This is a genomic window from Vibrio sp. V23_P3S9T160 (genome assembly GCF_963886625.1).
In the GTDB taxonomy this organism is placed as follows: domain Bacteria; phylum Pseudomonadota; class Gammaproteobacteria; order Enterobacterales; family Vibrionaceae; genus Vibrio; species Vibrio anguillarum.
Window position 1 is genome coordinate 1 of record NZ_CAWPDB010000149.1, and the last position, 57,671, is coordinate 57,671.

The 57,671-nt window shown below is 44.8% G+C and carries 54 protein-coding genes and 4 tRNA genes; 26 read left to right on the top strand and 32 right to left on the bottom strand.

The features are described from left to right. The 6 genes from AACU59_RS13450 to AACU59_RS13475 form a co-directional block, all read right to left on the bottom strand. Positions 1-647 (bottom strand): hypothetical protein (locus AACU59_RS13450; protein ID WP_237666588.1); only part of this gene is annotated, 647 nt, incomplete at its 3' end. Positions 648-735: 88 nt separating this feature from the next. After that, positions 736-1,977 carry a UDP-N-acetyl-D-mannosamine dehydrogenase VpsB gene (gene vpsB, locus AACU59_RS13455; protein WP_094145822.1) on the bottom strand — a complete coding sequence of 414 codons (1,242 nt, stop codon included), beginning with the start codon at positions 1,975-1,977 and terminating at the stop codon, positions 736-738. 17 nt (positions 1,978-1,994) lie between these two features. Beyond that, positions 1,995-3,113, bottom strand: a complete 1,119-nt coding sequence (gene wecB, locus AACU59_RS13460) for a non-hydrolyzing UDP-N-acetylglucosamine 2-epimerase (protein ID WP_094145823.1) — start codon at positions 3,111-3,113, stop codon at positions 1,995-1,997. A 298-nt stretch (positions 3,114-3,411) separates the two neighbouring features. Continuing rightward, positions 3,412-3,939: a low molecular weight protein-tyrosine-phosphatase gene (locus AACU59_RS13465; protein WP_019281708.1), complete on the bottom strand. Its 528-nt coding sequence runs from the start codon at positions 3,937-3,939 to the stop codon at positions 3,412-3,414. Positions 3,940-4,244: 305 nt separating this feature from the next. Next, complete coding sequence (gene vexH, locus AACU59_RS13470; RefSeq protein WP_094145024.1) at positions 4,245-7,355, bottom strand: vibriobactin export RND transporter permease subunit VexH; 3,111 nt, start codon at positions 7,353-7,355, stop codon at positions 4,245-4,247. Continuing rightward, on the bottom strand, positions 7,355-8,407 hold the full coding sequence (locus AACU59_RS13475; RefSeq protein WP_094145023.1) for an efflux RND transporter periplasmic adaptor subunit: 1,053 nt from the start codon (positions 8,405-8,407) through the stop codon (positions 7,355-7,357). The genes vexH and AACU59_RS13475 overlap by 1 nt, the downstream gene beginning before the upstream one ends. A 483-nt stretch (positions 8,408-8,890) precedes the next feature. On the opposite strand from AACU59_RS13475, the gene AACU59_RS13480 reads away from it, so the two are divergent. From AACU59_RS13480 to AACU59_RS13495, 4 genes are all read left to right on the top strand, one after another. Continuing rightward, positions 8,891-8,975 (top strand) — tRNA-Tyr (locus tag AACU59_RS13480). A 79-nt stretch (positions 8,976-9,054) separates the two neighbouring features. Next, positions 9,055-9,139, top strand: a tRNA-Tyr gene (locus AACU59_RS13485). A 79-nt stretch (positions 9,140-9,218) separates the two neighbouring features. Beyond that, positions 9,219-9,303 (top strand) — tRNA-Tyr (locus AACU59_RS13490). Between the two features lie 79 nt (positions 9,304-9,382). Then, a tRNA-Tyr gene (locus tag AACU59_RS13495) sits at positions 9,383-9,467 on the top strand. Positions 9,468-9,566: 99 nt separating this feature from the next. On the opposite strand, the gene AACU59_RS13500 is transcribed toward AACU59_RS13495, so the two are convergent. From AACU59_RS13500 to gmhB, 9 genes are all read right to left on the bottom strand, one after another. Then, the gene (locus AACU59_RS13500; RefSeq protein WP_094145022.1) at positions 9,567-10,334 is read right to left on the bottom strand and encodes a PKD domain-containing protein; all 768 of its coding nucleotides are present in this window, start codon (positions 10,332-10,334) and stop codon (positions 9,567-9,569) included. Between the two features lie 22 nt (positions 10,335-10,356). Then, complete coding sequence (locus AACU59_RS13505) at positions 10,357-10,614, bottom strand: hypothetical protein (protein ID WP_094145021.1); 258 nt, start codon at positions 10,612-10,614, stop codon at positions 10,357-10,359. Between the two features lie 76 nt (positions 10,615-10,690). Further along, on the bottom strand, positions 10,691-12,325 hold the full coding sequence (locus AACU59_RS13510; protein WP_094145020.1) for an ATP-binding protein: 1,635 nt from the start codon (positions 12,323-12,325) through the stop codon (positions 10,691-10,693). Further along, on the bottom strand, positions 12,316-13,038 hold the full coding sequence (locus AACU59_RS13515; protein WP_094145019.1) for a winged helix-turn-helix domain-containing protein: 723 nt from the start codon (positions 13,036-13,038) through the stop codon (positions 12,316-12,318). Before AACU59_RS13515 ends, AACU59_RS13510 begins: the two co-directional genes overlap by 10 nt. A gap of 257 nt (positions 13,039-13,295) precedes the next feature. After that, complete coding sequence (treC, locus tag AACU59_RS13520) at positions 13,296-14,987, bottom strand: alpha,alpha-phosphotrehalase (RefSeq protein WP_094145018.1); 1,692 nt, start codon at positions 14,985-14,987, stop codon at positions 13,296-13,298. 61 nt (positions 14,988-15,048) lie between these two features. Further along, on the bottom strand, positions 15,049-16,473 hold the full coding sequence (gene treB, locus AACU59_RS13525) for a PTS trehalose transporter subunit IIBC (protein WP_026027679.1): 1,425 nt from the start codon (positions 16,471-16,473) through the stop codon (positions 15,049-15,051). Between the two features lie 167 nt (positions 16,474-16,640). Continuing rightward, entirely contained in the window at positions 16,641-17,588 is a 948-nt protein-coding gene (treR, locus tag AACU59_RS13530) for a trehalose operon repressor TreR (RefSeq protein ID WP_013857380.1), read from the bottom strand. 55 nt (positions 17,589-17,643) lie between these two features. Further along, the gene (locus tag AACU59_RS13535) at positions 17,644-17,988 is read right to left on the bottom strand and encodes an MliC family protein (RefSeq protein ID WP_094145017.1); all 345 of its coding nucleotides are present in this window, start codon (positions 17,986-17,988) and stop codon (positions 17,644-17,646) included. A gap of 26 nt (positions 17,989-18,014) precedes the next feature. Continuing rightward, a complete protein-coding gene (gmhB, locus tag AACU59_RS13540) occupies positions 18,015-18,566 on the bottom strand; it encodes a D-glycero-beta-D-manno-heptose 1,7-bisphosphate 7-phosphatase (protein WP_013857382.1) in 552 nt (183 codons plus the stop codon). A 197-nt stretch (positions 18,567-18,763) separates the two neighbouring features. On the opposite strand from gmhB, the gene metN reads away from it, so the two are divergent. From metN to AACU59_RS13555, 3 genes are read left to right on the top strand one after another with little or no spacing between them, the layout of a single operon-like run. Further along, positions 18,764-19,798, top strand: a complete 1,035-nt coding sequence (gene metN, locus AACU59_RS13545) for a methionine ABC transporter ATP-binding protein MetN (RefSeq protein ID WP_013857383.1) — start codon at positions 18,764-18,766, stop codon at positions 19,796-19,798. Further along, positions 19,788-20,465, top strand: coding sequence for a methionine ABC transporter permease (locus AACU59_RS13550; RefSeq protein WP_017044205.1), 678 nt, complete (start codon positions 19,788-19,790; stop codon positions 20,463-20,465). Before metN ends, AACU59_RS13550 begins: the two co-directional genes overlap by 11 nt. Before the next feature lie 49 nt (positions 20,466-20,514). Then, the gene (locus tag AACU59_RS13555) at positions 20,515-21,324 is read left to right on the top strand and encodes a MetQ/NlpA family lipoprotein (protein ID WP_013857385.1); all 810 of its coding nucleotides are present in this window, start codon (positions 20,515-20,517) and stop codon (positions 21,322-21,324) included. 94 nt (positions 21,325-21,418) lie between these two features. Here the strand turns inward: AACU59_RS13555 and AACU59_RS13560 are convergent, their stop codons facing one another. Then, on the bottom strand, positions 21,419-22,195 hold the full coding sequence (locus AACU59_RS13560; RefSeq protein WP_094125236.1) for a Zn-ribbon-containing protein: 777 nt from the start codon (positions 22,193-22,195) through the stop codon (positions 21,419-21,421). 2 nt (positions 22,196-22,197) lie between these two features. Then, a complete protein-coding gene (gene syd / locus AACU59_RS13565) occupies positions 22,198-22,743 on the bottom strand; it encodes a SecY-interacting protein (RefSeq protein ID WP_176428526.1) in 546 nt (181 codons plus the stop codon). 98 nt (positions 22,744-22,841) lie between these two features. Here syd and queF point away from each other — a divergent pair, with 98 nt between their 5' ends. From queF to xni, 5 genes are all read left to right on the top strand, one after another. After that, entirely contained in the window at positions 22,842-23,687 is an 846-nt protein-coding gene (queF, locus tag AACU59_RS13570) for an NADPH-dependent 7-cyano-7-deazaguanine reductase QueF (RefSeq protein WP_017045570.1), read from the top strand. A 14-nt stretch (positions 23,688-23,701) separates the two neighbouring features. Next, positions 23,702-25,969 (top strand): tetratricopeptide repeat protein, encoded by a 2,268-nt coding sequence (locus AACU59_RS13575; protein ID WP_094145015.1) that lies wholly within the window; start codon positions 23,702-23,704, stop codon positions 25,967-25,969. A gap of 109 nt (positions 25,970-26,078) precedes the next feature. Then, complete coding sequence (locus AACU59_RS13580; protein WP_017044199.1) at positions 26,079-27,635, top strand: GGDEF domain-containing protein; 1,557 nt, start codon at positions 26,079-26,081, stop codon at positions 27,633-27,635. Between the two features lie 301 nt (positions 27,636-27,936). Next, a complete protein-coding gene (gene ppnN / locus AACU59_RS13585; RefSeq protein ID WP_094145014.1) occupies positions 27,937-29,304 on the top strand; it encodes a nucleotide 5'-monophosphate nucleosidase PpnN in 1,368 nt (455 codons plus the stop codon). Positions 29,305-29,443: 139 nt separating this feature from the next. Next, positions 29,444-30,229, top strand: coding sequence for a flap endonuclease Xni (gene xni, locus AACU59_RS13590; protein WP_026028115.1), 786 nt, complete (start codon positions 29,444-29,446; stop codon positions 30,227-30,229). A 44-nt stretch (positions 30,230-30,273) separates the two neighbouring features. Here the strand turns inward: xni and rlmM are convergent, their stop codons facing one another. The 6 genes from rlmM to pomA form a co-directional block, all read right to left on the bottom strand. After that, positions 30,274-31,365 carry a 23S rRNA (cytidine(2498)-2'-O)-methyltransferase RlmM gene (rlmM, locus tag AACU59_RS13595; RefSeq protein WP_017045575.1) on the bottom strand — a complete coding sequence of 364 codons (1,092 nt, stop codon included), beginning with the start codon at positions 31,363-31,365 and terminating at the stop codon, positions 30,274-30,276. After that, positions 31,362-31,760: a DUF423 domain-containing protein gene (locus AACU59_RS13600; RefSeq protein ID WP_013857395.1), complete on the bottom strand. Its 399-nt coding sequence runs from the start codon at positions 31,758-31,760 to the stop codon at positions 31,362-31,364. Before AACU59_RS13600 ends, rlmM begins: the two co-directional genes overlap by 4 nt. Further along, complete coding sequence (locus tag AACU59_RS13605) at positions 31,750-32,661, bottom strand: transcriptional regulator GcvA (protein WP_026027676.1); 912 nt, start codon at positions 32,659-32,661, stop codon at positions 31,750-31,752. The genes AACU59_RS13600 and AACU59_RS13605 overlap by 11 nt, the downstream gene beginning before the upstream one ends. Positions 32,662-33,037: 376 nt before the next feature. Further along, a complete protein-coding gene (gene thiI, locus AACU59_RS13610; protein WP_088728694.1) occupies positions 33,038-34,486 on the bottom strand; it encodes a tRNA uracil 4-sulfurtransferase ThiI in 1,449 nt (482 codons plus the stop codon). A gap of 162 nt (positions 34,487-34,648) precedes the next feature. After that, entirely contained in the window at positions 34,649-35,593 is a 945-nt protein-coding gene (locus tag AACU59_RS13615; protein ID WP_017044193.1) for a flagellar motor protein MotB, read from the bottom strand. A gap of 11 nt (positions 35,594-35,604) precedes the next feature. Then, a complete protein-coding gene (gene pomA / locus AACU59_RS13620; RefSeq protein ID WP_017045579.1) occupies positions 35,605-36,369 on the bottom strand; it encodes a flagellar motor protein PomA in 765 nt (254 codons plus the stop codon). Positions 36,370-36,722: 353 nt separating this feature from the next. Between pomA and xseB the strand changes: the two genes are divergently transcribed. The 3 genes from xseB to dxs all read left to right on the top strand — a co-directional run bounded on the left by xseB (position 36,723) and on the right by dxs (position 39,902). Then, complete coding sequence (xseB, locus tag AACU59_RS13625) at positions 36,723-36,965, top strand: exodeoxyribonuclease VII small subunit (RefSeq protein ID WP_010319093.1); 243 nt, start codon at positions 36,723-36,725, stop codon at positions 36,963-36,965. A gap of 149 nt (positions 36,966-37,114) precedes the next feature. Then, the gene (gene ispA, locus AACU59_RS13630; RefSeq protein WP_013857402.1) at positions 37,115-37,999 is read left to right on the top strand and encodes a (2E,6E)-farnesyl diphosphate synthase; all 885 of its coding nucleotides are present in this window, start codon (positions 37,115-37,117) and stop codon (positions 37,997-37,999) included. A gap of 19 nt (positions 38,000-38,018) precedes the next feature. After that, positions 38,019-39,902, top strand: coding sequence for a 1-deoxy-D-xylulose-5-phosphate synthase (gene dxs / locus AACU59_RS13635; protein WP_094144969.1), 1,884 nt, complete (start codon positions 38,019-38,021; stop codon positions 39,900-39,902). 125 nt (positions 39,903-40,027) lie between these two features. On the opposite strand, the gene truC is transcribed toward dxs, so the two are convergent. After that, entirely contained in the window at positions 40,028-40,750 is a 723-nt protein-coding gene (gene truC, locus AACU59_RS13640; protein ID WP_017045581.1) for a tRNA pseudouridine(65) synthase TruC, read from the bottom strand. After that, a complete protein-coding gene (locus AACU59_RS13645) occupies positions 40,744-41,064 on the bottom strand; it encodes a YqcC family protein (RefSeq protein WP_017047976.1) in 321 nt (106 codons plus the stop codon). Before AACU59_RS13645 ends, truC begins: the two co-directional genes overlap by 7 nt. 122 nt (positions 41,065-41,186) lie before the next feature. On the opposite strand from AACU59_RS13645, the gene AACU59_RS13650 reads away from it, so the two are divergent. Together AACU59_RS13650 and AACU59_RS13655 are read left to right on the top strand one after the other, a co-directional pair. Continuing rightward, positions 41,187-42,230 carry a DUF3549 family protein gene (locus tag AACU59_RS13650; protein ID WP_094144972.1) on the top strand — a complete coding sequence of 348 codons (1,044 nt, stop codon included), beginning with the start codon at positions 41,187-41,189 and terminating at the stop codon, positions 42,228-42,230. Between the two features lie 11 nt (positions 42,231-42,241). Beyond that, positions 42,242-42,541 (top strand): DUF3301 domain-containing protein, encoded by a 300-nt coding sequence (locus AACU59_RS13655; protein WP_017045584.1) that lies wholly within the window; start codon positions 42,242-42,244, stop codon positions 42,539-42,541. Here AACU59_RS13655 and AACU59_RS13660 read toward each other — a convergent pair. Beyond that, positions 42,501-43,013 carry a GNAT family N-acetyltransferase gene (locus AACU59_RS13660; protein ID WP_013857407.1) on the bottom strand — a complete coding sequence of 171 codons (513 nt, stop codon included), beginning with the start codon at positions 43,011-43,013 and terminating at the stop codon, positions 42,501-42,503. The genes AACU59_RS13655 and AACU59_RS13660 overlap by 41 nt on opposite strands. 868 nt (positions 43,014-43,881) lie before the next feature. On the opposite strand from AACU59_RS13660, the gene AACU59_RS13665 reads away from it, so the two are divergent. Beyond that, complete coding sequence (locus AACU59_RS13665; protein ID WP_013857408.1) at positions 43,882-44,169, top strand: hypothetical protein; 288 nt, start codon at positions 43,882-43,884, stop codon at positions 44,167-44,169. 7 nt (positions 44,170-44,176) lie between these two features. Further along, positions 44,177-44,626, top strand: a complete 450-nt coding sequence (locus AACU59_RS13670) for a YaiI/YqxD family protein (protein WP_026027673.1) — start codon at positions 44,177-44,179, stop codon at positions 44,624-44,626. Positions 44,627-44,677: 51 nt separating this feature from the next. On the opposite strand, the gene ykgO is transcribed toward AACU59_RS13670, so the two are convergent. Both ykgO and AACU59_RS13680 read right to left on the bottom strand, forming a co-directional pair. Further along, positions 44,678-44,803 (bottom strand): type B 50S ribosomal protein L36, encoded by a 126-nt coding sequence (gene ykgO, locus AACU59_RS13675; RefSeq protein ID WP_010319082.1) that lies wholly within the window; start codon positions 44,801-44,803, stop codon positions 44,678-44,680. A gap of 3 nt (positions 44,804-44,806) precedes the next feature. Further along, positions 44,807-45,061 (bottom strand): type B 50S ribosomal protein L31, encoded by a 255-nt coding sequence (locus AACU59_RS13680; protein ID WP_010319081.1) that lies wholly within the window; start codon positions 45,059-45,061, stop codon positions 44,807-44,809. 121 nt (positions 45,062-45,182) lie between these two features. Between AACU59_RS13680 and tsaA the strand changes: the two genes are divergently transcribed. From tsaA to AACU59_RS13700, 4 genes are all read left to right on the top strand, one after another. Next, positions 45,183-45,878 (top strand): tRNA (N6-threonylcarbamoyladenosine(37)-N6)-methyltransferase TrmO, encoded by a 696-nt coding sequence (gene tsaA, locus AACU59_RS13685; RefSeq protein WP_094144970.1) that lies wholly within the window; start codon positions 45,183-45,185, stop codon positions 45,876-45,878. Positions 45,879-45,966: 88 nt separating this feature from the next. Beyond that, positions 45,967-47,682 carry a proline--tRNA ligase gene (locus AACU59_RS13690; RefSeq protein WP_017047972.1) on the top strand — a complete coding sequence of 572 codons (1,716 nt, stop codon included), beginning with the start codon at positions 45,967-45,969 and terminating at the stop codon, positions 47,680-47,682. A 186-nt stretch (positions 47,683-47,868) separates the two neighbouring features. After that, complete coding sequence (locus AACU59_RS13695; protein ID WP_010319078.1) at positions 47,869-48,075, top strand: YaeP family protein; 207 nt, start codon at positions 47,869-47,871, stop codon at positions 48,073-48,075. After that, on the top strand, positions 48,075-48,266 hold the full coding sequence (locus AACU59_RS13700) for a DUF4250 domain-containing protein (protein ID WP_010319077.1): 192 nt from the start codon (positions 48,075-48,077) through the stop codon (positions 48,264-48,266). Before AACU59_RS13695 ends, AACU59_RS13700 begins: the two co-directional genes overlap by 1 nt. 78 nt (positions 48,267-48,344) lie before the next feature. On the opposite strand, the gene AACU59_RS13705 is transcribed toward AACU59_RS13700, so the two are convergent. Both AACU59_RS13705 and purL read right to left on the bottom strand, forming a co-directional pair. Beyond that, positions 48,345-48,578, bottom strand: a complete 234-nt coding sequence (locus tag AACU59_RS13705; RefSeq protein WP_010319076.1) for a DUF3622 domain-containing protein — start codon at positions 48,576-48,578, stop codon at positions 48,345-48,347. Positions 48,579-48,818: 240 nt separating this feature from the next. Next, on the bottom strand, positions 48,819-52,715 hold the full coding sequence (purL, locus tag AACU59_RS13710; protein WP_094144971.1) for a phosphoribosylformylglycinamidine synthase: 3,897 nt from the start codon (positions 52,713-52,715) through the stop codon (positions 48,819-48,821). Between the two features lie 312 nt (positions 52,716-53,027). Here purL and mltF point away from each other — a divergent pair, with 312 nt between their 5' ends. Further along, positions 53,028-54,566: a membrane-bound lytic murein transglycosylase MltF gene (mltF, locus tag AACU59_RS13715; protein WP_094144511.1), complete on the top strand. Its 1,539-nt coding sequence runs from the start codon at positions 53,028-53,030 to the stop codon at positions 54,564-54,566. Positions 54,567-54,775: 209 nt separating this feature from the next. Continuing rightward, on the top strand, positions 54,776-54,910 hold the full coding sequence (locus AACU59_RS13720; protein ID WP_254917022.1) for a hypothetical protein: 135 nt from the start codon (positions 54,776-54,778) through the stop codon (positions 54,908-54,910). Between the two features lie 37 nt (positions 54,911-54,947). On the opposite strand, the gene tadA is transcribed toward AACU59_RS13720, so the two are convergent. Together tadA and AACU59_RS13730 are read right to left on the bottom strand one after the other, a co-directional pair. Further along, on the bottom strand, positions 54,948-55,463 hold the full coding sequence (tadA, locus tag AACU59_RS13725; protein ID WP_170888572.1) for a tRNA adenosine(34) deaminase TadA: 516 nt from the start codon (positions 55,461-55,463) through the stop codon (positions 54,948-54,950). Between the two features lie 20 nt (positions 55,464-55,483). Continuing rightward, on the bottom strand, positions 55,484-56,371 hold the full coding sequence (locus AACU59_RS13730) for a LysR family transcriptional regulator (RefSeq protein WP_094144512.1): 888 nt from the start codon (positions 56,369-56,371) through the stop codon (positions 55,484-55,486). 126 nt (positions 56,372-56,497) lie between these two features. On the opposite strand from AACU59_RS13730, the gene AACU59_RS13735 reads away from it, so the two are divergent. Further along, positions 56,498-57,631, top strand: a complete 1,134-nt coding sequence (locus AACU59_RS13735) for an S-(hydroxymethyl)glutathione dehydrogenase/class III alcohol dehydrogenase (RefSeq protein ID WP_047688923.1) — start codon at positions 56,498-56,500, stop codon at positions 57,629-57,631. Positions 57,632-57,671: the final 40 nt, after the last annotated feature.

Genomic DNA, 57,671 nt, shown 5'->3' on the forward strand with positions numbered 1-57,671 from the left:
AATATCATCCATGATAATGATGCCGAAAAAAAACTGTGACTGCTAATTTTAGATTTAGAAATTAAAAAACCAGAAATCAACGAAATAAAAAACAGTATTATCGAGGTTTTTGATAAGGAAAGCATCAATAGTAAAACAGAAATGATGAGAAAAAAAAGTATTGCTTTTCTTTTTTTCCAATCTTCATTAAATAATATAAACATTGAACATAGCGCCATGGCAAGACCAAAATTATTTTTATGATTATATATTCCTCGCATACCATTTGGACTAATAGCATCATTAAAAAAAACAATTATATAAGCAAAGTTAATCGTAACGACCGTTATCGCTGAATAAAATAAAAACCGAAGCACTTTATCCATAGTGAATAGATTAGATATAAGTAAGCAAGTAAGAAACATCAGCGTCTGTATTAATGTCTCTTCTATACTAGCAAAAGGCCATTGTGACCATGTTGCACTTAATGCACACCATAGCAATACAGATATTAAGGCAAAATTCGATATAAGACCTGAGATGATATAAGGAAGCTCTTTGATATTAGCAATAAGATATATGCAAAAAACAAGAAAAAGAACTTTTCTATCAAATAAGTTATGGCCTAACAACATCAATGTAAAAGTAAAATAAAGCACAATTGACATTAAATCAAGTCTATTAAAAATTCTATATATCACACATACTCTCATTGCTTATCATAATAACAAAATATAAACACTAATTAATCTATATTTATGCAACCACACCACGAGTATCAATCACGACTTTCTTGGCAAACGCCGTTTTATCTGCTTCTTTAAAATCTCGGTGATCAACCAGCACCACAACGATATTGGCTAACTCTAAAGCACGCTCTAGCGAGACTAGCTCAACATCATGTTCTGTTAACTTACCCGGTAATTGGTGGATATTTGGCTCTACCGCTAGAATTTGTCCAATATTGTCTTGTGCTAAATGCAAAGTGATGTCTAAAGCTGGGCTTTCACGTAAATCATCAATATCAGCTTTAAAGGCCAAACCTAAGCAAGCAATAACTGGTTTTTTGAACTGATCTGCCGCTTGTTTTACCTGATCAACGACCCAGTGTGGTTTACCATCATTAACATGACGAGCAGCAGCAATCAGTTTTGCTTCTTCTGGGCAGCTGTTAACAATAAACCAAGGGTCAACTGCAATACAGTGCCCGCCAACACCTGGTCCTGGGTTTAATATGTTGACCCGAGGGTGGCGGTTGGCCAATTTAATTAATTCCCAAATATTGATTTTTAATTTCTCACAAATAAGGGAAAGTTCGTTCGCGAATGCAATATTGACGTCGCGAAAGGAGTTTTCTGTTAATTTCGCCATCTCCGCCGTACGAGAGTTGCTGATGATGCATTCGCCTTTAACAAAGGTTTTATACAGAGCCATCGCCTTCTCACTACACGATTTACTCATACCACCAATCACTCGGTCATTGCTGACCAATTCTTGTAGTACATAACCCGGTAAAACTCGCTCTGGGCAATGCGCTACCTTAATGTCAGCCGTGTCACCTTTATGCTGTGGGAAAGTTAAATCAGGACGAGCCTCTGCTAGCCATGCGGAAAGCTTTTCTGTCGCACCGACTGGGGAAGTACTTTCCAATACCACCAAGTTGCCTTTTTCCAGAACTGGTGCAATCGCTTTGGCCGCGGCTTCTATATAGCTAAGATCAGGCTCGTGATTATCACCTTTAAATGGTGTGGGTACCGCCACTAAGAAAGCATCAGCTGGTTCAGCTGTCACAGTTGCTTTTAGTTTGCCAGTCATCACTGCACTTCGAACTACGATATCTAAATCCGGCTCGACAATGTGAATTTCACCTTTGTTGATTGTATCGACAGCGTGTTGATTGACATCTACGCCAATCACTTCAATACCACGCGAAGCAATAACGGCAGCCGTTGGCAAGCCGATATACCCTAAACCAATCACAGAAACTTTATTAAACATCTTATTTTCCTTAAATCTTATCTTGCTAGAATGTCGGCGATACGTTGACAGGCTTTGCCATCACCGTATGGATTATGTGCTTGACTCATGAGTTGGTAAGCGCGCTCATCACTAAGCAACTGGTCTAACTCTTCACAAATCAGTTGTGTGTTAGTCCCAACTAGCTTGACGGTCCCCGCGCTTACCGCTTCAGGTCGTTCGGTGGTGTCTCTCATCACTAATACAGGCTTCCCTAGCGACGGTGCCTCTTCTTGAATACCACCGGAATCGGTTAAAATGATGTGTGCTCTGTCCATCAAATAGACAAAGGGCAAATACTGTTGTGGATCCACTAAGAAAATGTTTTCAATGCCTTTTAAAAGACGATTGACGGGCTCTTGAACATTCGGATTAAGATGTACCGGATAAAGAATTTGACAGTCAGGGTGACGCTTTGCTGTGATGGATAAGGCTTCACAAATACGCTCAAATCCATCACCAAAACTTTCACGGCGATGGCCTGTAACAAGAATGAGTTTTTTATTGTTATCAAGCATCGGAAACTGGTGTGCCAGCGTAGCATTGAGATCTTGCTCGTTGTGAATCTTGTTACGGATCATAAACAAGGCGTCAATGACGGTATTCCCCGTAATATGGATGTTCTCGAGGCAATAATTTTCATCCAATAAATTTTGTTGAGATGTTGCCGTTGGTGCGAAATGGTAGTGAGCCAATGCACCCGTAAGCTTGCGGTTCGCTTCTTCAGGCCAAGGGGAATAAATATTGCCGGTGCGTAATCCAGCCTCAACATGGCCGACTGCAATTTGCTGATAATAACAAGCAAGTGAAGTCGCAAACGTTGTAGCGGTATCGCCATGAACTAAGACAATGTTTGGTTGAAAGTCTTTTAGAACCGTTTCCATACCGTTCAAGATTTTAGTCGTTACTGTCGTCAGGGTTTGCCCTGGTTCCATGATATTAAGATCAAAATCAGGCACCACTTCAAACAACTCTAAAACCTGGTCAAGCATTTCCCTGTGCTGGCCAGTGACGCATACTTTTGTGTCGAAGCGGTTATCTTGTTTAAGCTGATGAACTAGAGGCGCCATTTTAATTGCTTCAGGTCGTGTACCAAACGCAATGAGTATTTTTTTCACTTTATTTATTTCCTTGGGCTAAACTAAACGACTGTTAAGAACAAACTGTTCAACGCTATTTCTTCAAAAAGTAGATAAAAATGGTGAATAGCAACGGTTAAATACGCTACCGCCACTAGATGTCGCCTCTAGAATGCGCATTTTCTTCACATTTTTTGCTTTATGTATATAAGAGAAAACTTATTAACCACCCACATTTAATCACCTACCTACAAACTATGAGTAGAAATTAATTGCCAAACTGTTGCTTTGTTTTTTGGGGTGGGTAATCAAAAAGTCATATAAAACTTTCTATGTGTTACACACAAAGTTTCATTGCACTTTCCTTTAATTGATATTGTTTAGATATATGTTCGATGATCCCTTGGGCCCCGCTCTCTATCAGTTCCAAAACCCGTTCAAACATATGAATATTTCCTTTGTAAGGATCAGGGATTTCCGTGACACCGATGTGACTATGCGATAGAAACAGTGAAAGTTTCTCTTTATGTCTAGCAGGACAAATGTCAATCAGATCCGCTAAGTTAGCTTTATCTAAGGCAAAAATAAGATCAAATTTTTCGAAATCCTCAGAACAAACCTGCCTTGCTCTTAAATTTGACATTGAATAGCCACGCTGCTCAGCGACAGATATTGCTTTGGGATCTGGTTTTCGGCCCACTTGATAATTCACAGTACCAGCGCTTTCAACAAATAAATTAATTCCATGTTGTTGCGCTTTTTGGCTCAAAACAGCTTCAGAAAGCGGTGAACGGCATATATTTCCCATGCATACGATGAGGATAGAGAGTTTTTTATTTTCCATGGCCATTACTGATGCATTCACTTCATTTTGTCTCTGTATTAAAGAGGTGGATAGAGTATCGCAAGGCGCATTGCAATGGGTGTCTCAAAATTGAGTCTATCTATAATTAATACCTAAGATTTAAATAGGAAAAATGAACTGGCTATTTTGATGGATTATCGAAAATGGCATTAACCATTTGATATCTCGCTTGTATATTCAAATAACTTGATGTGATAAGCCGGCCGCATGTGATTTCATCTAATGGGCATAGATAACGGTGAATGGAATAGGTGTGAACGGTGAACAAAGAAGAGCCTGCAGGGCGCAGGCTCTTGATACGTTAATCAGTGAACACTTCTGGTTTTAACATCATGCAGCAGTTCTTGATTAAGTTCAGCTTCAACATGACCTGGAGAGCGTGTTGATGCCGAGACCAAACGATACATAGCAGGGATAACAAACAGAGTGACTAAAGTGGCAAAACCCATACCGAAGAAAATCACCGTACCCACCGCAACTCGGCTTTCATAGCCTGCTCCTGTCGAGATAATTAATGGGATTGAACCTGCTAAAGTAGTAAATGCGGTCATCATGATTGGCCGTAAGCGCCTCGCTGAAGCATCAATAATTGCTTTTTCAAACTCAACCCCTCGGTCACGCAGCTGGTTGGCAAATTCAACGATCAAAATGCCATTTTTGGTCACCATACCGATCAGCATAATCATCCCAATCTGGCTATAGATGTTGATACCTTGTCCCATAATTGATAGACCAAGAAAGCCGCCAAACACACCCATCGGCACCGTCAACATCACCACTAACGGGTTGATAAAACTTTCAAATTGGGCGGCTAGTACCAAATAAGCGACAAGCAGCGCTAACGCAAATACAATGGCTACGCTCGATTGGTTTTCTTTAAAATCTTTTGACTCACCTGAGTAACTAACGGAAATATCACTAGGAAGTATCTCTATCGCTTTCTTGTCAAGAAAATCAAGCGCTTCTCCCAACGTGTAACCAGCCGATAAATTTGCAGTAACCGCGATCGCCTTTTGCTTATTGTAATGAGACAAGCGGATCGATGATGCCACTTCTTCCACTTTCGCAAGTGCATCCAGTGTAACAAGCTCACCGGATGCGGTTCTCATGTAGATCTGGCTTAAATCGGAGGCGTTATTGAAGCTATTTTCGTCCCCACGGAGATAAACATCATACTCTTCGCCACGCTCAACAAAGCTGGTTTCACTCTTCCCGCCGAGCATTACTTCTAACGTATCTGAAATATCCGCGACACTGATCCCCAATTCCGCGGCACGCTGCCTATCAATCGTCACCACCAGTTCAGGTGTCTTTTCGGAATAATTGGTGTCAGCACCTTCCATAAAGGGGGAATTTTCAGCTTCCGTTTTTAACAATTCAGCCCATTTTTTGAGTTCAGGATAGTCTGACCCACCTAACACAAACTGAACAGGCTCGTTAGAGCCACCACGAAAGCCGGGCATAAAGGGCATAACTCGCACATCGGGAATTCCCGTTAGCGCTTTTTTTACCTGCACTAATGCTTGTTGAGCGGTGATGCTTCGTTCGTTCCAGTCATCCAAAATCATGATAACAAACCCCGTCTGATCACCCGCTTGCCCACCGAACGCGGGCGATTGAATACTAAACGACTTGAGAAAACCTTTGCCAACCAAGGGCATTAACCGCTGCTCAACAAGATCCATATTGGCCGACATCCGGTTATAACTGGTCGCATCCGCTCCGCGCACAAAGGCAAAAATAACACCGCGATCTTCTGAAGGCGTGAGCTGGGAAGGCACTTTCTGCATCAGAAAATAACTACCACCAACGCATGCAAGGATGATGAACGGTGCAGCCCATTTCCAACGGATAGCAAAACGTAAAGAGGATTTGTAACCCGCTTCTAAACGGCCAAAAACACGATCAACAAAACGATTAAAACGGTTTGGTTTGACATTGACCTTTAAAATCTTACTACCAAGAACGGGCGTTAAAGTTAACGCTATTAGCGATGAAAAGAGAACCGACATGGCCAAAAGTACAGAGAACTCGGTGAACAACAGACCGACCATACCGTCCATAAAAGAGATCGGTAAAAAGACCATCACTAATACCAATGTGGTGGCAATCACGGCAAAGCCGACTTCGCGCGTCCCTTTATAAGCCGCCAGCAGTGGCTTCTCTCCCTGTTCTATGTGATGAAATATATTTTCCACCACCACAATCGCATCATCAACAACCAAACCGATGGAAAGAATCAGCGCCATCAAGGTGATAAGGTTAATAGAGAATCCGAAATAATAAGCGGCAATAAAAGAAGAGATCAATGATACTGGCACAGTAACGGCTGGGATTAGCGTTGCCCGAACTTGGCCGATAAAAATGTACAGTACCAAAATCACTAAACCACCCGTGATAAAGAGTGTGCTATACACTTCCGAAATTGAGCGATCAATGAAGACGGTTGAGTCGTAGTCAATGGCCAAGCGCGTTCCTTTAGGTAGAAACTGCTGAATATTATCGACTTCTTGATGGACACGCTGCGCTACATCCAAGGGGTTAGCATCTGATTGTGGCACAATACCCATGCTCACATTAACCACGCCATCACTTTTGAAGGTTGAGTTTTCGTTCTCAGCACCGATGAAGACATCGGCAACATCTTTTAAGTAAATCGGCGAATTATCACTTGCGCGCTTCACCACTAAATAGTCAAAATCTTGCGCCGTTTTGTACGCTCGGTCGGTACGCACCGACATCACTGTCGAATCGTTGCGCACTTCCCCGCCCGGGCTTTCAATATTTTCACTGCGCAATGCACTTGATATATCAGAAGTCGTGACACTCCGCCCAGCCATCAGATTCGGCTTGAGCTTGACATACATCACCTTATAAAGACCACCAGACACATCCACAGAACTGACGCCAGAGATTAAACTAAAGCGGTCAATCAAAGCTCGTTCGATATAATCGGTCAGTTGGGTTCGATCCATCTCTGAAGAACTGAGATTAATGTACAAAGAAGCTTCACCAGAGCCATTATTTTTGAATACGGTTGGATCATCTGCTTCATCGGGTAATGAGCGCTGTGCTCTCGCAACGGCGTCGCGGATATCGCTCACACCAGTATTGAGATCGTAACCCAGTTCAAAGGTAACGGTAATCCGTGACATGCCATTGCGCGTGGTGGATTCAATTTCATCAATCCCGCTAATGCCTGCCAGTTGATCTTCCAATACAGAAGTGATTTGGCTTTCAATGATGGTAGCTGAAGCCCCTGCATAGCGAGTACTGATTGAAACCACCGGGCTTTCAATATCGGGCATTTCCCGGACCGAAAGCTTAGAAAATGACACTAGACCAAAAACGCACAATAGTAAGCTTAATACCACCGCCGCCACGGGGCGCTTCACTGAAACATCGGATAACCACATTATTTGTCATCCTTTTGTATCGGTGAGCCATCCACATTGACTTCAGTAACGGCAATGCCGTTTCTCATATTCACGATACCTTGCACCACGATCTTATCGGCAATGGCTAAACCTTTATCAATCACCACTTTATTGTCGATCCGCGCGCCAAGCCAAACTTCCGTGCGTATTACTTTATTATTGCTATCAATCACATAGACATAGCGTTTAGTGCCTGAATATTCGAGTGCTTGAACGGGGATAATGGGCGCTTCAATCGCTGGGAAATTTAACTTAGTAGAAAGCAACATCCCGGGTTTTAGCTTGCCATCTTGGTTATCGAAATGAATACGGACACGCAAATTCAAGGTTTCACGGTTAATGCGTGAATCAATACCCACAACTTTGCCGGTAAACTCGTTTTTTGCCCAAGCATTACTCTTCGCCGTCACCGTCATACCTTTACTGATTAACGAAAGGTAACGCTCTGGCACTTGGATATCGAGTTGCATCACCGATAGGTCATCTAAAGTCAGCAATTCCGTCCCTGCACTGACCATTTTGCCCAAACTAAAATCAATAAAACCAACCGTGCCATTAAATGGCGCGCTAATGTGCAGATCGTTTAAATTTGCGTTTGCTGCATCTAAACGTGCTTGAGCAATATCAACACTCGCTTTTTGCGCATCGATTTCCGTTTGGGTAATGGCGTTCCGTTTGACCAAACGTTCAAACTCTTTCAACTTACGCTGTTCATCGTTCAAATAGGCTTGAGCCTCTGAAAGTGCGGCTTTGGCTTTATCATCATTAAGCTGAATTAAGAGCTGACCTTTCTTGACCTCTTGATTGGCTTTAATCGCAATATGACTGACCTTTCCCGAAACTTCAGATGAGATCTCCACTGCTCGTTCAGCTTCTAATTTACCAATCAGTGAAAGAGACTGAGACACTTGATGAGTTGCCACACGCTCTGCGACCACCGCAACGGCTTGTGGTGCTTGCGCAGCGAACGCACTTAACGGTGTGGTAAGCAAGGTAACCATCATTAACGAAAGAATAGACGTGTTTTTCATAGTTTTTATTCAACAATAAATAGACTGATTGAATTGTAACTGCTTATACGACGCTCGAACGTCAAGGAGTGTAAATCTTATTAAATATCTGTAACGTGCGTCATAACTTAGCCTCCTCCGGCTGCTTTTTAGGCGTCACACACAGGCTATACCCAAACAACTTGAAGTTGCAGGTAGGCGGCAAGTAAGTTCATCCCCATGAACATAGATAAACTATGTGATTGGGGTGAGCGAACGTAGCCAATACCGCTGCAGCTTCAAGTGGGAAGGGTATAAATAGAGCAAAACTATCCATTCCTCACCCCTTTGCCCAAAAAGGCAGCATTCAATTCAAAATCATAAGAAAAAGGCTTTACAGAGAGAGCGAGTTTGCTATCATGCGCTCCGCACTTGAGCAATGCGTTGGGAAAACGTTGTTTAAGCATACTGTGAGCCAATAGTGTCGTTATAAGCACTATAAATCACATTGTATGAAAACCCTCTGGAGGGGTTCCCGAGTGGCCAAAGGGAGCAGACTGTAAATCTGCCGGCTCCGCCTTCGATGGTTCGAATCCGTCCCCCTCCACCATATTCTCTCGTAAGAGAAACCTTGATTGATACGTTGGGAAAACATCATTCAAGCCTATTTTTAGAATAGGAAAACACCCGGAGGGGTTCCCGAGTGGCCAAAGGGAGCAGACTGTAAATCTGCCGGCTCCGCCTTCGATGGTTCGAATCCGTCCCCCTCCACCATATTCTCTCGTAAGAGGAACCTTGACTGATATGTTGGGAAAACATCATTCAAGCCTATTTTTAGAATAGGAAAATACCCGGAGGGGTTCCCGAGTGGCCAAAGGGAGCAGACTGTAAATCTGCCGGCTCCGCCTTCGATGGTTCGAATCCGTCCCCCTCCACCATATTCTCTCGTAAGAGGAACCTTGACTGATATGTTGGGAAAACATCATTCAAGCCTATTTTTAGCATAGGAAAACACCCGGAGGGGTTCCCGAGTGGCCAAAGGGAGCAGACTGTAAATCTGCCGGCTCCGCCTTCGATGGTTCGAATCCGTCCCCCTCCACCATATTTTCTCGATTGAGAACGATAAAAAGCCAGCTTTCGAGCTGGCTTTTTCGTTTCTTTACATCATAGCTCTATAAACTGACGTCACTAAGTAGCCTAATTAACCCTCAATATACTGAAGTAGAGCGGTAACACAGCTTTGTGCATCACTGCAATTGATACTCTCTGGCAGTTCAGTCTGCAATAAAAACCCTTGTTCCAAAGAGTGGCAAGATGAACTTTCACTTAAACAAATCGGAATTCCTTGAGCAGAAAGGGCATTCAATAACAACAAAGCCGTTTGTATATTTCCCCCAGCATTGGCGACAAAATGCAGCTCAAACTCAGCAGCGCTATTGAGCGAGGTCAGCGCATGCTCTAATTGTGTGTCCACTTCGGTTAAAGAAACCGAATCTAAATCACTAAAGATCAGCATGCCTTGGTTCCTATCAGCATACTGCCAAGCAACGACATCAACCTGCTGCATATAGGCTCGCTGCATGCTTTGCGCGGCCGCCTGAATGATCACCTGCATCTGGTCACTGTTGCTTCTTCCACCACTGTCTTTGACTGATAATTCAAAAACATACGTGCCAGCAATCGTAGGATAAAACGCCGTTGCTTTCAGAGAATCTGCATTGATCAAGGTAAGCGATTGAGGCCCAGAAACTTGACGCCAAGACTTCGTTTTAATTTCATATATTGATAACTCAGATTTCGCCGTTCCGCTCAACGTAATACTATTTACTGGCAGTATTAGCATCTGATCAGCACCAGCATTAACCGTAGGCTTAGTCAGCTTATCCGCATCTTTCAAATCATCGGCTTTACATCCCACGATAAGTGCGAGCACACTCAGGATCACGAACAACTGGTTTAACTTAAACATAATATTTTCCTGTGGTTAAGCATTAGAAGAGGTAACTGGTACTGGTGGAAAGAAAGGCGACTTCACTACCGTCCAAATACATTGCAGCATCTTGTTGCGCGTAATCCATCATCACATTAGATTGAGTATTGGCTTGGCTGAACTGGTCATTTAAGCGGGCACCATCGCTGAAGGCTGAGATCCATTCCATCGGTTTAGTGGCATTGATTGATGAAGAAAACACATCGGTTGATGAGAAAAATACGCCGCTTAAAAACAGCGCTAATAGTTTGGTATTCATGCTTACTCCTTGTGAGCGGTCTGATTCACCGACCCATTCAAGGTAGCATTCTCAATACAAATAAATCATCAGCAGTTTATTGACCATTTGTATCCAGTTTGGTCACATTAGGTAAAGAAATCTGTTTCGGCCATTGCAGTTCAAAACATGCGCCCCCTAATGCTGAACCATTTACTTTTACTCTAACCTTGCCTTGATGCCAACGAGTGATCTGTTTGACAATCGCCAGCCCAAGACCATGGCCTTTTTCACTATTACGCTCTTGATTATTCACTTGAGTAAAGGGCTCAAAAATACGTTCAATATCATCTGGCGCAATACCGGGGCCATCGTCTTCGACCACCAAAAAAAGTTGCCCATCAGATTCGTTCAACGAGAGATGGATCTCTTGCTGCGCAAATCGCGCGGCATTACTCAGCAAGTTTTTAACGGCCCGCAATAAAGCTCGATTATCGACAAATATCGTTTGCTGTCGCAACGAATCCAACACGCTGACACGCAATGTGAGTTGCGGGTTTTCAAGCTGGAAATGCTCCGCTTCTGCAACCAAATTGTCGGCAAAGTGGCAATAAGAAAAATGGCGAATATCCGTGATGCGGTTATAGCGCGACAAAACAAGTGTCTGGTTAATCAAATGATCGAGATCTTCAATACTGGAGTGAATTACTTGGCGGTATTTTTCTTTCTGGTTTAAGGCAATGTCTTCATCCTCAAGCATTTCAAATGCAAAGCGTAAACGGTAGAGCGGTGTTCGTAAATCATGCGCCACAGCGTTGGTTAAGGTTCTTTGGCTGGCAATCAGCTTTTCGATGTTATTTGCCATGTTATTAAAAGAATGACTGAGCTGAGAGACCACGGACAGCCGAGATGTCGTCGCTCTACGAGATAATACTCCTTGGCCAAATTCATTCGCCGTTTTTACCAGACGTTTCAGATCTCGCCATAAAGGATAAATCCACATAACTAAGGCCACAGAAATGGCTAAAAAAAAGAAACCGCCGATAGCCGTGGTGAGCTTTAATTGGGTTTGGTAGGAAATATTGTCCTCGACGCGTAACAACGTATTCTCATCCACCGCAGCCAATAAGATCATGCTGCCTTGTTGATTGATATAACTGGTCATCTGCTCTTCATCAGCCAACAATTTACTTCGCTCGATGGGTGACAAATCTTGCTCTTGCAATAGACTCAACTCTAAAGGTATTCGGCTATTTTTCTCAGCAATACTGGTTTGCCATTGAGTGCGAGGTTGGCTACGGAGATCTTCTACCGCGAGGTATAATGTACCTCTGGACTGGTTAAGCGCAGCGAGTTCTCTCGGTTCATTGATCGCGAAATAGAGCACTTTGTCACTGTTCAACACTCTTTGCAAAAGTGCCATAGGATCACCATCTTGAAAAATGATCTCGCCTTTTTGCAACGCTTGATAAACTTCTAGGGAGGCGTGGTAACTGTCTAATGCCTCTAATCGAAGTGGGTAACTGAAATGCTTAGCATAGCCGTCAATAATCGTTGTCCACTCAGCTTGAGGAGCTTGACGTAATTTTTCAGATAGAAACGTAAAGTTACTCTGATAGACAGGCTTATAAAACTCTTCAGAGATACTGCGGCTAAGATATGGGATCGGATTAAATTGCGTGGGAATACTGAGTAATAAGATCGGCAGAAACACAGCTACCCAGAGTACCCAAAAAGATCGAATCATGACCACTTCCCTTCCGATACAGCGCAGAGCTGATATCCTTTACCTCGAACCGTTTTTATCAATTTAGGTTCATTAGGATCATCTCCGAGCGCACGCCGCAAGCGTGATATCCGACGATCAATTGAGCGATCTAAACCATCATATTCAAAACCACGCACATGCTGAGCGATATCATCTCTCGTGACAATGGTGCCGACATGTTGGGCGAGTAGATACAAGAGCTCAAACTCGCTGGTCGTGAGTTTTATGGGCTGCTGCTCAAGTAATACCGCTCGATGCTGTAAATTCATCCACAAGTTACCTATGCACAATTCGTATTTGTCACTTTGACCTCCTCTTGCTTGCCTCCGAAGTAAAGCTCGAATACGTGACAGCAACAAACGAGGTTTAACCTGCTTAACGACATAGTCATCGGCACCCAGTTCCAGCCCCATCACCTGATCAATATCGTCGTCTAACGCCGTTTGCATTAAGATCATACCGTGGTATTGATCTCGGACAGCGCGGCAGACATCCATACCACTTTGCCCTGGTAGCATAATATCCAGAATGACTAAATCAGGTTGCTCATCCAAAATCCGATCAACGGCTTGAATCCCATCCGCAACCGTTGAGACACAAAATTCATAGTGGTTGAGAAAATCTTTGATCAGTTCCGAGAGTTCTAAATCGTCTTCAACGAGAACCACTCGATAAGAGGGGGAGAGAGTACTGTTCATTGTGTTTCACATCCGTTTGCTAAGAACGCAAACTATAGCGGATTGTGTTTCATCTTTGTGTGACTAATTGTGACCAAGCAACAAAGTTGTGGTGTTGTTAAAACATTAAACAAATCATCAACAGTCTGAACCTGCCGCGTTGAACCAATAAGAGCACAGAGAAAGTGCAATCGATAGTGACTTACAAACAGAGCAGATAAAAAAGCCCCGAAAATTCGGGGCTGAAAAATGACTGAACCTATAGGGGTAGGACTCAATCAGGATACTAAATCGAACAAAATTACGCGTGTTTCATACGGACGAAGCACTTGATGTTCCAAAACTTTGAGTGGTTTTATATCTGTATAGTTGCCTAACAGGTATTTTGCTTTCTCAATCGGTAACTCTTTTGGCAGCACGCATTCGGTGTCAACGCCATAATAGTTATTGATACAGATCAGCACCTGTTTCGCGTTGCGTCGCTGGTAGGCAAAAATCTCTTTATGATCGGGTAGTAAATCGGTGTAATCACCATCGGTAATTACACCGATTTTTTTGCGCAGCGCTATCAACTCTTGGTAGAAATAGAACACCGATTGCTCATCAGCTAACGCCCGTTGCGCATTCAATTCTTGATAGTTTTCTGCAATGTCTAGCCAAGGCTGACCTTGGCTAAAACCAGCAAAGCGCTCTGCATTCCATTGCATTGGCGTGCGAGAATTGTCACGGGATTTTTGTGCAAGAATGGCCATCATGGCTTCATGACTTACCCCTTGCTGGTTCACCATGATGTCGTAAATGTTAGTACTTTCCACATCTCGGTACTGTTCAATAGCGGTGTAGCCGGGATTGGTCATGCCAATTTCTTCACCTTGATAAACATAAGGCGTGCCTTGCATCATATGAATCGATGCGGCCAACATTTTTGCCGACTCAACGCGATAACGTTGATCATCCCCTAAACGGCTCACGATACGAGGTTGATCATGGTTACACCAAAAAAGTGCTCCCCACCCTTTACCATTTAAACCCGTTTGCCAATGGTTGAAAATCTGCTTCAATTGCAAGAAATCAAATGGCGCTTTCGTCCATTTTTCACCGTTCGGATAATCCACTTTTAAATGGTGGAAGTTAAACACCATCGAAAGTTCTTTGCCATCCAAGCTTGAATATTGCTGGCAATGCTCAAGCGTTGTTGAGGACATTTCCCCCACAGTGACACTGCCGTATTGTTGGAAAACCGCTTGGCTGATCTCTTGTAAGAATTCATGCACGCGCGGGCCATCGGTATAAAAACGGCGGCCATCACCTTGGTGATCATCACTGAAATCCTGTGCTTTTGAGATTAAATTAATCACATCGAGACGAAAGCCATCCACTCCTTTCTCTGCCCAGAAACGAATCACTTGCTTTACTTCCTCGCGAACTTGAGGATTTTCCCAATTAAGATCAGCCTGCTCTTTGGCAAATAGGTGCAGATAATATTGCCCTGTTGCGTCATCTAACGCCCATGCACTGCCACCAAACTTTGACTGCCAATTATTTGGAGCCTGACCATTAATCGGGTCTTGCCAAATATAATAGTCACGATACGGGCTTGATTTATCACCCAACGCCGACTGAAACCAAGCGTGCTCGGTTGAGGTGTGGTTAACCACAATATCCATAATAATACGGATCCCTCTTTGATGAGCTTGAGTCAGCAGTTCATCAAAATCTTGCATGCTACCGAATTGAGGATTGACACTGTAATAATCCGAAATGTCATAACCGTTATCAACCATCGGAGATGAATAAATGGGTGTCAGCCAAATGGCATCAATTCCCAAGCGGTGCAAGTAATCCAGTTTAGAGATGATCCCTTTGATATCTCCCGTTCCTTTATTGCCGCTATCACAAAAACTTTTGGGATAAATCTGATAGATGGTCGCAGTTTTCCACCACTGACTATCACTCTTGGTTATAACCATATTGACAACTCACTTACCAAAATGAAAATGAGTGGTGAAAACTCACCACTCGAATGAAAGGTTATGCACTTGCTGGCTCTAGCTCGCCTTTAGCTTGAGCTCGTTTGTATAAAAACAGAGTAAGCAGAATTGGGACGGCCATCGCCACCAGCATCGCGATGCCGTAAATACCCCAGTATTGTGGTTGAATCGAAAGAATACCTGGTAAACCACCCACACCGATGCCATTCGCCATCACCCCTGCACTACCACAAATTGCGGCTGCAATAGCACTACCAATCATGGCGCTTAGCATTGGGAACTTGTACTTTAAGTTGACACCATACATCGCTGGCTCTGTCACACCCAAATAAGCCGAAATAGCCGCAGGAACAGAGATGTCTCGCTCACCGTGTTTTTTGCTGATAAAGATGATACCGACGACCGCAGACGCTTGAGCAATATTTGACAGTGCAATCAGTGGCCAAATTGGCGTACCACCCATTTCTTGCATCAATTGCAGATCCACCGCGTTAGTGGTGTGGTGAATCCCGGTAATGACCAGTGGCGCATACAAGAAACCGAACACCATTGAACCGATAACCGCAAAATCGCCAGTCATTGCAGCTTTAGCCGCAAACGCGACGCCATCGCCCAATACGCGACCAAATGGACCAATTAAAGCGTGGGCCAAAATAACGGACAATATGATAGAGATAAACGGCACAACAACGAGGTAAAGATAAGAAGGGATGATGCGCTTTAAGTTTGTCTCAATAAACGCCAGAGCAACACCCGCCAACATTGCAGGAATCACCTGAGCTTGATAGCCGACTTTCTCTATCACAAACAAGCCAAAATCCCACACTTCGGGCATCTGCTTACCGATCAGATAAGCATTCATTAATTGAGGCGAAACCAGAGTCACACCCAAAGTAATACCCAGTATCGGTGTTCCACCTAACTTTTTCACCGTTGACCAACAAACACCAACCGGTAGGAAGAAGAAAATAGCCTCGCCAATTAACCATAAGAAAGAATGAACCGTGGCCCAAAATTGGCTAATTTCAACCAAAGTTTTTCCATCGAACATGCGAATGTCGCCAATGACATTACGAAAACCGAGGATTAAACCGCCGGTGATGATCGCTGGCAGCAAAGGAACAAAGATTTCCGCAAGATGCGAAATGCCACGTTCTAAAAAGTTCATGTTTTGGCGAGCGGCTTTCTTCGCTTCATCTTTAGAAACGGCTTCTTTGCCTGAAAGCCCGATTAAGATGGCGTAAACTTCGTCCACCTCAGTACCAATCACAACTTGAAACTGCCCAGCATTGGTAAAACACCCTTTAACCATGCTCAGCTGTTCTAGTCCTTTTTTATCCGCCTTGTCGGTATCATTTAAAACAAAGCGTAAACGAGTCAAACAGTGACTCACACTGGCGATGTTCTCTTTACCACCTACCAGCTCGATAAGACGTATCACGTCTTGCTTCGCTATCTTGGCCATACTTTTGCCCACCCTATATTGGAATACTGTCTGTTTTTCTTTTTAATGGGAACATTCCCACCTACAAGTGCAATATTGACATAAATAATAAAAGGTAAAAATGGGAACAATCCCATTAATTGAATAAGATCACAGACTAATTGTAATTCACTTTAAGAAATAAGGAGTTAGCTTGTTAGCGGTTGTTGAGTGATGTGTGCAGGGTTCATTTCATTATTAAGCTGTAAAATCAATAAATTAGCTGCTTTTTCTCCCGCTTGAGCATAGCCAGGATCAATACTATAAATATTAGGGAAAAGAAAAGAGAGCAGCTCATTACCACCCACACCAGTGACGGCGATATCATCTCGGCCCAATTCTTGGAGACGTTTAATCACGCCAAGTGCCAGAGTGTCACTGGCGCACACGATAGCTTGAGTCTGATCATTCAGCACTTCATCAACCAGTTGGTAGGCACTTTCATGATGCAAACGTCCAGTGCGATAATTGGGAGTGCATCCACTTTGTTTGCACCAATCTAAGTACGAATCTAAACGTAATTTACCTGTCGTTTTATCGCTAGGATCGACCCCAATGTAGGAAATATGAACTCGATTTTTCGAAGTCAAATGAGCAAGCGCGCCTTGAATAACACCATAATTGTCATAGTTAATCGATGAGACTTTATCGGCATCCATCGCAATCACAACCGCTCGCGATGCCCATAGGTTGAGTTGTGTGATATCGAGATCGGTAAAACCAAATACAATTACACCATCCACATTACGCTTATGTAAAACCTCAAGGTGCTCGTTCGTTTTAGTGCGATCAAACTGGCTTTCCATAATCACCACATCGTACCCATTTTGATACAACACCTGTAGCATTCGCCCCACGGCACGGTTTTCAGACGGTGACTCAAGGCGTGAGATAATCACGCCAATCACTTTTTCACTGCCACCACGCATTAACTGAGCCGATTTCAGTGGCACATACCCAGAATCTTGGATAACGCGTTCCACTTTTGCTCGTGTTTCAGGCTTCACTTTTGGGTCGTTCGTCAATACACGAGAAACCGTCGATTTACCAACACCAGACAGTTTTGCAATATCCAAGATAGTCAGTTTTCTGCTCATGCGAACCTATAGCGTAAATAAAAATGGAAGATAGCATGCGCTTATCTTAAATGAATTATTGAGTGGTACAGCCTTGATAAGTCGTTGCTCCCACTTCGAGCAAAGCCTCATCGCCTTTCGTATGTAAAAGCACGGTTTGAGGCTGAGTTTGCTCGCTATCGTCGATCACATACTTTGCGCCAGAGGCGGCTGGAATTTGTATTAATGTATATTCGCGATCGGCAATACGGAGAACGGCTGACTGTTGCTCAATATACGCAACATCAAAATGCTCACCAGAACGGCATTGATAATGCTGGAACAGGTTCTCACTTTCACCGCGCGAATCGTTCGCGTAATGTGGTGAGCATGCTGCTAAAAAACCAACACTGAATCCAACAAAAAGAAATGATTTATTCATATTGCCTTCCACAAAGGGGGGAATTTTTACGGTGCAAGAAAAGCAGGGACATCGCGAATACTATCAAGTACCACGGTGGCGAGTAATTCACCTTGCTCAGTAACGGGTTTACCGGTACGCACTAACACACGAGTACCAACACCTGCGGCTTGTGCAGCCATCATGTCTTCAGCTTTATCGCCTATCATCACGGATTTTTCCATATCGATATCAAGAAAGTCCCGTGCGGAGATAAACATACCAGGCTTGGGTTTGCGGCAATCACACTCTTCTTTATACTTACCTTCACCGTGCTCTGCATGGTGCGGGCAGTAATAAATACCATCAAACTCGACACCGTGATCGGCAAAATTCCAGTCCATCCATTGCGTTAAAGATAAAAAGCGCTCTTCACTAAATTTCCCACGAGCGATACCTGATTGGTTGGTCACCAAAACCAGCAAATACCCCATGTCTTGAAACTTCTTAGTAGCTTCAAATACACCATCGATAAACTCAAAATCATGCTCATCATGAACATAGCCATGATCAACGTTGATCACGCCATCGCGATCTAAAAACACTGCAGGTTTAGCCAAAATAACTCTCTCATATCACGCCAGATATGATGATTATTACACGCTTTATTTTTTTCATCACTACCTAATTCACCAAAGCGTTTAGACGTCTAGACGTAAAAATATCTATTGACTTAAATCAAGTTAAGCCATAGCATCGTCCAACAAGTGAGAGAGAGTTCAACATTTTATTCTGTTATCCCTGCACAGGTTTTCCGATGATTCAAATTAATCAAGTAAATAAAGTTTTCTATCAAGGCAATAAGGAAATTCATGCTTTGAAAGAGATTAATCTTCACATTAAGCAAGGCACTATTTTTGGTGTAATTGGCTCGTCAGGTGCAGGGAAAAGTACACTGATTCGCTGCGTCAACATGCTAGAAGCTCCAACAACAGGTTCGGTTGTGGTTGATGGCGTTGATTTAACTCAACTGAGCAAATCAGAACTCAGCCAAGCTCGTCGCAACATTGGCATGATCTTTCAACACTTCAATTTGCTTTCATCACGTACGGTATTTGACAACGTTGCTCTGCCACTTGAGCTGGCTGGTGTCGAAAAAAATAGCATTGAAAAGAAAGTGTCAGAGCTGTTGCAACTGGTCGGCCTGACGGATAAGCGCGAAACTTATCCTGCAAATCTGAGTGGTGGTCAAAAGCAACGTGTTGCAATAGCGCGAGCACTCGCCTCTGATCCCAAAGTATTGCTGTGTGACGAAGCCACCAGTGCGCTTGATCCTGCGACGACTCAATCGATTTTAGAGCTATTGAAAGAGATCAACCGCACACTCAATATCACCATTTTGCTAATTACTCACGAAATGGATGTGGTAAAAAGTATTTGCCACGAAGTGGCGATTATTGGCGACGGTGAACTGGTTGAAAAAGGCACAGTTGGCGAGATTTTTGCTCACCCTAAAACCGCCTTAGCTCATCAATTTATTCGCTCAACGCTCGATTTATCAATTCCGGAAGATTACCAAGCTCGCCTGCAAGCCACTCGCGTAAAAGGTAGCTACCCGCTGGTGCGATTAGAGTTTACAGGCGCAACGGTTGATGCTCCCTTGATGACACAAATTGCCCGTAAATTTAATATTGATGTCAGTATATTAAGTTCTGACCTTGATTACGCTGGTGGCGTTAAATTCGGCATGATGGTCGCTGAACTGTTTGGTAATGAGTCGGACGATACGGCCGCTCTTGAATTTCTTCGCGAAAACAACGTAAAAGTAGAGGTACTTGGTTATGTCCTTTAACACCATCACCGCTTGGTTAAACCTGAATGGCGATCTTCTACTGATGGCAACCTGGCAAACACTCTACATGGTCGCTGTCGCGGGCATCGTCGGTTTCGTGGTTGGTATTCCACTGGGGGTTATTTTACATACCACCAAAAAAGGCGGCCTTCTCGAAAACACTCAGCTGAACCGCATTCTTGGTGCCATCGTCAACATTGGTCGCTCTGTGCCATTTTTGGTGCTTATGGTGGCCATTATTCCGGTGACAAAACTGCTTGTCGGTACGTTTATTGGCACCACGGCGGCCATTGTGCCGCTGACGATTGGCGCAATTCCATTTGTCGCTCGTTTAATTGAAAGTGCATTGCTGGAAGTGCCCACTGGTTTGGTCGAAGCTGCGCAGTCAATGGGGGCTACGCCGATCCAAATTATTCGTAAAGTGTTGCTTCCTGAAGCGCTACCAACGATTGTCAACTCAGTCACCATCACTATGGTCACTCTAGTAAGTTACTCTGCCATGGCCGGAACCGTTGGCGGCGGTGGCTTGGGCGATGTCGCTATTCGTTACGGCTTTCATCGCTACGACTTAGGCATCATGACGGTCACCGTGGTGATGTTGATTGTCTTAGTACAAATTATTCAATCGATTGGCGATAAGTTTGTCCGCCGTGTCGACCACCGTTAAATCACAATAAAGTTAAAACACAGATTCGTTTTATAACAAGGAGTTAATCATGAAATTTAGCCTTAAAGCTCTACTTACCCTAGCCGTTAGCGCTTCAGCACTCGTGCTGGCAGGCTGTGGTGAAAAAGCGGTCGACAACAATAAAATCAAAGTGGGTGTCATTGCCGGTGCTGAAGCACAAGTTGCTGAAGTTGCAGCAAAAATTGCAAAAGAAAAATACAACCTAGATGTAGAACTCGTGACGTTTACCGACTATGTTACCCCTAATGCGGCACTGGATGATGGTTCGATTGATATCAATGCATTCCAACACAAGCCATACCTTGATCAACAGATCGCTGACCGCGGTTACAAATTAGCGATTGCAGGTAACACCTTTGTTTACCCGATTGCTGGCTATTCAAAACAAGTGAAATCGGTTGATGAGATTCAAGATGGCTCTCGTATTGCGGTACCTAACGATCCAACCAACCTTGGTCGCTCTTTACTGCTGCTAGAACAGCAAGGCCTTATTACTCTACGTGACGGAGCAGGCCTACTGGCAACGGTACGTGATGTGGTCGCCAACCCAAAAAACATCACTATTGTTGAGTTAGATGCCGCGCAACTGCCTCGTTCACTTGACGACGTTACGCTCTCGATCATCAACACGACCTACGCCAGCTCAATCAATCTAACGCCTGAAAAAGATGGTGTGTTCGTTGAAGATAAAGAGTCACCTTATGTCAATATCATTGTTTCTCGTGCAGAAAATCTGAATGCTGAAAACGTGACTAACTTTGTTAAAGCCTACCAAACAGAAGAAGTGTACCAAGCCGCTTCGAAAATTTTTGACGGTGGTGCAGTAAAAGGCTGGTAATTAATAAACCTATTACCTGTGCAAAAAAGCCTATAAAAACAGAAAAGCCGATACGCGATGTATCGGCTTTTTCGTATCAACAACACGCACCTGCTTACTTAATATGATCCCAAGACATATTGGACACAATACGGCACGGGTCGCACTTAAAATGGAAAATGTCGTGCAGCGGTTCATTGAGTAGCCACTCTCCCCCACATTTCGGGCATTTTCTGGCTTGTTCGTCCGCTAGGCTCTGGCCGCCAACTCGATACTGGTAGTAATAAGTAGGGATGTGGGTCAAAAACTCAATTCGTCCTCGTAAATCCCATCCTCTAATAAACAGCACACTGTCCACATCGCAAATCTCGTGCAATGCAGCGTGTTCTGCTCGGCAACCACCCGCCATCTGAAGTTCATCACACGCCTGCCACTCTGTTTGCCATTTGATCACTGCTTTATGATCGCCATTTAAGGTCGCAGAATTACGATATAAAGGGATCGGCAGCAATGTGTCACCACTGCGCAGCGGAGAACAAGTGTGTACATAAGTGGTGTAAAGTATCTGCCAGCTAGGCAAAACATCATCAGCGGCTTGCTCAGAATTAAGATCGCGCCCCAACAAACGGGCTTTCGGAGCCAGCAAACTAGCCTCCGTCAAGCGACTCAGGCACACCCTAACAAAATCAGAATGATACTTAGGGTGTAAGCTTTCTTGCTCTGGGCAAACCACCCGCACAAAGAACTCGCCCTCTCCCATCACGATGGGGAATTCACGCCCAAGCACTTGACCGTTATAGCGTAAAGCATCCATTAGGCCATTAATCGCTTTATCTACCGCCGAAATAGTCGTGTTATCAAAACACTCAAACTGCAATTCAACCACGTACATCGTTACACCACAGGTTCTAAATTAGCGAAAAACTCGGCCACACTTTCGGCCAGCACGTCGCGTTTATCGGTACCTAAACGTTCTAATAACACATGGCCAGAAAGGTTACAGATCGAAATTACATCCATCTCCGCATCGGTTGCACCAATAAACACGGTTGGTTTGAGTTTTAGTCGGCGCTGAGTCACCAAATGACCAAGGATATTTTCCTGCAAACGAACAAAATCATCCTCACTCCACACTTGCAATAGAGCGAGCTCGTTGCCTTGCCATTTAGCGGGCATGTCCGCACAAAACTGTACGCCATAAAAGGCTTTAATATCAGAATGTAGAGTCAATTCAATCGCTGCTTCTACGTTAGAAAAATCAGCTGTAACCGATCTGACGACGGGCTTCCACAGCACACTGTCTTGGTCGTTCATCACTGCGCAAGGGGAATCCAACTCAGCCAACTCATCATTACGAGGAGACTCGCCATGCTTTGTTTGGTAAGCGTCAAGATAACGTTGAGTAAATGAAAGTAAGGCTTGCTCGGCAGTTTGTGCCATGAAGTGCTCCAAAATTGATGAGTCGCTGCCTTGTGTGATGACAGCAACCCTAGGATTGCGTAAAATTCTGCTTATTCTAATCGAATTGACGTGAAAGTATGAGCAAATATTCCGATGCCAAAGCGCTGGCAGGGTTAACCCTTGGCAAAAAAACCGACTACGCCAAACAATACGATCCAAGCTTATTGCAACCTGTCCCTCGTAGCTTAAACCGTGATGATCTGCATTTGGGGGATAGCTTACCGTTTAAAGGCTGTGACATTTGGACTTTGTACGAGCTCTCTTGGCTCAATGAAAAAGGGTTACCACAAGTGGCAATTGGCGAGGTTTCTATCCCTGCGACAAGTGCTAGTTTGATTGAATCTAAATCCTTTAAGCTCTACCTCAATAGCTATAACCAAAGCAAAGTAGCCAGTTGGGATGAAGTAACGCAGCGCTTAACCAACGATTTATCGGCCTGTGCCGGCGCGCCAGTTAGTGTCACTCTCAACCCGGTGACCGATTACACTGGCCAAGCGATTGTAACTATGCAAGGTGAATGCATTGATGGACAAGATATTGAGATTGAAAGTTACCAATTTGATGCCAGCTTACTGAAAAGTGCCGCGCGTGGTGAGCAAGTCAATGAAACACTGCACAGCCATTTACTGAAATCGAACTGTTTAATCACCAATCAACCCGACTGGGGCAGCGTCGAAATTCATTATCAAGGTCAACAAATTGATCGAGAAGCACTGTTACGTTATCTCGTCTCATTTCGTGAACATAATGAGTTCCACGAACAGTGTGTAGAGCGCATCTTCACCGACATTATGCAATACTGCCAACCGACACAGTTAACAGTATACGCTCGATACACTCGCCGCGGCGGTTTGGATATCAACCCATTTCGCTCAACCGAACAAGAACGGCCAACACATAACCAACGTATGGCCCGTCAATAAGGATTAGCATTAGGATGATCAACGTGCGCTGGACACTTTTGCTCAGTTTAACTCTGGCTCTGTTTTCATTGGCTTCACAAGCCACTATCTACTCGTCGCCAATGTTAAATGAAGCCAATGGGTTGATTGATATCTCACCGAATCAAGCCAAAGCCCTAGCCACTGAGTATCTGACTCAGCGCAAGTTGGCCGAAAAATCAGAAAAATCATCATCAGTGATGGCGCGCGATGAAAGCGACAGTCGGATTCGAACACCGGGCAGCAGCGTTGATGCGTTAAAGATTTTAGCCAAAGCAGAGTTCCAGTTGCACAATATGGATGCCGCACTGGCCGCGTTAAAACTTGCTGAAGAGCTCACGCAACACTATCAATTGCCTTATTTAGCCACGGATGTACAAATACTCAAAACTCGTCTAATTTGGCTCAATAATAATGATGCAAGCGCCGCTCGGCAGGCGCTACGCGCGATCAGCATTCAATATGATGCCATCAAAAATGCGGATCACGTGGCAAAAGGTCTCGATTATAAAATTACCCTGCTCAAAGCAGAAATTGCCTCAAAAGCCAATGATATCGAACTGGCCAATAAGCTTTTTGCTGACCTAAAGCCTTACATTGATTCGATCTCCTCACCGAAAACCGTGATTGAATATCAGATTGTTATTGGTCAACATTTTCTCACTCATGGCTTTTACAATCGTGCTTTATCTGAGTTGCTAGTTGCCTATTGGGGCGCGATTGAAAACAACTCAAGCGCCCTACTCGCTAAAACCAATACCTTACTGGCTCAGCTTTTTTTTGAAAGAAAAGTGCTCGATAAGGCTTTAGAGCATTTGTCTCAAGCCGCCGATTTTTATGACGGCTATAACAAGTCGCCAGCCTTGGCTGATGTATTGCAACGTATGGGCGATGTCTATTACCAGCAAGGTAAATACAATCTAGCGCTCGTTCACTACTTCAACGTGATCGATCACGAAACGAGCCGCAATGATCTGGAAAAAATCATTGAAGTGCGTATTAGTTTGGCAGCGACCTACCTTAATCTCTATAACTACCCATTAACTGACCAATATCTCACTCGCGCTGAAGACTTGCTTGAGCTGAAAGATTATCCTCGTTTAAAGGCACAGGCTTATTTACTGCATTCAGGATTAGCCTTTCACCAAAAGCAAGCCGATGTGGTCATCAGCAACGCTCAACACGCCTTAAGCGTTGCTAAAACGATGCAAGATGAAGAGATTGAAGAGCATGCCTATCGGTTACTGGCCTTGGGTTATGAGCAAAACGGTCAGTACGCACAGGCCTTAGAGAACATAAAACGCAGCAATGCACTATCGCAAATACGCCAAGAAAAACTCAATCAGATCAGTGAAGATGCTTTTCGTCAACAAAAAGAGTTTGTAGAACAAACCTTACATCTGGTCGGGCAAGAAAAAGCGCTGCTCAAAACTCAAGAAGAGTATAATAAGTTCAAAAAGATCGCCTTTATTCTGTTTATCATCTCCATTATTTTATTTTTACTGCTACTGCGTAGAGGCTACCTTATCCAGTTGCAAAATGAAGAAATCGATGAACTCAACAGCACGCTCTTTACCCATTCTCGCTCTCGCTTGCGTAACTTGCGCATGCTCAATGCTAAGCTTCCTTCAGCGATGCAAAAAAGCAGCCGTCATTTTGAGCCGTGGTATATTGGTGAACTCATCCACGAGCCACTGAGTGATCGCCTCCGCTTTGTGATGATTGATATTCCCTTTCTGCGCAACATGTACTTAGAACATGGCTATTCAGCTGGCTTAGAATTGGAGCATCAATTTGGTCAGTTTTTAAAATCGAAAATCAAAGAACCGAATCGGATTTATCACTTTTCAGATTCCAATCTGCTCTATATCGAACCGAATGCCGATCGCAATACACCGCCTGAAATCGCATTCGATCAAATTCAGCAATGGATAGATGAATTTCAACCTGAACGTCGCTTAAATCGTACAATACGGATGGGCATCGCCGACTACCCGTTTTTGCCAAGAGCTTATATGGCGATTAATGATAAAGAGCTGCTCGATATTCTGCTGATGGCAACCAACACGGCTCGTGAGCTAAGTATGAGAGAAGGAGCAAGCCATTGGGTCTACTTAAAAGCGATTGATAACGCTCCAGCCGCTAGTTTTGCCTCCAACAATATTCGCAAATCATGCAAGCACGCCATCAATCAAGGGTTGATAAAAGTGCATTCTTCTTATAAGAATGAGGAGAGCATCAAAAAACTCCTAAAAGATGGGTAATTACTCGGCATTCAATGTGTTAAAGCAGTGACGTGGGCAATTAATTTGTTATTATCGATAAATCAATTAATAGGATCCTAACGATCCTCGCAGTTTAGTTTAGTTGTACATGGGCGCTCTCGAACAGGATATTCAAACACAGTTACAGCAGCTGAAAACTCAGTTGGAACAGGTTCGTTTGACACACAGGGACACTTCGTTCAAATTTAAACGAGAACATACTGTCCTAAAACGGATCGTCGCATCATTAAGCTTGGCGTGTCAGGGTAATGATCATCAGCTAAATATTAATTTATCGGATCTTCGTGAAGCTCTAGAGCAACAAAAAGACGTAAGCACGCTCATACCTCGCTTAGCCGTATTGGAGCGCATGTTGAAGCAACAAACTTTGGTTATGGAAAAAGAAAACTCTCATTTGGACTCTCAAATCAAACATTGTGGAGAAACATTACTTCGCGTTGCTGGCCTACCCGCCAAACTTAAGCGTGATTTGCGTGATCTGCTCAGTTTTTCAGAAGCTCAGCCTAAAGCCGAACAAGCGATTCAACTGCTTGGGATTTATGAACGTGCAATCAAAATAATAACAGCGAACCCGAATACGGCCATCAGCGAGCTGCATGTCGCGGATAGAGAGCTATTGACCAAGCTATCCGATGAACTGCAACACCTGATCACTGAATTGGATTTTGAAGGTGAATCAGGGGAACTACTGGTAGATATTCGTGCCAAGCTGTTGATTGGCGTATCGACATCAACGCTCTTAGAGTTGACGTTAGAGATTCTAAAACTGGTGATTGATGGCACCAACAGTGAGCGCAAAACATCTGAGAAGTTTTTAGAACAGGTCAACTCATCACTCACAAAACACATTAAAAGTAGCACTCACAACGCAGACCAAAGCCAGAGTTACTTTGAACATCGCCAAGAGATGAATGCTGAACTCGCCGCTTTGATTACCCAAAGCCAAACCCTAATCAAAGATTCTGTGGCGATTGACGATCTTAAGCTCTCCGTTTCACCTATATTATGCGAAATGGCGTCACTTTCTGAACGCTTAAGTCATGCAGAGCAACGCGAGCAGGCACTGATTGAACGCTTAAATTATGGCAAAAATCAAATGGAAGCTCTGTTTGAGCTCACTCAAGATTATCGCCGTCGATTGGAAGATCAGTCTCAGCGCTTGCTGCTTGATCCACTGACAAAAGTCTATAATCGCACGGCCTTTAATGACCACCTTGAGCTGGAATATCGGCGCTGGATAAGAGCTCAACACACTTTCCGAATCGTAATCTTTGATATTGATAAGTTCAAAACTATCAACGATAGCTTTGGCTATACGGCAGGTGATAAAGCCCTTAAAATTATTGCCCGCACCATATCCAAAGAAGCATCCGATACGGATACCGTGGCACGTTTCTCTGGTGAAGAATTTATTATTTTACTTCCCGATCAAGAAGATAATCACTGTTTCAAGGTGGTAAAAAACATTCAACGTCATGTATCGAGGCTCCCTTTCAAGTTCAGAGACAAGAGTATTACGATTACACTTTCAGCCGCGAGTACCTGTTTTAAAGACTCCGATACACCAGAGGAAGTACTTGAACGTTTACGCCGCTCGTTACTAGAAGCCAAGAGTTTCGGCCCTAACCAAGTGGTTTGGAAATAAACACAAGTCCGGATCGGATGTAGACAAAAGAAATCCATTCAAATCGCGGCCTTAACTGGTCGCTATTTGAACAAAACCAAACTAAAGCGTGCTTAACATCACACTCTGCTTGCATAAACATTTCCTAACAATCGAGAAAAGAACTAGATTGATACTGTAATTTCAATCAGTTATGTCGTCCTATCGCACATCCGCCACTAAACGAACCATGACCTATACTCCATACTAAGCGGGTATATATAAAAACCAACTTTAGTCGTAGCGTGGACATTTTCCTTACTTCTCAACTAAGGAGGCCAGTATGATTACTCATATCAGCCCTACAGGCAGCATGGATCTGCTTTCTCAACTTGAAGTTGAGCGTCTAAAAAAGACCGCGTCGAGCGATCTATATCAACTGTATCGCAACTGCACTTTGGCGGTACTTAACTCTGGTAGCCATACGGATAACTCAAAGGAACTTCTTGAAAAATATAAATCTTTTGATGTCACTGTCATGCGCCGTGAACGCGGTATCAAGCTAGAGCTGACGAATCCACCAGAACATGCCTTTGTTGATGGGCAGATCATTAAAGGAATTCAAGAACATCTGTTTTCGGTCCTACGCGATATCGTTTATGTCAACATGCATCTGGCGGATAATCAGCGCCTAAATCTCACCAATGCCATTCACATCACCAACTTAGTATTTGGTATTTTGCGTAATGCCAGCGCCTTGGTTCCCGGTCTTGAACCTAACTTAGTGGTTTGTTGGGGTGGACACTCTATCAACCCTACTGAGTACCAATATACGCGGGAAGTGGGCCATGAACTGGGCTTGCGTGAACTGAACATTTGTACAGGCTGCGGACCAGGTGCTATGGAGGGGCCAATGAAAGGGGCCGCCATTGGACACGCTAAACAGCGCTATACCGCACAACGCTATCTTGGCTTAACCGAACCGTCGATCATTGCCGCCGAGCCACCAAATCCGATTGTGAACGAACTGGTGATTATGCCGGATATTGAAAAACGACTAGAAGCTTTTGTGCGAATGGCGCACGGCATCATTATTTTCCCCGGTGGAGCAGGAACAGCGGAAGAACTGCTGTACATTTTGGGTATCATGATGCACCCAGATAACGCAAGCCAACCAATGCCAATTGTACTGACTGGGCCAAAAGAGAGCGAAGCCTACTTCCGTTCAATCGACACATTCATTGCCGAAACATTAGGTGAAAAAGCACGCCAACATTATCAAATCGTCATTGATGATCCAGAAAAAGCGGCGCGTATCATGAGCCAAGCGATGCCGCTGGTTCGTCAGCATCGTAAAGATAGTGGTGATGCTTATAGTTTCAACTGGTCCCTCAAAATCGAGCCTGAGTTCCAACTGCCTTTTGAACCGACTCACGACAGTATGTCCAACTTGGATTTACACCTAAACCAAAAACCAGAAGTACTCGCTGCTAACTTGCGTCGCGCCTTCTCTGGCATTGTCGCTGGTAATGTGAAAGCGGAAGGCATTCGAGAAATTGAACGTCACGGCCCATTCATCATTGATGGCGATGCCCAATTGATGAAAAAAATGGATCTATTGCTAAAAGACTTCGTTGCACAACACCGAATGAAGCTGCCCGGCGGCAGTGCTTATGAACCTTGCTATAAAATTGCAACCATTAACCATTAACCATTAACCATTAACCATTAACCATTAACCATTAACCATTAACCATTAAAGGCAAAAATAACTTATGCCGGGGATGAGTGGCAATATTAAGTGAGATCATTACAATAAGGGCTTATTAAGCCCTTATTTTTTGGTCGTTATGTCTTTACACCTTGTCATCATTGATGCTTTGAATTTGATCCGTCGGGTGCACTCCGCACAACCCGATCCTAACGATATGGCAAGAACCATAGAGACAACCTCGCGCACCTTGCACCGTATCATCAATGAAGCTCAACCGACCCACATCATCGCCGTGTTTGATCATCACTTACAAGACCGGGGCTGGAGAGCACAACTTCTACCGACTTATAAGCAGAACCGAAAGCCGATGCCAGAAGCACTGCAACTTGGCTTAGACGCCATTCAGCAAGCATGGTGGGAATTAGGGATTGATTCACTGCTCTCGGAAGGTGATGAAGCCGATGATTTGGTGGCCACCTTAGCCACGAAAGTGGCAAGCCACGGTGAAAAAGTAACGATCATTTCAACCGATAAAGGCTATTGCCAACTGCTCTCCCCCACTTTACAAATTCGTGACTACTTTCAACATCGTTGGTTAGATCAACCCTTTATTGAACAGGAATTTGGCGTAAAGCCGAGCCAATTAACCGATTTTTGGGGATTAACGGGCATCAGTTCAAGCCAAGTTCCCGGCATTGCCGGCATTGGTCCAAAAGCAGCAAAAGAGATATTAACGCAATTTCCTGACATAGAAGCGGCCTACGCCAGTGCTGATTTGGCCAAGAAATACCGTAAAAAATTTGATGAGCAGATCGATATGGCGCGAGTCTGCAAACACATTGCCACACTAAAGACCGATATAGAGCTCGGTTTTAATTTGCAAGACATTCGCTTTTCAGCGCAAGTATCCCATCCAGAATAGCAAAACGCTCCTAGAAAGGAGCGTTAAATTAACCTATTGGAGCATTAGTGCGGAGAGATGTTCGACAAGCATTGGACATGCACTGTGATCTCTTCACGATCATGATACAAATGCTTTGCCTGCATGCGGAACTTTACATCATTTTTAATCAGAAAAACTTTTAGGTTTTCAATATCTTGTAAAACTTCATCATAGCGCCCTTTCATTGGCAGCTTTAAGTTGAAGATGGCTTCTTTCGCCCAACCCTTGAGGATCCACTGCCCCATTAAATGCGCAACACGAGCTGGCTTTTCAATCATGTCACACACAATCCAAGTCACGTTCTTGCGTGGCGGCTCAAATTTAAAACCATCCTCGGCATGGTGTTTCACTTGTCCTGTGTCCATCAAACTTTCAGCCATTAGGCCGTTGTCGATAGCATGAACAAACATCGAACGCTTCACCAGTTGGTAAGTCCAGCCCCCCGGGCATGCACCCAAGTCTACCGCCCACATTCCCGGAGCCAAACGTTCGTCCCACTCTTCACGAGGAATAAACACATGGAAAGCCTCTTCCAACTTCAGTGTGGAACGACTTGGCGCATCGGCTGGGAATTTCAAACGAGGAATACCCATGAAAAAAGGCGAGTTATTGTTGGTGTACGAATACCCGACGAAGCAGTGGCCGGGTTGAATAAAGCAGACATGTAGCACAGGTCTCTTCGCCGACTCTTTGTTAGACAGAATCCCCTTGCCACGTAACGCTTGACGCAATGGCACGGTAAACTTACGACAAAATTTGAGCAACTCTTTCGCTTCATTGGTATCTGGCGTTTCAATGCGAATGTCACCACAACGCGGAAAACCCTCAAGTTCGGCGAGTTCAGATAAGATAGGCGAAATACGATCATCTTTAGGTAAATCGCTAAATTCCGCCGCTACCGCAAACATCTGACGAGCAAAAATAAGCGATTGGAAATCGATCTCTTTAATCAGCTTATCAGCATCACCGGCCTGATAGCACTCAAACAAAACGTAACCCGTATTGTTTTTCAAACGAGGAAAACCAAAAACCTCTAGCTTAGTCGCTTTATCTTGGATCTCTCCGGCACACTCTTTTTCAAAGCCTGCACGACAATAGAGCATTACGTGTTTCACTGGTCCACCTCTTGAATATTAAGTGCTGCATAGCCAAACACTCCCCACCCTAGCATAAAGAACACGCCACCAAATGGCGTGATCGGGCCAAACCACTTGATGCCCGTGAGTGCTAAAGCGTAAAGACTGCCGCTAAAACAAAGGACGCCGATGATAAAGCAAATTGCCGCAATGAAAAAATATTTTTGTGCTTTCGATCCCAAACGACAACGCAGCAAAATACCACACGCTAATATGGCTAAAGCGTGAATCGATTGGTACTGCACTCCCGTTTCAAACACCGAAAGCAAGTAAGGGGTTAAATATGCTTTTAGGCCGTGCGCCGCAAAAGCTCCTAGAGCGACACCAACGCCCGCCATAAAAGCCGCGATAGTGAGCAATAACTTACTCTTCATCTAGCAATACCTCTTGTTCCCTTCTGGCTTTTTTGAGCATCCAATCACGGAAAGTGGCGATGCGCCCCATATCGGCCTGCTTCTCGTGACAGACCACATAGAAAGCATTTTTAGTCATCAGCACTTCGTCAAAAGGCGCAATCAAGCGACCCGCTTCCAGCTCTGGCTGAGCTAACACGTTATTCCCCAGTGCGATACCTTGCCCATGCGCCGCCGCTTGCAGCACCATGGTCGAATGGCTAAAGATGGGGCCGTGGTTGACATTCACCCCTTCAAGATCGTTCTCTTTGGCAAACTGTTTCCAATCTTTACGTGAAGTATCGTGTAGCAGCGTATGGCGTGTTAGATCATCCAGTGTTTCTAAAGGCTTAGGGCCTAGCAGCAGTGAAGGAGAACAAAGCGGGATCAAAAACTCTTGATACAACTTATCCGCGCGTAAACCAGGCCAGTTACCTCGCCCATAATAAATCGCCACATCCACATCATCGGTTAACGAACCTTCATCCATATCAACCGCTTTGATACGCACATCAATATCCGGCTCTTGCTGGTTAAAATCGGCCAGACGCGGCACGAGCCACTGAATCGCAAAACTCGGCGGTAAACTAATGGTTAATGCCCCTTTCTCACTGCGCTCTAGTACCTTATCGGTGGCTTCAGAGAGTGCGGTGAAGATATCTTTAATGTCGAGAAAGTAACTTTGCCCTTCTTCTGTCAATAGCAGAGAACGATTACGACGGCGAAATAGCTTTAACCCTAAAAATTCCTCTAACGCTTTGATTTGATGACTGACTGCGGCTTGTGTCACAAATAGCTCTTCCGCAGCACGAGTAAAACTCAGCTGGCGAGCTGCCGCTTCAAACACTTTCAGCGAGTTTAATGGTGGCAATCTTCTGGACATAGGTACACTCAAAAATTAGATTAGTTTTTTTAATCTGAAACATTATAAATTGTCCATTGCCGAGCGGCTAGAGAAATTCTATATTTCACCCCGCAACAAGGCCTGAACGGCTTGATTCAGTTATGAATCAATTGGCTTTTGTTGCGATGTTGTGTTTGCAAACTCGTATTTCGAGTGAGGTAGAATTCTACCATCCTGTTTTGTGCAGTTATCCCCTGCACCAAAACATATACTTCCTGTATTTATTGTTTGACCTGTCTGTCAAATTCTTTAGCACCGCCCATGGGCGGTGTTTTTTTATGTCTGTGATTAAGTCGGAGCCATAAAAAAACCGCTCACGAAAACGTGAGCGGTCGATTCTGTATCGAGATAACGATTAAGGTCGATATACCTTGATGTTGTTAAAGCCTTGCTCTTTCAAATACAGAGCTTGAAGCCGGCTCATCACACCGCGCGCACAATATAAGAGATATGTTTTCGATTGATCCAAATCGCCAAACTGAGTCGATAGCTTGTAGAAAGGTAAATGTTTTACTTCCACTCCTTCAATCAGCAGTGGCTTATCATCTTCTTCATCTGGGCTACGAATATCGAGCACCACCGCATCTTTTTCGATTGCGGCAACTTGTTCAACTTCAGGTGCTTGCTCTTGGCTCTCTTTCTCAATATCACGAATATCCATTTGACGAGCGTTGTAAACTACGTGCTCTAGGATTGAGAAATCAAACTTCGCTTCTTCGGCTTCTAATTTCGCTTTCACCGCTTTAACTGTTGGGCTTTTTGAAATAACCCCACAGTATTCTGGCATCGTTTTGGCGAAATCTTCTGTTCCAATCTCACGCGCCACTTTAATAATCTCTTCTTTGTCCCAGTTGATGAGAGGACGCAAAATTAGAGTATCTGTCACACCATCAATATGACGAAGATTAGTTAGAGTTTGGCTCGAAACTTGACCCAACGCTTCTCCGGTCACTAAAGCTTCAATATTTAACTTATGAGCTATCATGCCTGCGGCGCGCATAAACATACGTTTTAGCACCACACCCATTTGACCATCGTCTACTTTTTCTAAGATTTCAGCCACCACAGGCTCGAAATCGACCGAGATAAAACGCACTTTGGCTGAAGAACCGTATTTATTCCACAAATAATGGGCCACTTGCTTTACACCAATTTCATGCGCAGGGCCGCCTAAATTGAAGAAGCAATAATGCACTTTTGAGCCACGTTTGATGTGTAAATAGCTTGATACACCCGAGTCAAAACCACCAGAAATCAAACTCAATAAATCTTCTTGAGTGCCAAGAGGGAAACCACCTAAGCCTTTATAACGGGCAATCACTTGATTGAGCAATTCATCGGCTATTTCAATATTGATGGTAACGTCCGGGTTTTTAAGTTGAACTTTTGCACTCTCAACTGCTTGGTTTAAACCACCACCAACATAACGCTCAACATCGATTGAGGTAAAATCATGCTTTCCTCGACGCTTAGCACGCACAACAAAAGTTTTTCCTTCGATGTTATTACGGCTGAGCGCTAACACTTGCTCGTAAATGTCATGCATATCCTTAAACTCAGATTGCTGCACTTCGAGCACTTGCTGGATGCCAGGAGTATGAGTCAGAATTTCAAGGACTTCTTGATAGTATTGGTCACTTTGCGCAGCCACTTCAATGTGATCGCGACGGTTAAATACCGCGACCGACTCTGTTCTTCGTTTGATGATATTACGAATATTGGACTCTAAAATTTTTGTAAAGCGCTTGCGTACTGAGTCACTTTTAACAAAAATTTCCGGATGGGGCTTAACAATAAATTTCATAGTTCTATTCGCAATCTGATTGGGCAACGTGGTGAATCAATGGGTCGCATTCTACTTGCTACTGATACACCGCTAAGGGCGCAGGATTATACACGAGGTCATAACCATAAAAAAGACGAGCCTTAGCGCTCGTCTATGTGTTTTTGCATAATCCAACGTAACTTACTGAACGGATGGAACTTCATCACTGTACAGCGGTTCACCTTGCATGATACTGATTTCTACTCGGCGGTTGCGTGAACGTTCACTTTCCGTATCGTTAGAGCCGACTGGGTCGGTATCGGCCATACCACGCACCCTGAGTCGTTGATGAGAAAACCCACGAACCTTTTCCATCTCTTGCGCCACAGAAACCGCTCGTTGAGCCGAAAGATCCCAGTTTGAGCGATACAATTCAGAATCGACACTTTGATTGTCGGTATGGCCAGAAATACGCACAATGCCCGGCACATCTTTAACCAGATCGGCAATTTGACGAACCAATGGACGAAACTTAGGTTGTAGAAATGCAGAACCTTCGGGAAACGCACCTTTTTCACGAATACGGATCACCAATTGCTGACCTAAGTTTTCAACTTCAATAGCGCCTTGTTCGATTTCTCTTGCTAACGCTTTTTTGATGTCCTGTTCAACAATTTCCATCTCTTGCGACATAGATTCTGCTTGCTGTTGTTGCATTTCCGATTGAGTATTTTGATTATTCTGCGTTGAAGTTTCAGGGGATTGCCCCCCCGTCAATTGACCTTCTTCACGCTGAACACCACCCGCTCGATCTGAATCCCCTTCTTGAAACTCAAGTGTCTGCTGCGTGATATCAATGGTTTGTTGCATGATGACATCAATCGGTGTCGGTTCGGGGCGGCCTGGGCGAAACTCTTGTGCAATGATGCTTGTCCCTTTAGGAATGTCTTTCACTTCCAAACGATTTTGCACACCAAAAGCAAACTTCATCGAGCCCGCTATCTGTTTAAACTTCAGTACGTCCATCTCGGAAAAAGAGAGCAGTAGTACGAAGAAACACATCAACAGCGACATTAAATCGGCAAAGGTTCCCATCCACAACGGCAAGCCGGGAGGTGGGCATTTACAGCCTTCTTCATCATCCATTACAGGCTCCGTTATTCGCTATCAACATCTAAAACACGCTTGCCTTCATTGAGGTAGTTTTTCAGATAACTATCAATGACCCGTGGGTTTTGTCCATCCTGAATGGCCAGAACGCCATCCATGATTAAACGACGGTTAAGCTTTTCTTGATCTCGGCGCAAAGCAAGTTTGTCTGCAATCGGGAAAAAAATCATGTTCGAGAGAACAGCGCCGTACAAGGTAGTTAATAAGGCAACGGCCATGGCAGGGCCAATTGATTTAGGGTCATCCATGTTAGACAACATGGCAACCAAGCCCACCAAAGTACCGATCATGCCCATCGCTGGCGCTACGTCACCAAAGGCACGAAATACACCAGACCCTTGAGAATGGCGCTCATCGGTTAATACAATGTCTTTTTGCAACGCAGAACGCACCACGTCAGCATCATGGCCATCCACCAGCAAATCGATCCCTTTTTGCATGAAGCTATTAGTAATTTCCATCTCTTCTAACGCAAGAAAGCCGCCTTTACGTGCCGCATCCGCCATTTCCACGATTTTTGCGATCAAATCTTCAGGCTCATCAGCTTTAAACATAAAAGCCTTACCTGCGACTTTGGCTGCACCAAAAAATTGTCCCATCGTGAATTTCATCAAAACAACAAAGGTTGAGCCCCCCACTACGATCAAGATAGATGTGACGTCGAAGAACATCATCAGGCTTCCGCCTAAAATCATCGCCATGATAACGAAAGCGAGGCCTCCGATCAGGCCTATCAGCGTTGCTAAATCCACAAAGCACTCCTCATGCTGCTTACCCGCGATAATGAGTTTAAACTCGTTATCGGCAATAGATTCAAATCTTTAAGTAAATTATTGGATCATACCGAAATTCTCTCTATTCAGTTTATACCTAAACTGAGCAAAGATGCACTGTTGCCAGCACACTGATATGGCCAAGATTCTGAGTCACCGTCACTATTTCAGTAAATATCGGTCTGGTTGCTAAGTATCGTATTATTATTTTTATTATTTGTGATAGTGACAGTTCCAAAAGAGGGACTTTTCAGACAAAAATCGTTGGTTAAATTTGACCATCACTACGCCCTAAGGTAACTTTCGTGCATATTTACCAAGATAAAAAGATTATGGCGAGCAAGAAACCTGAAAATATGTCCTTCGAAGCGACAATCGAAGAACTTGATAGCTTAGTGGAACAGCTAGAAAATGGCGATTTAGCCTTAGATGATGCGCTAAAAAAATTCGAGCGCGGAATATCCCTTGCTCGTGCTGGACAAAGTAAGTTAAGTGAAGCGGAGCAGCGAGTCAGTATTTTGCTCAGTGCGAGCGATGACGCGCCACTCTCTGACTTTACTGAACTACCTGAGTAATAGGCACGTATTACTGATACATACTTATTACCTGACTCATATTTATCGATCTCATCGCTCGCTATGTGACTTGAACCTGTCAATTAAGTCACAGGGAAACGGTCGATCGTAACCTAGTAGATACCACAACTTAGTAGAAAGAGTGCCCTATGATTGAGGCTCTGAGCTCCTATCAGCAAAGAAATATTGACCAATTAAACCTTTGGTTAGGCCGTTTACCGCACCAAAAACAACCGTTGATTGACGCGATGCGCTACGGTTTGTTACTTGGCGGCAAAAGAGCTCGACCTTATTTGGTGTATATCACAGGGCAAATGCTTGGTTGTACGCCAGATGAACTCGATACCCCAGCCTGCGCAATAGAATGTATTCATGCTTACTCATTGATCCACGATGACCTTCCCGCGATGGACGACGATGAATTGCGTCGCGGTAAAGCCACTTGTCACATCGAATTTGACGAAGCCATCGCGATTTTAGCGGGCGATGCCCTGCAAACACTGGCCTTTACTATTTTGGCAGAAGGTCAACTCGCAGAACATGCGCAAGTCAACCGCATTAAGATGGTCCAAATGTTGGCTCAAGCTTCCGGTGCTCAAGGTATGTGTATAGGGCAAGCGTTGGATCTGCAAGCGGAAAATCGTCTGGTTTCAGTGCAGGAATTAGAAGAGATCCATCGCAATAAAACGGGAGCCTTGATGCGTTGTGCAATCCGTTTAGGTGCGCTTGCGGCGGGTGAAAAAGGGCTTGCGGTACTACCACAATTGGATCGCTATGCCGATGCCGTTGGTCTCGCATTCCAAGTTCAAGATGATATTTTGGATATCGTTAGCGATACAGAGACACTAGGTAAACCTCAAGGCTCGGATCAACAACTCAATAAAAGTACCTACCCAGCGCTGCTAGGGTTACAAGGTGCTATTGATAAAGCACAAAGTCTGTTACAGGAAGCTCTTCAAGCCTTGGAAGCAATACCCTACAATACAGAATCACTCGAAGAGTTCGCCCGATACGTCGTCGAGCGCAAGAACTAAACTATAAGCGCGCAAAATTATGACTCTTGATATTTCAAAATACCCAACACTGGCTTTAGCAAATACACCCGATGAACTGCGCAGTCTGCCGAAAGAGGTTCTGCCAACGTTGTGTGATGAATTAAGAAACTACCTTCTTAATTCCGTCAGTCAGTCGAGTGGCCACCTTGCGTCAGGCTTAGGCACGGTTGAATTAACGGTTGCCCTACACTACGTCTATAACACCCCTTTAGATCAGCTGATTTGGGATGTAGGCCACCAAGCTTATCCGCACAAAATATTAACTGGTCGCCGCGAGAAAATGTCGACCATTCGTCAAAAAGACGGTCTTCACCCTTTTCCTTGGCGTGAAGAAAGTGAATATGACACGCTCTCTGTCGGCCACTCGTCCACCTCAATCAGTGCCGCCTTAGGGATGGCGATCAGTGCAGGTAAAGAAGGGAAAAATCGCAAAGTAGTGGGCGTAATTGGTGATGGTGCTATCACCGCAGGCATGGCCTTTGAAGCAATGAACCATGCTGGCGACGTTCATCCGGATATGTTAGTCGTGCTCAACGACAACGAAATGTCGATCTCTGAAAACGTGGGCGCACTGAATAACCATTTAGCGCAACTGCTTTCCGGTAGCCTTTATACCTCGATCCGTGAAGGGGGCAAAAAAGTGCTCTCTGGCATACCGCCTATCAAAGAGCTGGTACGTCGCACAGAAGAACACTTGAAAGGCATGGTGGTGCCCGGCACCTTGTTTGAAGAGCTTGGATTTAACTATATCGGCCCAGTAGATGGCCATGATGTGATTGAACTTATCAAGACATTACGCAACATGCGCGAACTCAAAGGCCCGCAGTTCTTGCACATCATGACCAAAAAAGGCAAAGGCTATGAACCCGCCGAAAAAGATCCGATTGGTTACCATGCCGTTCCTAAATTTGCCCCGAGCCACAATAGCCTGCCGAAAAACAGCAACGCCAAACCCACATTTTCTAAAATCTTTGGTGATTTCTTATGCGATATGGCCGCGCAAGATCCCAAATTAATGGCAATTACACCCGCGATGCGTGAAGGCTCTGGCATGGTTCGCTTTTCAAAAGAGTACCCACAACAATATTTTGATGTGGCGATTGCTGAGCAACATGCCGTCACACTTGCAACTGGTATGGCGATTGCGGGAGATCATCCGATAGTGGCGATCTACTCAACCTTTTTACAAAGGGGTTATGATCAACTGATCCACGATGTTGCCATCATGAATTTACCGGTTATGTTCGCCATTGACCGAGCGGGTTTAGTCGGAGCTGATGGCCAAACTCACCAAGGTGCATTTGATTTAAGCTTCATGCGCTGCATTCCCAACATGGTGATCATGGCACCCGCCGATGAAAATGAGTGCCGACAAATGCTCTATACCGGCCATAAACACACAGGGCCAAGCGCAGTGCGTTATCCTCGTGGCAATGGCATGGGAGTCGAAATCCAAACCCAATTTAGTGCGTTAGAGATTGGCAAAGGACGCATTATGCGCCAATGTGACACGGCTATCGCGAATGAAAAAATCGCGATCCTCAACTTTGGCACTTTCCTACCAAACGCGCTTGAAGCAGCCGATAAGCTAAATGCAACAGTGGCTGACATGCGATTTGTTAAGCCCCTTGATGAAACACTCATTCGCCAACTGGCTGCGCAACATGATGTGCTAGTGACCTTGGAAGAGAATGCGATTGCAGGTGGTGCGGGTGCCGGCGTCATTGAACTGATGATGAAAGAGAAAATCCTAAAACCGGTACTCAATCTAGGTTTGCCTGATCAATTCATCGCTCAAGGCACACAAGAAGAGCTGCATGCAGAATTAGGTTTAGATGCCAAAGGAATCGAGCGTTCCATTCAAGAATATTTAGCAAAGTAGCGAGCGTTTTATAAGCTGTCGGTTTTATGAACTGAAGGTTTTTATGAACCGAATAGCTCGATAAGCTACACCACTTTCAGTTACATCCCAATACTCAAAACCCTCGCATCGCGAGGGTTTTGTTTTTATATCGGCTGGCTCCACTCAAACTGAGTAAACAGCCTTTGCCATACCTCATCAAAACCAGCTTTAAGCACTAATGCTTGGCCAGTAAACGGATGAGTAAAACGTAATTCAGAGGCATGGAGCATCAGACGCTGCGCGTCATAATGATCGCGAAATAGGCGGTTGTGCTTGCCATCACCATGAGTGGTATCACCAATAATCGGATGACTCAAATGGTGCATATGACGACGCAACTGATGTTTACGGCCCGTTTGCGGTTTCATTTCCACCAAACAGTAGCGGCTGGTTGGGAAACGCCCGGTTGAATACGGCACTTCTACTGTCGCTAATGGTTGATAAGCGGTGATCGCTTCTTGGGCTTCTTTATCTTGTTTGGCAAACTTATCAGCAATTTTATCTAGCTCGATTTTGAGTGGGTAATCAAGCACATCCCCTTGTTCAATCCAACCACGCACAATCGCATGGTACGTTTTTTCCATTTGATGGTTGGCAAACATCGGCATCATTTGCGCCGCCACTTCACTGGAGAGCGCAAACACAAGCACGCCAGAAGTTGGCCTATCTAATCGATGTAGGGGAAACACATGCTGGCCAATTTGATCGCGCAGCGTTTGCATCACAAATTGCGTTTCGTGTTTATCTAGCCATGAGCGATGCACCAGCATTCCTGCGGGTTTATTCACGGCGACCAGATCATCGTCCTGATACAGAATCTCTAACATGGTTGGCTTACCTCATCAATCAAACGTAGCAGCGCAATCACCTCAGCCAATTCCGCTTGATGTTGCCATGCCTCTTCAAAATAGGGAGTGAGCGAAAACCCTTGAGGAAGCTCTGTTTGCTGCTCAATTGCCAATAACATTTTGGGGATGAAAATCCACTGCAGCCACTGCTCCGGAGTGAGGGTATCGATGGAGAAAGGCTCTGTGCTCATCAATGCGCTTTCGCTTGGCGGCTGAGATTGCCAGCACTGAGTATTGCGTAGCTGAGTTTCTAATTGCTTCAACAGGTGGGTAAGTTCTGTGCTTACTGTCATTATTCACCAAGTTAATTTGCTAAGTGACCTTGAAAATGGGCTATAGAGTACCATTTATTGTTCAAAGAGAGTTATTGATCAAAAATAGTTATTCAAGAACACAAGTTAAGGCCACTTTATCCATGGATACCATTCATACGCTTAGCCAATTGCTCACCAATAGTGGTAGCCAATATCGGATCTTTGATTTAGGAAGACGCATCTGCCCGATTGAAAATACACACTTTTCTCAAGTAGAAAAAGGTCAACAACCGTATCCCTATCCATTGCAGCGTCATGCTCATCTTGCCATCGCGTATTGGAACCAAGCCCAACAACCTTGGATCTGGTTTCTTAAATTCTCTTTGGATGAACGCGGCCTACTCAAACAAGCTGAGATAGGTAACTTCATCAAGTTTGTACTTGAAGCGATGGGGTCACGTTTGCATCAAGACCTCAGCGATGAGCAGCAGCAAAAGCTTGCCAATAACCCTTATACCTTTAAACCGAGCGACGACAAAATGGCAGTATTCCACAGCCAAATACGCGCCCAGTTGAACCTACCATCAAGCCAATATTATGAGCATGCGCAACACTATTTTAGTGGGGATTTAGGCTGGGAAAACTGGCAGACGGTCGGCTTACAAGGCATTACTGATATTTGTGCTCGTTTAAGCAAAGAACAAAATGGCGTGTTACTAAGGAAAGCATTAAACCACCTCCCCGCTCAGCCTTTGTATGCCCTGCTTGGGGCACTCGAACATAGTGCACCGTTGAATGATAAGTTGGCGCTGCGTTTGCAAGAGATGGCAATGTTGCACATCGAAAGCCACGAACCTGATCTGTTCTTACTCTCTGCTTTAATACGAGCCTTATCAGGTGCGAATAATGCACTCACCGCGACCTTGGTTGAACGTATTCTGCAAAGCCCACGCTTGAGCCATCAAGAGATATTAATTGCCATTGCAGGGCGCTCGTGGCATGTATTATCTAACCCATCACTTGCCGAAACGTTTTTATTACGCTTGGCGCAAACAGGCAATCAAGCCCTCTTTAACCAGCTCTTTGCTGATTTAGTGATGCTGCCAGAACTGCGAATGATACTGCTGCCACTGCTGCATTCTAGCCCTTCGATCGAATTAGCCGATGCCTTAATTCGCTTACAACAAACAACTAAAGCTCAATAACTGGAATGTTTATGCTAGGCGATCTATTGGCTATTTTATTACTCAGCTTGGGCTGCTTTCTTTTCTGGCAACAGCGTCGCCAAGCCGAATTGGCAAAAGCGGCGATCAGTCGAAAATGCGAACAACTCGACTTACAGCTGATCAGCGTGGCTTTTGGACGCCACAAATTCAAAACGCCAGAAGGACTCTGGCGTTGGCATACCGTTTATTGGTTTGAGTTTTCTGCACTAGGTGACGACTGCTACCAAGGTGAATTACAAATGATAGGCTTTAGGCCATCTGCTTTTCATTTGCCGCCTCATCGTATGTAAACTCAAATTCCCAATAAGGGCCAAAAACATCTTCTTTCTCACCCAACAGCTCAAAGCCGAGTTTTTTGAGTACCGCAATAGAGGCATGGTGGCCAATATTAGCAGTGGCTGTAATTTTTTGTCGTTGCAATTGGTAGGCCGCTTTAGGTAAAAAAGCCTTCAATGCCTCAGTTGCAATGCCTTTGCCCCAATACAATTTATCAAACAGAAAACCGAGTTCTGCTCGCTCTTCGTCAAGTTCAATGAACAAATGCCCCATGTATTCGCGGTTATAATTATCTAACACCGCCATTGCGTACAAATGAGGATCATGAAGCACTCGTTGAAAAAGCTGTTTTGCTGAAGCGACCGTTTTAGGGCCATTCATCTGTGCCCGATTTTTGGCGCAACAATTGAGCATCAAAAAATCAGACTCTAACGAATCGGTGTAAGGGAGAAGAAGTGTTCTTCTTGTTACGGTTGTCACGTACAATCCTTGTTAGCCGCAAAATAATACCGAAAGACTCAACTAGGCTCAGGGCAATACGCCTTAGCCCAGATAAAATCTGGTACTCTATTTTTGCAAAGAAGCCGAAAATTAAACCAACCGAACGATGAGGTAATTGATCTAGATTGTTTTTTTGTTGTTATTATTTTGCTGCACTTATCATATGAACTTTTTTTGAAGCAACAACACGCTAAAGCCAGAATGCAAGTAATAAGAAAAGCCTCAACACGCATGTGTCGAGGCTTAAAGTCTTACTCGCAGCAGTCCAGCTACTAAATTGTGTGCTCCATGCATCATCCATAATAGTGGCCAATTCTTCGGCTCATCCTGCATCGCCATCCTAGCGGTGTCCAAACTTTCCATGGTACTAACACTCCGGTCAATACTCATCACTTGTTCCTTGAGCGGTGTCCATAACATCATCCTGATGTTGTCCTGCCTTATCCACAAGGTGTCCATCGCCAATCCATGCAGCTCGCATCCTGCCAACTGTTGTATCCTTACGCTGTCCTAGCATCCTGCGTGGTTATTCTTCGTGAACAACCTTGTCTTCTTCCTGAAGAGACCAAACCTTGGTGCTTTGTAATTCCTTGTCAGAATCCTTCCGACAGGGTTCAATTTACTCGTTTGGCTTTAAGAAACAATCACCTAAAAATATCATTTTAAAAAAAACAACCTAAAGAAATAGATATATTAATTAAAAACAAATAGTTATAAAAAAATCACCACCAAACACTGCGTTAAACACTGTGATTTCTTACAAACAATGTGCGAGATCTCTTACAACACTTCGCCACTTTTGCTCTTGGTAAATAAAAGGTAAGATCACAGCAACTCACAAAAAGGACAACCTATGCTCACAAAAGATGTCACTCAAGAACTAGAAAGCATCTTGACTCTCTTACAACAACAGGGAAAGGAACCGAGTGTGGCCTTAGTAAAGTCACGTCTTAGCACCTCAGTGCCAATGCCAGCCTTGATTGCAACCATCAAAAGTTGGAAAAATGCACACCGAGTTCCCAAAGTAGAAGTGAGCGTTAGTACGGAAAATAGCGCGAACAAGGTAGCCGAACTTGAAACGCAACTAGCCGCTTTGTCAGCCCGAGTAGCAGCCCTAGAAGCACAACTAACCGAGAAGTAATTGAATGATGAAAATTTGGGTGGACGCCGATGCATGTCCGAAAGTAATTCGTGAAACCATTGTCCGCGCAGCCGAAAGGACGGGCGTTGAATGTACTTTTGTGGCCAATCATGTCGTTCCGATTCCGCAACGATCTAACATTCGTTCACTGCAAGTCCCCAGTGGTTTTGATGTTGCCGATAACGAAATCGTCAAACGGGTAGAGGTGGGCGATTTGGTAATTACTTCCGATATTCCGCTGGCCGATGAAGTGATAACCAAAGGTGGCTTGGCGCTCAATTCTCGTGGTGAGCTGTATACCAAAGAAACCATCAAGGCACGCCTCAATATTCGAGATTTTATGGATACGATGCGCTCAAGCGGTATCCAAACTGGCGGACCAAGTGCGCTTTCTCAAACAGAACGACGCGAATTTGCCAACCATTTGGATCGCATTTTGGCTAAAGCGAACAAATAACCACGTTTTGACGGTTGGACAATCACTAGCCTGTCCAACCGTTCCTCTTCATCAGCGCTGAACCGCCTTAAATCTTGGATTGGTTTTACAAATTACATATAAACGACCGCGTCTTTTGACGATTTGACAATCTGGATGACGTGATTTTGCGCTTTTTAATGAACTTAATACTTTCATAGTTTACTCCTTACCAAACTGAGCAAAGCGACGATTGAAATTCGCCACTCGTCCTTCTTTTTGAACAACTCGCTGCTTACCGGTGTAATACGGATGCGATTCAGACGACACATCTAAGGTGAAATAAGGATAGGTGTTGCCATCTTCCCACTCAATAGTCCGATCAGTTTTTAGCGTTGAACCCACAATAAAATACTTATCCACACTGGTGTCGTGGAAAACCACTTTTTGGTATGGCGGATGAATTCCGTCTTTCATCAATTTCCTCTCACTTAAATTGTTATGTTATAACATGCCAATTAATAATCATTACCAAGAAGAAAAGCAAGCTTAAATGTGATATTTTTCTCAACCAACGTGAAAAAAGACGGATACGGATATGCACACCATTGCTCCGATTGGCACTATTGAAACGCCTTATAAAGAAAAATTTGCCGTTCCTCGCCAACCTCGCTTAGTGGCGAGCGCAAGCGCGAGAGTCAAGCTCATCGGTCACGCTAATTGCTTAGAGTCGGTGCGAGGTATCGAACAATTTAGCCATGTCTGGTTACTTTTTCTGTTTGACCAAAACCTCGATGCTGGTTGGAAACCGACCGTGCGCCCACCGCGCTTAGGCGGAAATGAGCGGATCGGCGTATTTGCTTCACGGGCTACGTTTCGACCTAACGGCATCGGTATGTCTGCCGTTGAATTGAAAGGCGTCACTCAGCAAGGTGATCAGGTTTATTTGGAACTAGGCAGCGTAGATTTAGTCGATAACACACCGATCATTGACATCAAACCCTATATTCCCTATTCCGATTCGATAGCCACAGCCAGCGGTGGCTATGCCGAGAGCGAGCCCGACAAGATAGCAGTGACCTTTAGCCAAGCGGCGTTAACAGCACTGAATGCGCGTGCAGATCACGACATGGTTAAAGCCGTCATAGAGCAAGTGCTGGCTCAAGACCCTCGCCCAGCCTATAAAAAACACAAAATCGATCATAAAGAATATGCGGTAAATCTGTTCGATCTGAACGTAAAATTCACTATCGCAAACAACTTAGTCTCAGTAACCGCAATAGAACTCTTTTGACAAAGCCGATTGGCTGATATTATTAGCGGCTTAATTCTAGCCTCTCATTGGAGAGCGCTTTTAACTATCATGAAACGGATACCATAGAATGCGTACCAGTAAATATCTTCTTTCTACTCTGAAGGAGACTCCAAACGACGCAGAAGTCGTGAGCCATCAGCTCATGTTACGTGCAGGTATGATCCGTAAGCTGGCTTCAGGTCTTTATACCTGGCTGCCTACTGGTCTACGTGTGCTGCGTAAAGTCGAAAACATCGTTCGTCAAGAGATCGACAATGCCGGTGCAATCGAAACCTTGATGCCCGTTGTGCAACCGTTTGAACTGTGGGAAGAGACAGGTCGCTCTGAGAAAATGGGCCCTGAGCTACTTCGCTTTACTGACCGCCATACTCGTCCGTTTGTGCTTAGTCCAACAGCAGAAGAAGTGATCACCAGCTTGGTACGCAACGAAGTCAGCTCTTACAAGCAATTGCCGCTGAACCTGTACCAGATTCAAACCAAATTCCGTGATGAGAGACGTCCTCGTTTTGGTGTGATGCGTGCTCGTGAATTCTGCATGATGGATGCCTATAGCTTTGATATTGATAAAGCAGGCTTAGAGAAATCTTACCAAGCGATGCACGAAGCTTACTGTAAAGCCTTCGATCGCATGGGGCTTGATTACCGCCCAGTATTAGCCGACACCGGCGCTATCGGTGGTAACGGCTCTCATGAGTTCCATGTATTGGCTGAAAGTGGTGAAGACATCATCGCCTTCTCAACTGAATCGGATTACGCCGCCAACATCGAAAAAGCAGAAGCCATTGCGCCAGCCGTTGAGCGCGCCGCGCCAACTCAAGAGATGACGCAGGTTGATACGCCAAACGCCAAAACCATCGCTGAATTGGTTGAGCAGCATGGCCTACCGATTGAGAAAACAGTTAAAACACTGTTTGTAAAAGCATCTGATGAGATCGATGCCTCTATCGTGGCACTGATCATCCGTGGTGATCATGAACTCAATGAAATCAAAGCCGAGAAACTCGCTGAAGTTGCCGCTCCGCTAGAAATGGCTAGCGAAGAAGAGATTCGCGCGCTGATTGGCGCAGGCCCAGGCTCTCTTGGCCCTGTTGGTCTTGAATTGCCATTTATCGTTGATCACAGCGTAGCCGTCATGAGCGATTTTGGCGCAGGAGCCAACATCGATGGCAAACACTACTTTGGCATCAACTGGGGCCGTGACGTTGAGCTAGCGAAAGTGGAAGATCTCCGTAACGTCGTTGAAGGCGACCCAAGCCCATGTGGCAAAGGGACACTAATGCTCAAACGCGGTATCGAAGTGGGTCATATTTTCCAATTGGGTACCAACTACTCTGAGAAAATGAACTGTGGCGTTCTTGATTCTAATGGTAAAAACACCATTTTAGAGATGGGTTGTTACGGCATTGGTGTATCACGCGTTGTGGCATCAGCCATTGAGCAAAACAACGATAAATACGGCATCATCTGGCCTGACGCGATCGCGCCTTTCCAAGTGGCGATTGTCCCCATGAACATGCACAAATCAGAGCGCGTCCAACAAGCTGCTGAAAAGCTGTATGCGGAACTGACTGCTGCTGGTATTGAAGTGCTATTTGATGATCGTAAAGAGCGCCCGGGCGTAATGTTCTCAGATATGGAACTGATCGGTGTACCACATACCATCATTATTGGCGATCGCAGTATGGATGAGGGCAACTTCGAATATAAACATCGCCGCAGTGGTGAGAAATCGGCCGTTGCTATGAATGAAATAGTCTCCTTTATTAATGCTCAAATCGCCTAATAAAGTGTGCTATTGAAAAGGTTGCCTAAATGGCAACCTTTTTTATTTCTACAATTAGATCGGCAAGTGAACGCTTAAAGTTTCATCACATGCAATCAGAGCTTGCGCAAACGCAAGTTCTGATTTTGTCTTTGCCAAACGTAATGTGTATATTGAGAGCCATTATCATTAGTTAGGATTTAATCTATGCAAGTTTACGGTTGTTGTGAATTAGTGCGCGAGCTTTATGCGCAGATAGGCAGTGGTGACCAAGCTTATATTCCTCAAGCAATCTCCTGCGCCATCAAAACCTTGAATGATGTCGCAGCAGACGAATCGCTGCCAAAAGCGGTTCGAGAGCAAGCAGCCTTTGCGGCAGCTAACTTGCTGATTTCTGATTTCGAGGATAAGTGATGAATTTAGCCAATTTTGCCTCGATGGATCCAATCATGCTGATGAGCATCATCAATATGAAGCTACGTGATGATTTTAATGGCGATCTTGATAAGCTGGCGGATGACTTTGATATCGATCGGGCGGCATTAGAGGCTCGCTTAGCCAGTGCAGGCTTTGAGTTTTTACCGCAAATCGGTCAATTTCGTTAATGCATAAAAAACCCGCTAATTTAAAGCGGGTTTTCGTTCAAATAACAGTTCTTAAAGCACGGTACTCAGTTTTTTGTACTAAGCTTTTTTCTCTTTTCTTGCCAGAGCCTTACGCTCATTGCGTTTCGCTTGGTTCTCAATAAAGCCACTGAGCTCTTTTTCCGCCCAAGCTTGTGCTTGTGCTTCGCTTTCAAAACCCATTTCGCGCTTTGAAACAACACTTCTGCGAGAGGTCACTTGACGTACGATTTCCGCCGCCCAACCATTGCGTTTTTCAGTCACTTTGATGGTAAATTTTTTACTTTCTGACATTTTCGTTTTCCTAAGGGAATAATAAGGGATTACTCATCAACGTTTGTCGCGCGCCATTATATTATATGGCGGCGGATGTTGAACACCATCCCTTGGTAAGCGCGGCATTAGAGCACAAATCACAATTTTTTTCTGCATTTTTTACAAAAAATTCATCCTCAAAGTAAACAAAAAAGCCGCTGAGTTGCAGCGGCTGGAATAACAAGACTAAGTCGTTTCTCTCACTGGCGACAAGGTGAGTTACCTTAAGTTCTTACGTGCATTTTGGAACATACGCATCCATGGGCTATTTTCACCCCAAGAATCAGGATGCCAAGAGTTCGCTACCGTGCGGAACACGCGCTCTGGGTGCGGCATCATGATCGTCACACGGCCATCTTGAGTCGTTAAGCCTGTAATCGCATTTGGTGAACCATTTGGGTTGTTCGGATATTGCTGTGTCGCATGGCCGTTGTTATCCACAAAACGCAGCGCAACAGTGCCTGATTGTTCAATCGCCGCTAAATGTGCCGTATCACGAACTTCAACGCGCCCTTCGCCATGTGAAACCGCAATCGGCATGCGCGAGCCAGCCATCTCATTAAAAAACAGTGAATCAGATTGCTGCACTTCCACTAAGCTAAAGCGCGCTTCAAAACGCTCTGATTCATTGCGCACAAAACGCGGCCATAAATCAGCGCCGGGGATTAACTCTTTCAAATTCGACAGCATTTGACAACCGTTACATACCCCTAGCGAGAAAGTATCTTCACGTTGGAAGAAACTTTGGAATTGTTCACGAGCTTGTACATTAAACAGCACTGATTTCGCCCAGCCTTCGCCCGCGCCCAATACGTCACCATAAGAGAACCCACCACATGCCACGAGGCCTTGGTACTCTTCAAGCACCGCTTGACCCGTTAAGATGTCGCTCATGTGTATATCGGTTGTTTCAAAGCCTGCGCGATCAAACGCTGCCGCCATTTCAACGTGTGAGTTAACCCCTTGCTCGCGCAAAATAGCCATTTTTGGCTTCACGCCTTTAGCAATATACGGTGCCGCAACATCTTGTTGCACGTCAAAGCTCAAACTGACGTTAAGACCTTTATCACTGTTATCTTGTTTTGCTGCAAACTCTTGGTCCGCGCACTGCGGGTTATCGCGCAGCGCTTGCATCTTATGCGTGGTTTCAGCCCAAATGGTGCGAAGTTCGGTGCGGTTACGCACAACAATAGGTTGTTCACCAGCAGTAATGGCTAGCTCATCAGAAGCGTCAACACGACCGATAACGTGTGAACACGCTTGTAAACCATGCGCCGTTAGCGTCGAGATCACCGTCTCTAAATCGTGGTGACGAACTTGAATGACTGCGCCCAGCTCTTCATTAAATAACGCGGCCAACGCATCATCACCTAGCGCGGCGATATCGGCTTTCACGCCACAATGACCAGCAAAGGCCATTTCAGCTAGAGTAACGAATAAACCACCGTCACCTTTATCGTGATAGGCGATAATCTGCTGATTCGCGACCAAGGTTTGGATCGCTTCATAGAAGGCTTTAAGCTGCGCCGCATTATCTACGTCTGCGGGTTTATCACCCAACTGTTTGTAAACTTGTGCTAACGCCGTTGCGCCCAAGCGATTCTTACCATTACCTAAATCAATCAAAACCAGTGAGGTTTCGCCCTTATCGGTTCTTAACTGAGGCGTAATGGTGTTACGCACATCTTCAACACGAGCAAATGCCGTAATCACCAAGGATAGCGGAGAGGTCACTTCTTTTTGTTCGCCATTCTCATCCCATTTGGTCTTCATCGACATCGAATCTTTACCCACAGGGATAGTCAGGCCGAGCGCAGGACAAAGCTCTTCACCGACCGCTTTTACTGCCTCATACAAACCAGCATCTTCACCAGGGTGACCTGCTGGTGACATCCAGTTCGCCGACAACTTAATGTGTTTGATATCACCGATATGGGTAGCGGCAATATTGGTGATCGCTTCACCCACGGCTAAACGTGCCGATGCCCCAAAATCCAGCAAGGCAACTGGCGTGCGCTCACCCATCGACATCGCTTCGCCGTGGTAAGTATCATAACTTGCCGCAGTAACCGCGCAGTTTGCTACTGGCACTTGCCACGGACCAACCATTTGGTCACGAGCGACCAAGCCAGTGACGGTTCGGTCACCAATGGTGATGAGGAAGGTTTTTTCTGCAACCGCAGGGAGACGCAGTATACGATCAATCGCTTCGTTCAATTCGATATCACGGCGATCAAGTGCTGGATTATTAACTTTCAGCGTCTTCACATCACGATACATTTTAGGTGTTTTGCCAAGCAATACGTCCATCGGCATATCAATTGGCGTATTGTCGAAATGTGAATCTTCCAATTTCAGTTCACGCTCTTCAGTGGCAATGCCCACAACAGCATAAGGCGCGCGCTCACGTTGGCAAATGGCATCAAAGCGCGCCATGTTTTCTGGCGCTACAGCCAGCACGTAACGCTCTTGTGATTCATTACACCAAATTTCAAGCGGGCTCATTCCTGGCTCATCGTTAGGTACATCACGCAGCTGGAAAATACCGCCACGTTCGCCATCATCAACAAGCTCAGGCAATGCGTTTGAAATACCACCAGCGCCCACATCATGGATAAAGGCGATCGGATTCGCCTCACCGAGTTGCCAGCAGCGATCAATCACCTCTTGGCAGCGACGTTCCATCTCTGGGTTTTCACGCTGTACCGACGCAAAATCAAGATCTTCCGCAGATTGACCAGATGCCATAGAAGAAGCGGCGCCCCCACCAAGGCCAATGTTCATTGCTGGACCACCGAGTACAATTAAGCTCGCGCCAACAGGGATCTCTTTTTTCTGCACATGCTCGTCGCGGATATTCCCCATCCCACCAGCAATCATGATTGGTTTGTGATAACCACGCACTTCTTCACCTGCGTGAGAGTTAACTTTCTCTTCGTAAGTACGGAAATAACCTAACAAGTTGGGACGACCAAATTCGTTGTTAAAAGCCGCGCCACCGAGCGGGCCTTCCAGCATAATATCGAGTGCCGTGACAATGCGCCCTGGTTTACCAAAATCCGTTTCCCAAGGCTGCACAAAATTAGGAATACGCAAGTTTGAAGTAGTAAAACCGACTAACCCGGCTTTAGGTTTTCCACCAATACCCGTTGCACCTTCGTCACGAATTTCACCACCGGAACCCGTTGAAGCGCCCGGCCAAGGAGCAATTGCCGTAGGGTGGTTGTGTGTTTCCACCTTCATTAAAATATGTGCTTTTTCATGGTGATAACCATATTGGCGTGTCTCTGGATCAGGGAAAAAACGCCCAACTTCTGAACCCACCATAACGGCGGCATTATCTTTATAGGCAGACAGCACGTGATCAGGAGTCACTTCATAAGTGTTTTTTATCATCTTAAACAGCGATTTATCTTGCTTAACACCATCAATAGTCCAATCGGCATTGAAGATTTTATGGCGACAATGCTCAGAGTTTGCTTGAGCAAACATCATTAATTCGATATCGGTTGGATTACGCTCAAGCTTAGTGACGAAGCTTTCGAACAAATAATCAATTTCATCGTCAGCCAATGCAAGCCCAAGGGTAACGTTTGCTTTTTCAAGCGCTGAGCGGCCGCCATTCAGCAAGTCGACGTACGCTACGGGAGCAGGCTCAGCGACTTTAAACAGTGAGGTTGCTGATTCGAAATCGTTAAACACGACTTCCATCATTCGGTCGTACAACAGGGAATAAAGCGTAACAAGTTGCGGTTGAGAAAGTTCGCGATCTAATTCGATGTAGTAAGCCGTGCCTCGCTCTAAGCGCTTCACCTCATTCAAACCACAGTTATGCGCAATATCCGTCGCTTTGGAAGACCAAGGCGAGATGGTTCCAGGGCGAGGAGTGACCAGTAAAAGAAGACCTTGTGGCTCATGTTCTTGAATCGTTGGGCCATAAGTGAGTAGTTTCTCTAATTTTTCAAGGGATTGAGCGTCTAAATCCGCAGAGAGATCAGCAAAATGCATGAACTCCGCGTAAATACCCGATACAGGCAGTTGCTGTTCACGACAAAGTTCAACGAGTTTGTTAACACGAAACTCAGAAAGCGCTGGGGAGCCACGCAAAATTCTCATGTGCTTAGGTCTCTTATACAGTGGGTTGAGGTGTAATTGGAATGAATTCAAAATCATTAAAATACAATAAGTTAATAAAAGAAAACTGAATACATACCAATTTCACCTCGTGATTTCGAACGCATTATAAAGGAATTCTTTTTGTGACGTAACACCAAAAGCAACCGTTTGCGTCATTTTTTTTGTCAAATTTGAAATACAGCCACATTAGCGTGGTCGCCGACACTTTTTCATCCGTTTTTGATCTGAAACTTTGCCAATATGGCCGCCTTTGATATAAAGGCAGTAATTGATGTAAGAGATCGCTCATAAATGCCAAAGTATTATCTGATTCAGCTTCATCGCTCATTGTCCATTTTCCTACTCACTCTTTTTGTCGTCGGTTGCCAAATCGATTCAGATCCTAAAAGCGAGCTTGACCATATTCGTGAACGTGGCGTATTGCGAGTGGGTACGTTGAACAATCAACTCTCCTACTACATTGGCCCTGATGGCCCCGCGGGGCTTGACTACGAGCTGGCGCGTGAATTTGCCAATCAGCTTGGGGTTAAATTGGAGATGAAACCCGCTTATCGGTTATCGAGTCTCTTTCCTGCATTAAAAAATGGGGAAATCGACGTTATTGCAGCAGGATTAAGCCAGTCCAACCAACATCTGAATGAGTTCAGAACAGGGCCAGCGTATTACTATGTCAGCCAACAAGTGGTCTATAAAAAAGGCAACTGGCGTCCAAGAAATTTAAAACAATTACTGGAAAAACAACCGGAGCTGATTGCTGGGCATGAAGGTGACAGCGTTTTTGCTATCGTGAATGAATCCCACTTTGAAAATACGCTCAGCGACATCAAACAGATCCACCCAGAGTTTCAGTACAATGTGAATAATAACGCCGACGTTAACGACCTTTTAAAACAAGTTTCGAATGGCGAACTGCTGTTTACCATGGCTGATTCGGTCGAAGTCTCGCTGTCGCAGCGAATCTACCCTGACTTAGCCGTCGCCTTTGAGTTAACCGAAGATCAACCCATCGCTTGGTATATGCGTCGCTCTGAAGATGAAAGCTTATACGCCTTGATGATTGAGTTTTTTGGCAACCTTAAACAATCTGGCCAACTAGCAGCCTTGGAAGAGAAATATATTGGTCACGTCGGTACATTTGATTATGTCGATACGCGCGCCTTTATTAGAGCTCTCGATGTGCGCCTCCCCAAATGGTCGCCTCTTTTCCAACAATATTCTGACGAATTTGATTGGCGATTGATTGCCGCCTTAGCTTATCAAGAATCCCACTGGAATCCCTTGGCTAAATCTCCCACGGGAGTGCGCGGCATGATGATGCTAACCCTCCCAACGGCTAAAAGTGTTGGTGTAACCAATCGACTCGATCCGGAACAATCGATCCGTGGTGGTGTCGAATACCTACGTCGGATGGTACAGCGTATACCAGACTCCATCCCAGAACATGAGAAAATTTGGTTTGCTCTCGCTTCCTATAACGTCGGCTATGGGCATATGATGGATGCAAGACGCTTAACCAAGCAACAAGGTGCCAACCCTGATTCATGGACTGAAGTCAAAGAACGCCTCCCTCAACTGAGACAAAAGAAATACTTCAGCCAGACTCGATATGGCTACGCGCGAGGTGACGAAGCCAAGGCCTACGTTGAAAATATTCGTCGCTATTATCAAAGTATTATTGGCCATGTTGATCAACAAAAGCAGATAGACAATAGTTCAGGTACTGATGATTTGGTTGTGATCAGTATTGAGGAGGAGGAGGCCGCGTTGGAAGCTATGGAATCGGCCGATGAGGCGCAAGATAATCAGTATCTCGACCCCGTAGCTCAATAAGCATAATAATAGCTAAATCTTCCACATTGAACGAAAATTGCACACTTGATTTCCAAGTGTGCAGCCCATACATCAAAACGTGAAAAAGATCGTTTCCTAAGTTTCATATTATGGTAACAATCCTGCACTATAAAGGCAGATTAAGATTGTTATAAGGCACCCTAAACCATTAGGGATCATTGTCAAAACTCAGCAGTAGGAGGTTGTTTATGCTTAAACGTAAAAAGCTATCAAAACACCTTAATAAAACGGTGGCAGCGAACCGTCGTAAGCGTATGTTATCCAATAATAAAAAGAAAATTATCTGGCGTAACCGTGCATTTATGCAATTAATCTCTGCTTAACCTTCAGCGGCAAACATCTACTCAAAGTGGATGTTTGCTAAAGCCCATCACTCTGTTGCTTATTCCGCTGTTTTTCCGCCTGTATCTCTGCGCGTCTTCGTCTAAAAAAAGATTGCAGTTGCTCCCGACACTCCTCTTCTAACAATCCTTTATCGACCGTCGCGTAATGATAGGAGGCTTGGCTTTCAAATAAATTCAGCACCGTACCGGCCGCCCCAGCTTTGAGATCTGGAGCGCCAAAGACAATCCTTTTGACTCGGCTATGCAGCAGTGCGCCTGCGCACATTGGACAGGGCTCCAAAGTGACGTATAAGGTAGTATCAAGCAAACGATAATTTTGTAACCGTTGACCTGCTTGACGCAAAGCCTGAATTTCAGCGTGCGCTGTCGCATCATGTTGACCAATAGAGGCATTCCAACCTTCAGCAATGATTTCGCCATCTTTAACAAGCACAGCGCCCACAGGCACTTCACCTGCTTGTTCTGCAAGATTGGCAAGCGCGATGGCTCGGCGCATAAACTTTTGATCTTGAACGGTAAACTGTGTATTCATATATCCTATTTTCTCTTTCACTAGCCTTTGCCGTTAGCGGACGATAGCCGTTCTGCCAGAAAATCCACCAGCAGCCTAACTTTTGAGGACAAATGGCGATTTTGTGGGTATAAGGCCCATACACCTTCACGATCATCTCGGTACTGATGTAACACTTCTTGCAACTCACCCGAGAGCAAATACGGCTCTACATAATAGTCGGGCAATTGTACGATTCCAATCCCTTGCAACGCGGCATTCAATAACGCCACACCGCTGTTGCATTTAATTTTTCCTTTAACACCGATTTCACGAGAGCGTTGCTGATCCTTAAATCGCCAATAGTTCATAGTGCCTTGTAAACATTGGTGATGAACCAACTCTGACAATGAATAGGGGGTGCCATATTTCACCAAATAGTCAGAGCTAGCGCAGACAAACAGTTGTCGGTTGGATAACTTTTTGCCAATAAAACTCGAATCATCTAACTGCCCTAATCGTACGGCGACATCAATTCCTTCCGCAATCAGATCCAATTTTTGGTTAGTGAGTATCAGTTCCAACTCCAATTGAGGATGTAACTGTAAAAACTCATGCAGCAAAGGCGCGACTTTCTGCTCACCATAAGTCACCGGAGCGGTCACTTTCAGTAAACCTGACGGCGTTTGCTGCATCTGCGTGACAGCAAGATCAGCCTGCGCTAAGCCTTCAACCAATTGCCGACACTGATGATAATAGAGTTGACCCGCTTCGGTCAGGGAGACTCGCCGCGTGGTACGTTGCAACAACTTTACCGCCAAGCGCTCTTCTAATAGCGCAATACGTCGGCTGACATTCGCTACTGATGTCGATAGTTTGTGCGCTGCTGCGGTAAAACTTCCAGTTTCAGCCACCGCAACAAATTCATGAATGCCTTCCCAACTCGCCATCTTAATTATTACTGATAAGTAAAAGTGATTCTTATTTTAGACCGATTATCAAATTTCAAGAAGGGAATATACTGTCAATCTCCCCAACTCACTTGAAACTTCAAGTAATGTGCAAAGGAAAATCTTATGTCATCACATCAATTCATTAAATCTCGCGCGGCGATTGCGTGGGGGCCAAATCAACCACTAAAAGTCGAGGAGGTTGACGTTATGTTGCCCCAAAAAGGCGAAGTGTTGGTGCGTATTATTGCGAGCGGCGTTTGTCATACCGATGCCTTTACGCTATCTGGTGAGGACCCTGAAGGGATTTTTCCGGTTATCCTCGGCCACGAAGGCGGCGGTATCGTTGAGAGGATTGGTGAAGGGGTAACCAGCGTCGAGGTAGGAGATCATGTCATTCCCTTGTACACCGCAGAGTGTGGTGAATGCAAATTCTGTAAATCAGGTAAAACCAACCTGTGCCAAGCAGTACGTGAAACGCAAGGAAAAGGATTAATGCCTGATGGCACTACACGTTTCTATAAAGACGGCCAACCCATTTTCCATTATATGGGTTGCTCCACCTTTTCTGAGTATACAGTATTGCCAGAAATTTCCTTGGCTAAGGTCAATAAAGCGGCTCCATTAGAAGAGGTCTGCTTGCTCGGTTGTGGTGTCACAACGGGCATGGGCGCGGTGCTCAATACGGCCAAAGTTAAACAAGGTGATACTGTGGCCATCTTTGGCCTAGGCGGCATCGGGCTTTCCGCCATTATTGGCGCAAAAATGGCCGGTGCCAGCCGTATTATTGGCATTGATATCAATGAGAGTAAGTTTGAGCTTGCTACTCAGCTTGGTGCAACGGACTGCCTGAACCCGAAAACTCTGACTAAGCCAATCCAAGAAGTGATTATTGAGATGACTGATGGCGGTGTTGATTTTTCTTTTGAGTGCATCGGTAACGTCAATGTGATGCGCCAAGCATTGGAATGCTGTCATAAAGGCTGGGGAGAATCGGTCATTATTGGTGTGGCTGGCGCGGGCCAAGAAATATCAACTCGCCCTTTCCAATTAGTGACGGGCCGAGTATGGCGTGGTAGTGCATTTGGCGGCGTAAAAGGCCGCTCGGAACTGCCACACATTGTCGAGCGCTATCTGGCTGGCGAATTTGGTTTGCAAGAGTTTATTACCCATACCATGGGTTTAGAGGATATAAACCAAGCCTTTGATTTAATGCATAAAGGTGAAAGTATTCGTTCTGTGATTCATTTTGACCAATAAGCTTTAATAACCAGCCCTTTTTTCTTAAAGGGCTGGGTGG

Bases quoted from the DNA above. Each gene is read 5' to 3' on its own strand.
- xseB (WP_010319093.1), top strand. From the start codon at position 36,723: ATGGCGAGCAAGAAACCTGAAAATATGTCCTTCGAAGCGACAATCGAA.
- metN (WP_013857383.1), top strand. From the start codon at position 18,764: ATGATTCAAATTAATCAAGTAAATAAAGTTTTCTATCAAGGCAATAAG.
- AACU59_RS13555 (WP_013857385.1), top strand. From the start codon at position 20,515: ATGAAATTTAGCCTTAAAGCTCTACTTACCCTAGCCGTTAGCGCTTCA.
- AACU59_RS13695 (WP_010319078.1), top strand. From the start codon at position 47,869: ATGCAAGTTTACGGTTGTTGTGAATTAGTGCGCGAGCTTTATGCGCAG.
- purL (WP_094144971.1), bottom strand. From the start codon at position 52,715: ATGAGAATTTTGCGTGGCTCCCCAGCGCTTTCTGAGTTTCGTGTTAAC.
- AACU59_RS13505 (WP_094145021.1), bottom strand. From the start codon at position 10,614: ATGAATACCAAACTATTAGCGCTGTTTTTAAGCGGCGTATTTTTCTCA.
- AACU59_RS13580 (WP_017044199.1), top strand. From the start codon at position 26,079: ATGGGCGCTCTCGAACAGGATATTCAAACACAGTTACAGCAGCTGAAA.
- AACU59_RS13475 (WP_094145023.1), bottom strand. From the start codon at position 8,407: ATGAAAAACACGTCTATTCTTTCGTTAATGATGGTTACCTTGCTTACC.
- thiI (WP_088728694.1), bottom strand. From the start codon at position 34,486: ATGAAATTTATTGTTAAGCCCCATCCGGAAATTTTTGTTAAAAGTGAC.
- AACU59_RS13535 (WP_094145017.1), bottom strand. From the start codon at position 17,988: ATGAATAAATCATTTCTTTTTGTTGGATTCAGTGTTGGTTTTTTAGCA.
- AACU59_RS13680 (WP_010319081.1), bottom strand. From the start codon at position 45,061: ATGAAAGACGGAATTCATCCGCCATACCAAAAAGTGGTTTTCCACGAC.
- treC (WP_094145018.1), bottom strand. From the start codon at position 14,987: ATGGTTATAACCAAGAGTGATAGTCAGTGGTGGAAAACTGCGACCATC.
- ppnN (WP_094145014.1), top strand. From the start codon at position 27,937: ATGATTACTCATATCAGCCCTACAGGCAGCATGGATCTGCTTTCTCAA.
- AACU59_RS13720 (WP_254917022.1), top strand. From the start codon at position 54,776: ATGCTTAAACGTAAAAAGCTATCAAAACACCTTAATAAAACGGTGGCA.
- treB (WP_026027679.1), bottom strand. From the start codon at position 16,473: ATGGCCAAGATAGCGAAGCAAGACGTGATACGTCTTATCGAGCTGGTA.
- vexH (WP_094145024.1), bottom strand. From the start codon at position 7,355: ATGTGGTTATCCGATGTTTCAGTGAAGCGCCCCGTGGCGGCGGTGGTA.
- AACU59_RS13690 (WP_017047972.1), top strand. From the start codon at position 45,967: ATGCGTACCAGTAAATATCTTCTTTCTACTCTGAAGGAGACTCCAAAC.
- syd (WP_176428526.1), bottom strand. From the start codon at position 22,743: ATGGCACAAACTGCCGAGCAAGCCTTACTTTCATTTACTCAACGTTAT.
- AACU59_RS13605 (WP_026027676.1), bottom strand. From the start codon at position 32,661: ATGTCCAGAAGATTGCCACCATTAAACTCGCTGAAAGTGTTTGAAGCG.
- AACU59_RS13665 (WP_013857408.1), top strand. From the start codon at position 43,882: ATGCTCACAAAAGATGTCACTCAAGAACTAGAAAGCATCTTGACTCTC.
- treR (WP_013857380.1), bottom strand. From the start codon at position 17,588: ATGAGCAGAAAACTGACTATCTTGGATATTGCAAAACTGTCTGGTGTT.
- truC (WP_017045581.1), bottom strand. From the start codon at position 40,750: ATGTTAGAGATTCTGTATCAGGACGATGATCTGGTCGCCGTGAATAAA.
- xni (WP_026028115.1), top strand. From the start codon at position 29,444: ATGTCTTTACACCTTGTCATCATTGATGCTTTGAATTTGATCCGTCGG.
- AACU59_RS13515 (WP_094145019.1), bottom strand. From the start codon at position 13,038: ATGAACAGTACTCTCTCCCCCTCTTATCGAGTGGTTCTCGTTGAAGAC.
- tsaA (WP_094144970.1), top strand. From the start codon at position 45,183: ATGCACACCATTGCTCCGATTGGCACTATTGAAACGCCTTATAAAGAA.
- queF (WP_017045570.1), top strand. From the start codon at position 22,842: ATGAGCAAATATTCCGATGCCAAAGCGCTGGCAGGGTTAACCCTTGGC.
- AACU59_RS13670 (WP_026027673.1), top strand. From the start codon at position 44,177: ATGAAAATTTGGGTGGACGCCGATGCATGTCCGAAAGTAATTCGTGAA.
- vpsB (WP_094145822.1), bottom strand. From the start codon at position 1,977: ATGTTTAATAAAGTTTCTGTGATTGGTTTAGGGTATATCGGCTTGCCA.
- AACU59_RS13615 (WP_017044193.1), bottom strand. From the start codon at position 35,593: ATGGATGATGAAGAAGGCTGTAAATGCCCACCTCCCGGCTTGCCGTTG.
- ispA (WP_013857402.1), top strand. From the start codon at position 37,115: ATGATTGAGGCTCTGAGCTCCTATCAGCAAAGAAATATTGACCAATTA.
- tadA (WP_170888572.1), bottom strand. From the start codon at position 55,463: ATGAATACACAGTTTACCGTTCAAGATCAAAAGTTTATGCGCCGAGCC.
- AACU59_RS13645 (WP_017047976.1), bottom strand. From the start codon at position 41,064: ATGACAGTAAGCACAGAACTTACCCACCTGTTGAAGCAATTAGAAACT.
- AACU59_RS13560 (WP_094125236.1), bottom strand. From the start codon at position 22,195: ATGTACGTGGTTGAATTGCAGTTTGAGTGTTTTGATAACACGACTATT.
- AACU59_RS13600 (WP_013857395.1), bottom strand. From the start codon at position 31,760: ATGAAGAGTAAGTTATTGCTCACTATCGCGGCTTTTATGGCGGGCGTT.
- AACU59_RS13700 (WP_010319077.1), top strand. From the start codon at position 48,075: ATGAATTTAGCCAATTTTGCCTCGATGGATCCAATCATGCTGATGAGC.
- AACU59_RS13550 (WP_017044205.1), top strand. From the start codon at position 19,788: ATGTCCTTTAACACCATCACCGCTTGGTTAAACCTGAATGGCGATCTT.
- AACU59_RS13730 (WP_094144512.1), bottom strand. From the start codon at position 56,371: ATGGCGAGTTGGGAAGGCATTCATGAATTTGTTGCGGTGGCTGAAACT.
- ykgO (WP_010319082.1), bottom strand. From the start codon at position 44,803: ATGAAAGTATTAAGTTCATTAAAAAGCGCAAAATCACGTCATCCAGAT.
- AACU59_RS13735 (WP_047688923.1), top strand. From the start codon at position 56,498: ATGTCATCACATCAATTCATTAAATCTCGCGCGGCGATTGCGTGGGGG.
- AACU59_RS13655 (WP_017045584.1), top strand. From the start codon at position 42,242: ATGCTAGGCGATCTATTGGCTATTTTATTACTCAGCTTGGGCTGCTTT.
- mltF (WP_094144511.1), top strand. From the start codon at position 53,028: ATGCCAAAGTATTATCTGATTCAGCTTCATCGCTCATTGTCCATTTTC.
- AACU59_RS13650 (WP_094144972.1), top strand. From the start codon at position 41,187: ATGGATACCATTCATACGCTTAGCCAATTGCTCACCAATAGTGGTAGC.
- AACU59_RS13705 (WP_010319076.1), bottom strand. From the start codon at position 48,578: ATGTCAGAAAGTAAAAAATTTACCATCAAAGTGACTGAAAAACGCAAT.
- AACU59_RS13575 (WP_094145015.1), top strand. From the start codon at position 23,702: ATGATCAACGTGCGCTGGACACTTTTGCTCAGTTTAACTCTGGCTCTG.
- AACU59_RS13500 (WP_094145022.1), bottom strand. From the start codon at position 10,334: ATGTTTAAGTTAAACCAGTTGTTCGTGATCCTGAGTGTGCTCGCACTT.
- dxs (WP_094144969.1), top strand. From the start codon at position 38,019: ATGACTCTTGATATTTCAAAATACCCAACACTGGCTTTAGCAAATACA.